Genomic DNA, 57671 nt, shown 5'->3' with positions numbered 1-57671 from the left:
CGAGTTCCAACGCAGCTTCGCCATCCCGGAGATGTGGACCGGGATCCTGGTCCTCGGCCTGCTGGGAGTGGTCCTGTCGCTGCTGTTCCGGCTGGTCGAGCAGCGCGTGCTCGGCTGGTACCACGGGCTGCGCGGGGCGCGGCGGGAGGGAGGGGGCGGACATGCTTGAGATCAGGCACCTCCGGAAGGTCTACGAGGGCACCGGACGCTCGGTCGAGGCGATCCGCGACATCGACTTCACCCTGGCGCAGGGCGAGTTGGTGTGCCTGGTCGGCCCGTCCGGCTGCGGCAAGACCACGCTGCTGAAGTGCGTCGCGGGGCTGCTGCGGCCGAGCGCGGGTTCGGTCCTGCTGGACGGCTCCCCGGTGACCGGGCCCCGGCCGGGACTCGCCATCGTCTTCCAGGAGTACGGCCGCAGCCTCTACCCCTGGCTGCGGGTCGGCGACAACGTCGAACTGCCGCTGCGTCACCGCAAGGGCCTGTCGCGGACCGAGCGCCGCACCCGGGCTGCCGAGGCGCTGGCGACGGTCGGCCTGGCCGAGGCCGGCCGCGCCTACCCGTGGGAGCTCTCCGGCGGCATGCAGCAACGGGTGGCCATCGCCAGGGCGCTGGCGTACCGGCCCGAGGTGCTGCTGATGGACGAGCCGTTCGCGGCCGTCGACGCGCAGACCCGGGCCGACCTGGAGGACCTGGTGCGCCGGCTCTGGACCGAGCGCGGGATGACCGTCCTGTTCGTCACCCACGACATCGACGAGGCGGTCTACCTGGGCGAACGCGTCCTGGTGCTGAGCCGGTCGCCGACCGTGGTGCTGGAGCAGATCGAGGTCGGCCTGCCGGTCCGGCGCGACCAGCTGACCACCCGCGCGGACCCGGAGTTCACCCGACTGCGCACCCGCGTCCTGGAACGCATCCGCGGCACCGTCCCCGACGCGGCGGCCCGGGACCAGTAGCGCCCGTGCCGGTCAGCCGTTTCCGCGGCAGAGGTCGTCGCCGAGAGCGGTGCGGGCGTAGAGCACGCTCCGGCCGTGGCGGGCCCGGTGCAGCAGCCGCGCCTGCAGCAGCACGCCGAGGTGCTGGCTCACCGCCGCCGGGGTGACGCCGAGCCGGCGGGCCAGCTCGGTGGTGGACGCGGGCTCGCCGAGCAGGACCAGCAGTCGGGCCCGGGCCCGGCCGAGCAGGCGTTCCAGTGCCGCGTCGGTGGGCGGGGGCGAGACCGTCTCCGCCATGGTGGCCCGCCCGCGGGCCGGATAGATGATCAGCGGGGCGGCACCGGGCTCGATCGCGGTGATGGCGCCCTGGGCGAAGAGGGTCGGGACGAGCACGAGACCCTTGCCGTCGACCGGCACCTCGCCGGACGGCAGGTCGGGCCAGTGGTCCCAGGCGATCGTCAGTGTGCCCTGCTGCCAGCGCAGTCGTGGGTCGATGTCGGCGAAGAGCGCGTCGGCCCCGCCCTGGGCGAGCCTGCGGGCGCGGTACACGATGTCCGCGTCGAGCACCGAGCGGGCCCGTGGCCACCAGGCGGGGGCGAGGCAGCGGTCCCAGTAGGCCTCGATCGCGTCGGCGATGCGGGCGAGCAGGCGGGCCGGGTCGTCCAGGCCCTCGCGCAGCGGCGCCGGCAGGACGCGGTCGTGCGGCAGGTAGGTGCGGCCCAGGTCGGCGCGGATCAGCTCCGGCGGGGTGGCCCGCAGGGCCGCCAGTTCGTCGGGGAAGCTGGGCGAGGGGCTGCTGGGCCTGGGGGTCAGGAAGTCGGGGATCCACCGGTTGGACGCCACCAGGGAGAGCAGCAGCCCGGTGTCGGCGGGGTCAAGGAGTTCGAAGTCGTCCCGCAGGCGCCGGAACCAGGGGATCTGCTCGGCGTAGTAGCCGGGGTGGGTCCACATGCGGATGCTCAGCACCGCCTCCTGCAGGGCGGAGCAGGCGAAGGCGGTGGAGGCGAGGTCGGCGAGGCCGAGCCGGAATCGGACCATGAAGCTGCACGCTAAATCACTTCGCTCCCATGCCGACAGGCGATGGGATGATCGCATGAGCGAGACCGCCGACCTGCTGCTGGGCTGCACGATCCTGCTGGGCGCGTCCGTGCAGCGGATGTCGGGGATCGGGTTCGCCCTGGTCGCCGCGCCGGTGCTGGTGCTGCTCCTCGGTCCGGCCCAGGGTGTGCTGCTGTCCAACTGCGCGGCGGGGGTCATCAGCGCGATCGGTCTCACCGAGGGTTGGCGGCGGGTTCGCCCGACCGCGATGCTGCCCCTGGTCGCCGCGGCCGCGTGCACCGTGCCGGTCGGCAGTTGGGTGGTCACCCGGCTGCCCGAACCGGTGCTGCTCACCGGCATGGGGGCCTTGGTCGCCGCGAGCGTGCTGCTGGTGATGGGCGGCACCCGGGTGCCCGCCCTGCGCGGCGTCCGGGGAGCCGTGGCCGCGGGCGCGGCCAGCGGCTTCATGAACTCCTCGGCCGGAGTCGGCGGCCCGGCGCTGTCCCTGTACGCGGTCAACGCGGACTGGACGGCACAGGAGTTCGTCCCGAACGCCCAGTTCTACGGGGTCGTGGTGAACGCGCTCTCGATCGCGGCCAAGGGCGTCCCGCACCTCACGCCCGTACCCTGGCTGCTGGTCGGAGCCGGGATCGCAGCGGGCTCCGTGATCGGGAAGGCCCTGGCCCAACGGGTGCCGGAGCACCGGGCCCGGCAGACGGTACTGCTGCTCTCCCTGGCCGGCGGGATCACCACCCTCGCCAAGGGGCTCTGGGGCCTCTGACTTTTGACCAGTGCTCGGCCAGCGCTCGTGCGGAGCCGTCCTAGCACTCGATGACGTTGACGGCGAGGCCGCCGCGGCTGGTCTCCTTGTACTTGACCTTCATGTCGGCGCCGGTCTCCTTCATGGTCTTGATGGCCTTGTCCAGGGAGACGTGGTGGCGGCCGTCGCCGCGCAGGGCCATCCGGGCGGCGGTGACCGCCTTGACCGAGGCCATCCCGTTGCGTTCGATGCAGGGGATCTGCACCAGTCCGCCGACCGGGTCGCAGGTGAGGCCGAGGTTGTGCTCGATGCCGATCTCGGCGGCGTTCTCGACCTGCTCGGGGGTGCCGCCCAGCACCTCGGCGAGGCCGCCCGCGGCCATCGAGCAGGCCGAGCCGACCTCTCCCTGGCAGCCGACCTCGGCGCCGGAGATGGAGGCGTTCTCCTTGAAGAGCATCCCGATGGCGCCGGCCGTCAGCATGAAGCGGACGATGCCTTCGTCGTCGGCGCCCGGGATGAAGTTCAGGTAGTAGTGCAGCACCGCCGGGATGATGCCGGCCGCGCCGTTGGTCGGGGCGGTGACCACCCGGCCGCCGGAGGCGTTCTCCTCGTTGACGGCCATCGCGTAGAGGGTGACCCACTCCATCGCGTTGGCCGGGCCGATGCCCTCGACCCGCAGCGCCCGCGCCGCCGGTGCGGCCCGGCGCCGGACCTTGAGGCCGCCGGGCAGGATGCCCTCGTGGTTCATGCCGTTGCGGACGCACTCCTGCATGACCCGCCAGATCTCCAGCAGACCCGCCCGGATCTCCGGCTCCGACCGCCAGGCCTTCTCGTTCTCCATCATCAGCGCGGAGACCGAGAGCCCGGTCTCGTTGGTCCAGCGCAGCAGGTCGGCGCCGGTGCGGAAGGGGTAGCGCAGCACGGTGTCGTCGGGCTTGACCCGGTCCGCGCCGATGGCGTCCTCGTCCACCACGAAGCCGCCGCCGACCGAGTAGTAGGTCTTCTCCAGCAGCGGAACCCCGGCCGCGTCGTAGGCGCAGAGGGTCATCCCGTTCGCGTGGTACGGCAGTGACCTGCGGCGGTGCAGCACCACCTGGGTGTCGGCGTCGAAGGCGATCTCGTGCAGGCCCAGCAGTCGCAGCCGCCGCTCCGCCTTGATCCGCTCCACGTCCAGGTCCGCCTGCAGGATGTCCACGGTGCGCGGGGAGTTCCCCTCCAGCCCCAGCAGGACCGCCTTGGGGGTGCCGTGCCCGTGCCCGGTCGCGCCGAGCGAGCCGAAGAGCTCGGCCCGCACCGAGACGGTCTGTGCCAGCACGCCCTCGGACTTCAGCCGCCGGGCGAACATCCGGGCCGCGCGCATCGGTCCGACGGTGTGCGAGCTGGAGGGCCCGATCCCGATGGAGAAGAGGTCGAAGACGCTGATGGCCACGGTGAACCTTTACAGAGAGAGAAAGTTGCAACCCCCCAGGGGCGCGGGGAACTGCGCGAGCAACCCACCACCTACGCAGTGGACCGCTTCCGACAGCAACCCGCGCCCCCGGTCCCGGACTACAGCTCCGGGTAGAGCGGGTACTTAGCCGCCAACGCAGCAACCCGCTGCGCCAGCGCTTCACGCTTCTCGTCGAAAGACGGCTTCAGCGCCTCCGCGATGACATCGGCCACCTCCGCGAAGTCCTCCGCGCCGAACCCACGGGTGGCCAGCGCCGGAGCGCCGATCCGCAGGCCCGAGGTGACCATCGGCGGACGCGGGTCGAAGGGAACCGCGTTGCGGTTGACGGTGATGCCGACCGCGTGCAGCCGGTCCTCCGCCTGCTGGCCGTCCAGCTCGGACTTCCGCAGGTCCACCAGGACCAGGTGGACGTCGGTGCCGCCGGAGAGCACCGACACGCCGGCCTCGGTGGCGTCCGGGCGGGTGAGCCGCTCGGCGAGGATCTTCGCGCCTTCGAGGGTACGCCGCTGCCGGTCCTTGAACTCGTCCGTCGCCGCGACCTTGAAGGAGACCGCCTTGGCCGCGATCACATGCTCCAGCGGACCGCCCTGCTGGCCCGGGAAGACCGCGGAGTTGATCTTCTTGGCGTACTCGGCCTTGGAGAGGATCACGCCGCCGCGCGGACCGCCGAGGGTCTTGTGGGTGGTGGTGGTGACCACGTCGGCGTAGGGGACCGGCGAGGGGTGCAGCCCCGCCGCCACCAGGCCGGCGAAGTGCGCCATGTCCACCATCAGCAGCGCGCCCACCGAGTCGGCGATCCGCCGGAACGCGGCGAAGTCCAGCTGCCGCGGGTAGGCGGACCAGCCCGCGATGATCAGCTGCGGCTGGTGCTCCTTGGCGAGTCGCTCGACCTCGTCCATGTCGACCAGGTTGGTCTCGGCGTCCACGTGGTACGCGGCCACGTTGTAGAGCTTGCCGGAGAAGTTGATCTTCATGCCGTGGGTCAGGTGCCCGCCGTGGGCCAGGTCCAGGCCCAGGATGGTGTCGCCCGGCTTGAGCAGCGCGAACATCGCCGCGGCGTTGGCCGAGGCGCCCGAGTGCGGCTGGACGTTGGCGTGCTCCGCGCCGAACAGCTCCTTGACCCGGTCGATCGCCAGCTGCTCGACCACGTCGACGTGCTCGCAGCCGCCGTAGTAGCGGCGGCCCGGGTAGCCCTCGGCGTACTTGTTGGTGAGGACCGAGCCCTGTGCCTCCAGCACCGCCACCGGGGCGAAGTTCTCGGAGGCGATCATCTCCAGGGTGGACTGCTGGCGGTGCAGCTCGGCGTCCACCGCCGCAGCGACCTCGGGGTCGAGGGAGTGCAGGGACTGGTTCAGAACCGTCATGTCTTTCGTTCCCTAAAGGACTAGGCGCCGGTGTGGGCGGAGTACTCGTCGGCGGTCAGCAGGCCCTCGGGGGTGCCGTCGAGCCGGATCTTGAACAGCCAGCCCTCGGCGAAGGGGGCGGAGTTGACCAGGGCGGGGTCGTCCACCACGGCCTGGTTGGCCTCGACCACCTCGCCGGTGGCGGGGGAGTAGAGGTCGCTGACCGACTTGGTCGACTCCAGCTCGCCGCAGGTCTCGCCGGCGGAGACGGTCTGGCCGACCTCGGGGAGCTGCACGTAGACGACGTCACCGAGCGCGTCGGCGGCGAACGCGGTGATCCCCACGGTGGCCACGCCGTCCTCGACGGCCGTCAGCCACTCGTGTTCCTTGCTGTAGGTGAGGTGCTGGGGGTTGCTCATGGCTGCGATTCTCCAGGATGAGGAAGGGGAGGGCGAAACGGGTCCGTACAGGAAGACGGCGGCGGCTATCGGGCGCGCGTGTAGAACGGCAGCTCGACGACCTCGACCGGCTCGTGCGTGCTGCGGACGTCCACGGCCACCGCGGTCCCGGGGGCGGCGTGCGCGGCGTCCACGTACGCCATCGCGATCGGCTTCCCCAGGGTGGGGGAGGGGGCGCCGGAGGTGATGCTGCCGATGACCGTGCCGTCGCCCGACACCACCGGCATCCCGGCCCGGGGCACCCGGCGGCCGGGGGAGACCAGGCCGACCCGGACCCGCGGCGGGTGCGTGGCGGCCAGCTCGGCCGCCTTCTCTAGGGCCTCGCGGCCGACGAAGGCGCCGCCGTTGGTGGTCTTGTCGAAGCGGACCACCCGGCCCAGGCCGGCGTCGAACGGGGTCAGCTCGGTGCTGAGCTCGTGCCCGTACAGCGGCATCCCGGCCTCCAGCCGCAGGGTGTCCCGGCAGGACAGCCCGCAGGGCACCAGGCCCTTGGCCGCGCCCGCCTCGGACAGTGCGTTCCACAGCGGCTCGGCGTCGCCGGGGGCCACGAACAGCTCGAAGCCGTCCTCGCCGGTGTAGCCGGTGCGGGCCAGCAGCGCCGGGCGGCCGGCCACGGTGGCGGGCAACGAGGTGTAGTACTTCAGCGCCGGCAGGTCGGCGTCGGTCAGCGGGGCCAGGATCGCGGTCGCCTCCGGGCCCTGGATCGCGATCAGCGCGTAGGCGTCGCGGTCGTCGCGCACCTCGGCGTCGAAGCCCTCGGCGCGCGCCGTCAGCTCGTCCAGCACCAGCTGGGCGTTGGAGGCGTTGGCGACGACCAGGAACTCCGTCCCGCCGGTGCGGTAGACGATCAGGTCGTCCAGGATGCCGCCGTCGGCCGCGCAGATCATGGTGTAGCGGGCCTTGTTCACGGCCAGCGCCGAGACGAAGCCGACCAGCGCGTGGTCCAGCAGTTCCCCGGCCTGCGGGCCGGTCACGGCGATCTCCCCCATGTGGGAGAGGTCGAACAGGCCGGCCCGGGTGCGGACGGCGTTGTGCTCCTCGCGCTCGCTGCCGTAGCGCAGCGGCATGTCCCAGCCGGCGAAGTCGGTCATGGTGGCGCCGAGGGCGCGGTGGACCTGGTCCAGCGCGGTGTATCGCAGGGTCATGGACACTCTCCTGATAGCTCTCAAGGACATGCTGCGGCAGGGGCTCCCCCTCTGTCGCTGCGACCTGAGAGCTTCACCGTGTCGCCCACCGAAAGGAGGAGGGGACAGCGGCTTGCACCGTTGGTGGGTCCGCCAGTGGCGGACCGCTTTCCAGATGTGCCTAGCCCGTGCGGTATGGGTGCCTGAGAGATTCCGGGGAGGGCTTGCTCCTTCGGCGCCGGCTGCGCACCCTGGGGTACGGCCTGGCTCTCCCGCGCGGGTTCGAACGGCCGGTGTGGAGTTGTTGGTCGCGCTCATCATGGCACGTCCCGGCCCGCTACTGTGTCGGCCAGACGACAGTGTGACGGAGAACGGCGGTACCCGCAGATGCACCCGGCCATCCCCCCGCAGCCGGACGGCCCGCAGCCGGGCTGGCCGGCGAACGACCTGGAGCGGGTGCTGGCCGCCGCCGTGGGCGACCCCGGCGCCACCCCGAGGGTGGTCGAGGTGTTGCGGCGCTCGGTGGTCTGGGTGCCGCTGCCGGGTGGCGGCGGCTACGACGCGGGGACCCTGGAGCTGCCGACCACCGAGCTGGCCGGGCAGCCCTTCGTCCCGGTGTTCAGCTCGGAGGAGCAGCTGCGCCGGGTCGCCGGGCCGATGTCCTTCACCGTCGCGCCGGTGCGCGAGCTGGCCCAGGGGATGCCGCTGGGCGTCGGCATCGTGGTCAATCCGGAGGGCGCGATCGGTATGCCGGTTCCGGCGGCCGGGGTCGCCGAGCTGTGCGGACGGGCGGCCGACGGCCCCTCCGGGGAGGGCTCGGCCGAGGAGCGCGGTGCGCGGGTCGGGCTGCGGGTCCCGGAGCCGTACGAGGAGCCGGTGGAGTTCCTGGCCGCCGTGGTGGACGAACTCGCCCGGGTACCGGTCGTGCTGACGGCCCGTCGGGTGCTGGCCCGGGTCGAGGCCGACCAGGAGAAGCTGTTCGTCGGGGTGGAGCTGGACCGCTGGCAGCCGGAGGACCAGGCGGCGGTGACCCAGGGTCTGGGCCTGGCCCTGGGCCGCGCCCCGCTGCCCTGGGAGCTCGGGGTGGTGCTGCTGGACCTGGCGCAGGACCCGGTCGGCGACTGGATGCTCACATCTGTCGCACCGTTCTTCGAACGGCACCCCTCGGAGCACTAGGCTGATCGTTCGGGCCGCTGACCGTTCGGGCCGGGGTGCCCGGCAGCACGGGCCGAGCAGCGCAGAACAGAGCAGCGCGGAGCATGGGAGAGGACGTCGTGGTGGAGCCAGGGGGCGGGAGCGCCGTCGAACAGGCGCTGCGGGAGGTGTCCCCGGGGCGCTACGACACCTACGAGGCGCTGCTGGGCGCGGTGGCCACGAGCCAGGTGTGGATGCTGCTGTGGCACGGCGAGCCCGGCCGGCCCGACGCCCAGTACGGCAACATGGAGGTCGGCGGATTCGGCTACGCCCCCTGCGTGACCTCGCCCGAGCAACTCGCCGCCAGCGGCTGGAGCCGCGCCTGGCAGGTCAGCGCCGGCCGGGACATCGCGGCCGCGCTCTACCGCGAGCGCTGGGGGCTGTGGCTGAACCCGCACCAGCCCGGTGGCGGGGTCGGGCTGCCCTGGGCCGACCTGCGCCGGATCGCCGGGGGCCTGGACCGGCTGCCGGCCGGACCGCTGGTGATCGACGATCCGCAGCTGGCCAATCCGCAGCTGGCGGCCGACCGGTTCTACGCCCTGCTCAACCAGGCCGCCCAGGGCACCCCGGCGGTGCGCTCGCTGCGCCGCGCCTGGGTCCGTCCGGCCTGGGGCGACCCCTATCTGGTGATCGGCCTGGACCTCTTCGACTCCGGCCCGCAGGCGGTCGAGTCGGTGCGGCTGATGATGCAGCACGCCCTGCCCGGAGCCCCGGCCGGGGTCGCGGTGTCCACGGTCGCGATGTCCGACCCGTACGACCCGGTGGCGATGTGGCTGCAGGCACGCGCGCTGCCGTTCTTCGACCGCACGGCGAGCGGCGGCGGATACGGATACCCGTACTACCAGCGGTAGGCGCGGGCAGCACAAAGGGGGCGCATCGTCTGAGGGATGCACCCCCTTTGTGCTGCGGGCCGGCGGCCGGGGTCACTCCGGAGCGACGACCTGCTTGACCTCGGGGAAGTGGCAGGCGGCCTGGTGGCCCTCGGCCGATCCGATCAGCTGCACCAGCGGCGGCTCCTGGCTGGCGCAGATGTCCTGGGCCTTCCAGCAGCGGGTGCGGAAGCGGCAGCCGGAGGGCGGGTTGATCGGGCTGGGCACGTCGCCGGTCAGCCGGATCCGCTCGCGGCGCTGCTCGCTGTCCGGGTCCGCCTCGGGGACGGCGGACAGCAGCGCGTGCGTGTACGGGTGCTGCGGACGCAGGTAGAGCGTCTCCCGGTCGGCGATCTCGACGATCTTCCCCAGGTACATCACCGCGACCCGCTCGGAGAAGTGGCGGACCACCGCGAGGTCGTGGGCGATGAACAGGAAGGAGAGGTTGAACTCCCGCTGCAGGTCCTGCAGCAGGTTCACCACCTGCGCCTGGATCGACACGTCCAGCGCGGAGACCGGCTCGTCGGCGACGATCAGCTTGGGCCGCAGGGCCAGCGCCCGGGCGATGCCGATGCGCTGCCGCTGGCCGCCGGAGAACTCGTTGGGGTACCGGTTGTAGTGCTCCGGGTTGAGGCCGACGATCTCCAGCAGCTCCTGGGCCCGCTTCTTGTGCCCCTGCGGCGGGTTGATGCCGTTGAGCTTCATCGGGGTCTCGATGATCGTTCCGACCGTGTGCCTCGGGTTCAGCGAGGAGTACGGGTCCTGGAAGATCATCTGCAGGTTCTGCCGGGCCTCACGCATGGTGGAGACCCGCTTGTGGGTGATGTCCTCGCCGTCGAAGACGATGCTGCCCGCTGTCGGCTCCAGCAGCCGGGTGACCAGGCGGCCGGTGGTCGACTTGCCGCAGCCGGACTCGCCGACCAGGCCCAGCGACTCGCCGGCCTTCACCGAGAGGTCGATGCCGTCGACCGCGCGGACCGCGCCGACCTGGCGCTGGAACACAATGCCCTGCCGGATCGGGAAGTGCATCTGCAGGCCCTCGACCCGCAGCAGCTCGTCACCGCCGCTCGTCGGCACCGCGGATCCGTCACGAGGAGCGGGTACGGTCTTGGTGGTGCTCACGCCAAACTCCTGTTCGTCCGCCGCCGTCACTTCGCGAGCCGATCGGCTGCGCTGCGGATCTCGATCTTGTTCTCAGCGGTCAGATGGCAGGCCGCGATGTGCTTGTCGGTTCCGGGAACCGGGAGGAGCTCGGGCCGCTCGGTGGAGCAGCGGTCGTCCGGCACCTGGTCCTTGAACGCGCAGCGCGGGTGGAAGGCGCAGCCGGTCGGCAGGTTGATCAGGCTGGGCGGCGATCCCTGGATCGGGTTGAGCCGCTCGGTGACGTCCCCGCCCAGATGCGGCATGGACTGCAGCAGGCCCCAGGCGTAGGGGTGTTCCGGCGTCTTCAGCACGTCGCGGACGCTGCCGTACTCGATGCGCCGGCCGCCGTACATCACCAGGATGTCGTCGGCTATCTCGGCGACCACGCCGAGGTCGTGGGTGATGATGATGACCGCGGAGCCGAACTCCTCCTGCAGGTCCCGGATCAGGTCCAGGATCTGGGCCTGGACGGTCACGTCCAGGGCGGTGGTCGGCTCGTCGGCGATCAGCAGCTCGGGGTTGCAGACCAGCGACATCGCGATCATGGCGCGCTGGCGCATACCACCGGAGAACTGGTGCGGGTAGTCCTTGACCCGGCGCTCCGGCTGGGGGATGCCGACGCGCTTGAGCATCTCCACGGCACGGTCCCTGGCCTCGGCCTTGGAGACCTTGTGGTGTACCCGGTAGGCCTCGGCGATCTGGGCGCCGATGGTGAAGAAGGGGTGCAGCGCGGACAGCGGGTCCTGGAAGATCATGGACACCTTGTTGCCGCGCAGCGACCGCATGTCCTGCTCCGACATGCTGACCAGCTCGTCGCCGTCCAGCCACACCTCGCCGGAGACCCGGGCGCGGCTGCCCTTGTGCAGGCCGAGCAGGGCGGCGGAGGTGACGGACTTTCCGGAGCCGGACTCGCCGACAATGCCGAGGGTCTGACCCTTCTGGAGCGCGAACGACACCCCGTCGACGGACTTGACGATTCCGTCGTCGGTCGGGAAGTGCACGCGCAGGTCCCGGACCTCGAGGAAGGAGGAAGGAGGTGCCACGTCCACGGACTGCGGCGAGATTTCGATGGCCACGGGGAGCTTCCTTGGGCGGGTCAGGCGAGGCGTACGCGGGGGTCGATGATGCCGTACACCATGTCGACCACCACGTTGGCGAGGACGATGAAGGTCGCGGCGAAGAGCGTGGTGCCCAGGATCACCGGCAGGTCGGAGTTGGTGACGGAGTCGACGGCGAGCTTGCCGATGCCGTTGATGCCGAACACCGACTCGGTGATGACCGCGGAACCGCCGATCAGCGAGCCGAGGTCCATGCCGAAGATGGTGACGATCGGGGTGATCGCGGCGCGCAGACCGTGCTTGATGATCACGGTCCGGGCCGGCAGCCCCTTGGCCCGCGCGGTCCGGATGTAGTCCTCACCCAGCACCTCGAGCATCGAGGAGCGGCTGAGCCGGGTGTACAGCGCGAGGAACAGGATGACCAGGGTGGCCCAGGGCAGGATCAGCCCCTGGAACCAGGCGACCGGATCCTGGGTGATCGGCGTGTAGTTGGGGGTCGGCAGGATGGAGAACTTGTCGACGAAGACGTACATCAGCAGCAGACCGACGAAGTAGATCTGCAGTGAGACGCCGACCAGTGCCGCACCGACGGCGATCTTGTCGGCGGCCCTGCCCTTGCGTACGGCCGCGAGGACGCCGAGGCCGACGCCGAGGATCAGGAAGACCACGGCCGCACCGAGGGCCAGCGAGAGGTCCACCGGGAAGTCCTGCAGCAGGGTGTCCAGCACCGGGGTGTCGGTCTGGAACGAGATGCCCAGGCAGGGGGCGTGGCAGTGGACGATCAGGCTGGCGTCGCCGTAGTCGCGGCCGACGAACAGGCCCTTGAAGAACTCCCAGTACTGGGTGGTGATGCTCTGGTCCAGACCGAGTGAGTGCTTGATCTCGAGCAGACGCGAGGGTGAGCAGGTCTTGCCGCAGGCCAGCAGAGCAGGGTTGGAAGGGAGCGCGAAGAAGATGAAGAAGGTGATCATGCTGATCACCAGCAGGATGACGGCTGCCGCGAGCAGGCGCCGAATCAGGTAACGAAGCATGCGGTGCTGGGCTCCGGCATGGACCGGGGCCGCCTCCCTTGTGCTTGGGGCCGGCGGGGAGTGCCCGGTCGGCGGCGCGGGCCGCCGACCGGGCGTTGGAACGGGGTGGGACTACTTCTTGATGTAGGCGCGCACCAGGCTGGGCTCAGCCAGAACGGTGTCCTTGATGATGCCGCCGACCTTGGAGCCCGAGAGCTCGGTGAAGTTCATGTACATCAGCGGCACGACGGCCGCCTGCGCCAGGACCGACTTGTCGATGGCGCCCCAGGCGGCGTTGCGCGCCGTCGGGTCGGTCATCGTGGTGGCGGCCTGGAGCGCCGCGTTGATCGACGGGACGTTCAGGTACGAGGCGTCCCAGTTGGACTGCGGCGAAGCGGTGATCTGCTTGCCGTTGAACAGGGTCGGCAGCACGGTCGAGGCGTTCGGCCAGTCCGCGATCCAGTCCTGCCAGGTCATGTCGTACTGGTTCTTGGTGTTCGACGTGGTGGAGAAGTAGTTCGCCGCGTCGATCGGGGTGATGTTGACGGTGATCCCGATCTTCGCCAGCGAGGCCTTCACGGCGTCGGCGAAGTGGGTCTGCGTGGTCACGCCGCCCTCGACCGCCAGGGACAGCGTCGGGGTCGGGTTGCCGGCCTCCGCCATCAGCGCCTTGGCCTTGGTGAGGTCACCGCTCGGGTCGGTGGCGTACAGGTTGAACTGGGTGTAGCCGCCCATGCCCGGGTTCAGCATGGTGGTGGCGTAGTCGCCGTAGGCCGAGCCGCCGAAGGCACCGCGGACGGTGGTCTTGTCGATGGCGTACTCGATCGCCTGGCGGACCTTGATGTTGGTGATCCGGGTGGTGTTCAGCGCCAGGTAGTTGATGCCGGGGGCGGCGATCTTGTAGTACCGGTCCTGCACCGACTTGTTGTTGGCGATGCTGGCGAGGTCGGCACCGGCGATCGGCCACTGCTGGATCGAGGTCTGCGCGCTGCCGGTGTTGGCGACCAGCTGCTGGTCGATCGCGGCCTCGTCCTGGCCGAACTTGAAGTCGATCTCGTCGACGTTCTGCTGGCGGATCACGTCCGTGGACTGGTCCCAGTACTTGTTCTTGACCAGAACAAGTTCCTTGTTCTTGGTGTAGGACTGGATCTGGTAGGGACCGTCCGACCACACGTGGGTGTCGTACGTGGAGCCGGTGTCGTGCGCCTTCGGCACGGCGGACCAGCCCGGCATCGCGGTGGTCTCGTTGAAGTCCGCGGAGGACTGCACCAGGTTGAAGACGATGGTGTGGTCGTCCGGGGTCTGGATCGAGTCCAGCGACTTGCCGGTGTACGGGCCCTTGTAGTCCGCGCCGCCCACGAGCAGGCTCTGCGCGTAGGACGGACCGCCGGATATGTCGGCCGAGAAGGCACGCTCCACGCCGTACTTGACGTCCTGCGCGGTGACCGCGGTGCCGTCCTGGTACTTGATGCCGGTACGCAGGTGGAAGGTCCAGGTCTTGGCGTCGTTGCTGGGCGTGCCGGTGTCGGTGGCGAGGTCGCCGACCAGCTTCGGGGTGCCGGAGGACTCGTCCCAACCGGTCAGCGACCGGATGATCTCCAGGTCCGTGCTGGAACCCTCGGTGGTGTAGGTCCGCTGCGGGTCGATGTGGTCGAAGTCCGCCTTGTTCAGGACAGTCAGGGTGCCGCCCTTGGTGACTCCGCCTGAGCCGGAGGAGCTGGTGCTCTTGCTGGAACCGCCACAGGCGGTAACACCGAGGACCAGGGCCGTGGCAGACGCCAGAAGGGCGACTGAGCGCGTCCTACGCATCATCAGAAATGCTCCTTGTTTAGTAGATCCGTTCCCGGCCGTGCCCCTGGGGGCGAGGCGGGCCCGAAGCATGGGTGCCGCGTCAGCTGCGGTTGGCGCGCGGGTCGAGAGCGTCCCGGACGCCGTCACCGAGCAGGTTGAGGGCGAGGACGAGAATCAGCAGCAGGATGCCGGGGATGAACAGGTAGGTCGGGTCCTGCAGGAACCACTGGGCCGAGTCGGAGAGCAGCGACCCGAGGTCCGGGGCCGGCGGAACCACACCGACGCCCAGGTAGGAGAGGGCGGCCTCGGTGCTGATGTTGGCCGGCACCGCCAGGGCGAAGGAGATCAGGATCGGCGCCCAGATGTTCGGCAGCAGCTGGCGGAAGAGGATGTGCTGCCAGCCCGCGCCCATGATCCGGGCGGCGTCGACGAACTCGCGCTCGCGCAGGGACAGGACCTGCCCGCGTACCAGTCGGGCGGTGTAGGCCCAGGCGAAGACCGAGATGTTGAGGACCAGCACCAGCAGGCGCAGGTTCTCGTTGGTGCCGCCGTGTTCGTTGGTCTGCAGCGAGTTCTGGATCACCGGGGTCAGCGCGATGATGAACAGCAGCTGCGGGAACGCCAGCATCACGTCCATGATCCGGGACAGCAGCGTGTCGATCCAGCCGCCGAAGTAACCGGCCGTCAGACCCACCACCACGCCGACGACGGTGGAGAGCACCGCCGAGAGGAAGCCGACCAGCAGCGACGTGCGCATGCCGTAGATGATCCGGGCGAACAGGTCGTAGCCGGTGCCCGGCTCGACGCCCAGCAGGTGGTTGAGGCTGATCCCGCCGAAGGACCCGATCGGGTAGTTGCCGGTGTCCGGGTTGATCGCGTTGTTGTCCGGGGTGATCGGTCCCCAGCCGCCCAGCGAGCTGAGCAGCGGCGCGCCGACGGCGACGAGGATGAAGAGCACCGATACGGTCAGCGCGACCAGGCTCACCTTGTCGCGCCTCAGGCGCATCCAGGCGGCTCGGGCCGGGGACCGCCCGGCGATGGCGGTTGCGGCGGCCATGGCACTGCCGTCGGCGGCTGCTTCCGACCGGTCCTCGACGAGAGCGGCTGCCTCGCCAGTGGCATCGGTCGGATGGGGTGGCATGGTCATGGTGCGGACATCCCCAGTTTTCGGGTCAGAGTTTTTCTCATCGCTGCGCGGTGAGGGGACTCTACGCAAGTAGTTTTTAGCTCCTCAAGGGCGGGAACCGCCCTGAGACCAGAATGAGATCATGCGAGATCCTGTCGTAATGATCGAATGTCCGAAATATCCATGAATAGCAGGCGGTTGGGGTTCTGTGACCGGCCGGTGAGCGTGGCCCTATGTCCCTTTTCTCGGCATTTAGGTAGACACCCCGTCCAGTGGTGCATTTTGCTTTTTCTTTGCCCCGCTGTCTGCCATGTGAGATGGACAGAAGTTTCGGCCGTGTGAACTGATACGCGTGGGCTGAAATGAATTGATCCATTCAAAGCGGGAGTGGCGCTCGGCGGCGCACCCGCGGCGAGCCGGTACAACTAGGGCTGTGACCTCGCAAATCTTCGCTCCGGGCGTGCAGCAGGTGCTCGACACGGTCGGAATCTTCGTCTTCGCCCTGTCCGGTGGCCTTCTGGCGGTCCGTAAGAACCTCGACATCTTCGGCATCGCGGTGCTGGCCGAGGTCACCGCGCTCGGCGGCGGGGTGTTCCGCGACCTGATCATCGGCGCGGTGCCGCCGGCCGCCTTCGAGAACAGGGGCTACTTCTTCACCCCGCTGGTGGCCTCGCTGGTGGTCTTCTTCCTGCACCCGGAGGTGCAGCGGATCAACCGCACCATCCAGGTGCTGGACGCGGCCGGCCTCGGGCTGTTCTGCGTGACCGGGACCGCCAAGGCCCATGACTTCGGCCTGGGATCGGTCGCCGACATCGCACTGGGCATGGCCACCGCGGTCGGCGGCGGCGTCGCCAGGGACCTGCTCGCCCATGAGCTGCCCTCGCTGCTGCGCTGGGACCGGGCCCTGTACGCGGTACCCGCGCTGGTCGGTTCGAGCGTCGTCGCGGTGCTGATCGCGCTGGACCGGCTGGACGGCGTCACCGGCACCCTGGCCGCGCTGACCGCCTTCGTGCTGCGGCTGCTGGCGCTGCGCTACGACTGGCGGGCGCCGAGGGCCTGGCACCGGGGGAGCGGCAGCAGCGCGGCGGACGACCCGGCCTGAGCCCGGGGCGGTCCTGCTAGCTGCGGGTGCGTCCGCCGTACTCCAGGGAGACCGCCTCGGCCGTGTCCAGCAGTTGCGGCACCAGCCGGCGCAGGGTGCCGATCGGGGCCACCACGGTCGGGGTGGATATCGAGCAGGCCGCGATCACCCGGCCGTCGATGCCGCGGATGGGCACCGCCACGCAGTTGACGGTCTCCTCGTACTCGCTGCGGTCCACCGCCCAGCCCTGGTCCCGCACCTGGGCGAGCTCCTCCAGCAGGGCCTCGGGCGTACGGATCGAGCGGACCGTGTAGGCGGGGAACTCCAGTGCCTCGGCGACCTCGCGGCGCCGGGCCTCGGGCAGGTCGGCCAGCAGCACCTTGGCCACCGCCGAGGCGGTCAGCGCGGCCCGCTTGCCGATCCGCGAGTACATCCGCACCGGGTAGCGGCTCTCCAGCTTGTCGACGTAGGTGACCTCGCCGTCCTCGTAGACGGCGAGGTGCACGGTGTGCCCGCAGCGCTCGTTGAGGGCCGCCAGGTGGGGTGCGGCGACGACCCGGACGTCGATGCTCTCCAGGGCCAGCTGGGCCAGCGAGAACAGCCGGCCGCCGAGGCGGTAGCGGTAGTCCGGCTGGCGGTGCACGAAGCCGTGCTCCTCCAGGGTGCGCAGCAGCCGCATCGCGGTGGACTTGTGCACCCCGATCCGGTTCGCCGCCTGCTCCAGCGAGGCCGGCCCCTCGGCCAGCGAGGCGAGGATCACCAGTGCCCGGTCCACCGTCTGTGTCATAAGCCCCGCCCGTATGTCCCCCGCGGCCCCGTCGTGGGCGTGTGCAGGGATCCTAGGCAGCCGTTGCACTGGGCGCAACGTGTCCGGCAGCGGCCGGGATACGGCCGCTGCCGGACGGGCGGGAGGTGAGGAAGGGGGTAGGAGGGTCAGCGCGCGGCGTAGTCGCTGACCACGGACATGGCCTTGTCGGAGAAGTCGAACATGGCCTGGTTCTCCCAGCCGTCACCGGAGCTCGCGTTGGTGGGGTCCCAACCGTTGCCGGAGACCACGGTCCAGGTCGGCTCCCAGTAGAAGGCGCCCCAGCCGAGACCGTTGGGGACCGCCTGGACCACGGACAGCACGTCCCGGAAGTTGGCCGCCTGTCCGGCCGGGGTCGCCGGGTACCCGGCGTCCAGGGTGGTGTTGGTCGCGGTCACCGAGTTGGTCTCGGAGTCGCCGTTGGCCGTGGTCCAGGGGTAGGCGGTCTCGGCCACCACGACCGGCTTGCCGAAGGTGGCGGCGAGGTCGTCCAGGGTGGTCTGCAACTGGTCCAGCGGGCCGTGCCAGTAGTCGTAGTACGAGAGCCCGATGACGTCGAACGGGACGCCGTAGTTCACCGCGTTCTGGTACCAGGCCTTGTCGGTGGCGTCGGCCGCGCCGTTGGCGATGTGCAGCATGATCTTCGCCGAGGAGTCCGCGGCCTTGACGCCGCTGATGCCGGACTTGAGCAGGGCGGCGAACTGGCTCCAGTTGGAGGTGGAGCCGTAGGTCCAGAGCATCCCGGCGTTGATCTCGTTGCCGGTCTGCACCATGTCCGGGGCGGTGCCCTGGGCCACCAGGTCGGCGGTGATCTGCTTGGAGTAGTTGTAGACCGCGGTCTCCAGCTGGGCCAGGGTGTAGCCGGCCCAGGCCGCCGGGATGGCCTGCTTGCCCGGGTCGGCCCAGGTGTCGGAGTAGTGCAGGTCCAGCAGCAGCCCCATGCCCTTGGCCTTGACCTGCTTGGCCATGGCGAGCAGTTGGGCCTCGTTGTCGAAGCCGTCGGCCGGGTTCACCCAGACCCGCAGCCGGGCGTAGTTCATCCCGGCGCTGCCCAGGATGGTGAGCGGGTCCTGCTGGGTCCCCGAGCTGTTGTAGTAGACGCCGCCGAGGTTCTCGCCGCGCTGCAGGCTGGAGACGTCACCGCCGCGGACCGCCAGCGAGGCGTAGCCGGAGGTGAAGCTGATGTCGTCGAAGTTGGCCCAGTTCCCGGCCTTGGCGTCGGAGACCAGGTTGATGGTGCACTGGTTGTTGCTGACCGTGGTGGAGACCACGATCCGGACCCAGTTGCCGTCGGCCATGGTGGGGACGTAGGTCTTCTTGTCGGTGCCGCCGCAGTTGGTCAGCCCGACGTACACCGAGTTCTGGCCGCCGCCGGAGCGCACCCAGGCGGTGAGCGTGTAGTTCCCGTTGGTCAGCCCGCTCAGGTACTGATAGGTGTTCACCGAGTAGGCGCTGGCGGAGTAGTGGGTCAGCCGGTAGCTGCCGCTGTGGCCGCCGGCCTCGGTGTACGCGGCGGCCGCGGTGCCGTTGGCCGAGTAGGTGGTCCAACCGGTGGGGGTGGCCGTGCCCTTGGCGTCGGTCTCGAAGCCGCCGTTGGTGACGGTGCTCGCCGCCCGGGCGATGGTGGCGGGGGCTCCGACCAGCAGGGTGACCGCGAGCAGGGCGGTCACCGCGAGCGCCCTGGTGAGTCGCGGGAACAGGTGTGGCATCGACATCGTCCTCTCTGACGATGGGATGGGGTGGGGGTGGCACTGGGGTGGGAACGTGCACACCGTAGTGGATGGCCTCCCGGTGCTGGCAAGGGGAAAGTTGTTTGAATCTGTTGGAAAATCGGGCACTATCTCGGACAAGTTCCCGCATCGCTTCTTGAAATGGCAGGTCTATGTGTGGTTATGGGGTGTGAACGCTCCCATGTAGAAGGGGCGGCGCTGAGGACGGCCCCCACCCTCTACACTTGGTCCCGCCATGCCCTATCTCGACCATGCCGCGACCACCCCGATGCTCCCCGAAGCGGTCAGCGCCATGACCGCACAGCTGGGCAGCACCGGCAACGCCTCCTCCCTGCACGCCGCCGGCCGCCGCGCCCGCCGCGTCGTCGAGGAGTCCCGCGAGACCCTCGCCCAGGCCCTCGGCGCCCGTCCCAGCGAGGTCGTCCTGACCGGCGGCGGCACCGAGTCCGACAACCTCGCGGTGAAGGGCCTCTACTGGGCCCGCCGCGACGCCGACCCGGCCCGGGTCCGCATCCTCTGCAGCCCGGTCGAGCACCATGCGGTGCTGGACGCGGTGGAGTGGCTGGAGCGGCACGAGGGCGCCCGGGTCGACTGGCTGCCGGTGGACCGGCTCGGCCGGGTCCACCCGGAGGCGCTGCGCGAGGCCGTCGAGCGCAACCCGGCCGATGTCGCGGTGATCACCGTGATGTGGGCCAACAACGAGGTCGGCACCATCCAGCCGATCGTCGAACTCGCCTCCATCGCGCGCGAGTTCGGCATCCCCATGCATGCCGACGCGGTGCAGGCCTTCGGCCAGGTGCCGCTGTCGTTCGCCGACTCCGGCCTGGACGCGCTCACCGTCACCGGCCACAAGATCGGCGGTCCGTACGGGGTCGGCGCCCTGCTGCTGTCCCGATCGGCCGCCCCGGTCCCGCTGCTGCACGGCGGCGGCCAGGAGCGGGACGTCCGCTCCGGCACCCTGGACGTGCCGGCAGCGGCCGGCTTCGCGGCGGCGGCGGCCATCGCCGCCGAGCGGCAGCCGCAGCACGCGGGCGAGCTGGCGCTGCTGCGCGACGAACTGGTGCTGGCCGTGCACGGGGCGGTCCCGGACGCCGTCCTCAACGGCGATCCCGGGCAGGGCGCAGGCGACGGTGCCGTCGACGTGACCGGGCGGCTCTCGGCCAGCGCGCACTTCTCCTTCCCCGGCTGCGAGGGCGACGCCCTGCTGATGCTGCTGGACGCCCGGGGCATCGAGTGCTCCACCGGATCGGCCTGCTCGGCCGGCGTCCCGCAGCCCAGCCACGTGCTGCTGGCCATGGGCGTCGAGCCGGCGCTGGCCCGCGCCTCGCTGCGGTTCTCGCTGGGCTCCACCTCGACCAGGGCCGATGTGACCGCCCTCGCCGAGGCCATCGGCCCGGTCGTGGAGCGGGCCAGGATGGCCGGGGCGGCGGCCCGGCGCTGAGCCGGTACCCGGGTCGCGACAAACCGCTGGAACCGCCACGTACCCTGGTTGCATCATGAGTGACTTCCCCGGTGCCCCAGACGGTTCCCCCTCAGCCCCCGGCAGGCTCCGCGTCCTGGCCGCGATGTCCGGCGGCGTGGACTCCGCCGTCGCTGCCGCGCGGGCGGCCGAGGCCGGGCACGAGGTGACCGGGGTGCACCTGGCGCTCTCCAGCAACCCGCAGTCCTTCCGCACCGGCGCCCGCGGCTGCTGCACCCTGGAGGACTCCCGGGACGCCCGTCGGGCCGCCGACGTGATCGGCATCCCCTTCTACGTGTGGGACCTGGCCGAGCGCTTCCGCGAGGACGTCATCGACGACTTCGTCGCCGAGTACGCCGCCGGACGCACCCCCAACCCGTGCCTGCGCTGCAACGAGAAGATCAAGTTCGCGGCGCTGCTGGACAAGGCCGTGGCCCTGGGCTTCGACGCCGTGGTCACCGGCCACTACGCGCAGATCCTCACCGGCCCGGACGGCGTCCGCGAGCTGCACCGCGCGGTCGACCCGGGCAAGGACCAGTCCTACGTCCTCGGAGTGCTCGACGCCGAGCAGCTGGCGCACGCGATGTTCCCGCTCGGGGACACCCCCAAGGAGCTGGTCCGGGCCGAGGCCGAGCGCCGCGGCCTGGCGGTGGCCAGGAAGCCGGACAGCCACGACATCTGCTTCATCGCCGACGGCGACACCCAGGGCTTCCTGGAGCAGCGGCTCGGCACCGCCCCCGGCGAGATCGTCGACGTCGACGGCACCCGCCTCGGCGAGCACAGCGGCGCCTACGGCTTCACCATCGGCCAGCGCAAGGGCCTGAAGATCGGACACCCGGCCGCCGACGGCAAGCCCCGCTACGTGCTGGACATCTCCCCGGTCGACAACCGGGTGACGGTGGGACCGGCGGAGGCCCTGGACGTGGCCGCACTCACCGGCATCAGGCCGCGCTGGTGCGGCACCACGCCGTTCGCCCCCGGCGCGTACACCGTCCAGCTGCGGGCCCACGGCGAGCCGGTGGCCGCCACCGCCGAGCTGGACCGGGACGGCTCCGAGCTCCGGGTCGCCCTGGCCGAACCGCAGCGCGGGATCGCCCCGGGCCAGGCCGTGGTGCTCTACGACGGCACCCGGGTGGTGGGGTCGGCGACCATCGCCGGCACCGAGCGGCCCGCGCTGGCGGGCTGACCTCCATCTTTCATCTCCGTACCGACCTGGGGGGATCTCCATGAACATCACCGTCTTCTGCTCCGCCTTCGCGCTGGACGAGCGCTACACCAAGCCGGTCAGGGAGTTCGCCCGGCTGCTGGGCGAGCACGGGCACACCCTGGTCTGGGGCGGTTCCAACGCCGGGCTGATGGGGGTCGTCGCCGACGAGGTGAAGGCGGCCGGCGGCCGGCTGGTCGGCGTCAACGTCGGCCTGCTGTCCCACAAGACGTACCAGGGCGCCGACGAGATGGTGATGACCGCGGACCTGGCCGAACGCAAGGCGGTGCTGCTGGCGCGGGCCGACGCGATCGTGGTCCTGGTGGGCGGGCTGGGGACGCTGGACGAGGTCACCGAGGTGGTGGAGCTCAAGAAGCACGGGCTGCACGACAAGCCGGTGGTGCTGCTGGACACCGAGGGCTTCTACGAGGGCCTGCGGATCCAGCTGGCCCGGATGGAGGCGGAGGGGTTCCTGCCGCGGCCGCTGAACGAGTTGGTCGGCTTTGCCTCCGACGGGGCGACGGCGCTGGCGCTGGCGGAGGCGTAGGTCGGGTTTTTAGCTGCGGGCCGTAGGTGGTTGGTCGCGCAGTTCCCCGCGCCCCTAGGGGGCTGCAACTGACCCACTGTGAGCAAGTTGCACTTCCTCAGGGGCGCGGGGAACTGCGCGACCAACCACCTACGGCCCGCACCTGACCATCACTGCTCGTCCTGCCCCGGATACGGCGCGTCCGGCTGGGCCCGAGGGAGGCGGGGCAGCGGGCCGGTGTCGTCCGGCCGGCGGTGGAACCGCGGGCCGGGCAGGTGGGGGTGGGCCGCCGCGGCCGGAGCCGCCTCGTCCTCCTCGACCGCCGCCGCAGCGACCGTGCGCCGCAGCAGCAGGCCCAGCCCCTCCCGGGTGGCGACCACCACCACCCGGTCGTCATCGGCGAGCGGCCGCTCCGGCGCCGGGTTCCAGCGCAGGTCCCGGCCGGCCCGCTGGAGTCCGACCACCCGCCAGCCGCCCGGCCGGAAGGCCTCGGCGACGGTCCGCCCGGACAGCGCCTCCCGCCCGCGCACCCCCACCGTGGCGACCAGCAGCATCTGCCGCTCCACCGGGATGGAGGCCAGTACCTGACGCCCCATCATGGCCGCGGCGAAGGCCGGCGCCGCCAGGTAGGAGACGCTGCGGCTGCGGGTGCGGGCCTGCGGGTAGGAGGCCCGCAGGGTGCGGTAGACGGTGCCGGCGAAGGCGTCGTCGAACAGCCGCAGCACCACCCGCAGATCGGGCTGCTGTTCGCGGGCGTACAGCACCGCCTCCAGGTTGACGCTGTCATTGCTGGTCAGCGCCATCAGGGTCTGGCTGCGGCTGACCCGGGCGTCGTGGTAGATCTCCGGCTCGGAGATGTCACCGATCACCACCGGCACCCCGAGCTTCCTGGCCCTGGCCACCCCGGAGGCCTCCGGGTTCCGCTCCACGGCCACCACCGGCACCCGCATCGCCGCCAGCCGCTCCACCACCCGGCTGCCGACCTTGCCCAGACCGATGACCACGATGTGGTCGGCCATGCTGCGCTTGGGCCGGTCCAGTCCGCTGACGTTGCGCAGCGCCCCGAGGTTCTCCAGGATCACGGCCAGCACCAGCGGCATGATCAGCATCCCGGTGAACATCGACAGCAGTTGCAGCACCTTCCGGATCACCGACTCGTTGTCGGCCGGGTTGCCGGCGGCGGCGACGTCCATCAGCACGTCGTAGAGCGAGAGCCCGATCGACCGCGGCGTGGTCAGCCAGGTTACCACGGTCAGCACCGCCACGAAGGCGCCCAGCCCCAGCGCGGCCCGGCGCAGCCGCCGCGAGATCAGCGCCCCCAGCGGGAAGCGCGGCAGACCGCCCCGCCCCGGTTCGTCGGGCGGGTTGGGGTCGTGCCGCAGCCGGACGACGGCGCGGACGGTGCCCGGGGTGGCCGCCGCGGTCTGTTCCGGGGAGGGCAGCAGGATGTGCAGCGGGGAGTCGCCGGAGCCGACCCCGTCGTCGGTGCGCGGGGCGAGCAGCGCGAGCGGGACGGTGGTGCCGTCGGCCTCCTCGTCCAGGGCCTGCTCGACCACGGAGAAGGTGCCGCCGTTGATCGGGATGACCTGGTTGCGGTCGGTGACGGCGGCGGAGACCAGGGCCGGCGTGGCCGTCTCCGAGGCGGACAGCACCGCGGTGGAGCCGCCGGAGTGCTCGGCGGCCCGGTCCAGCAGGTGCTCCAGCCGCTGGCCGAGCGGATTGCTGAAGATCCGGATCACCAGCCGCAGCCGCGGGTTGAGGCCGCGGGCCAGCAGCGCCGCCTCGGTGACGGCCGGATCGTCCTCCATGGTCAGGGCCAGGGCGGTGGCCTCGGTGATCCCGGCGGCGCGCAGCGTGGTCTCGTCCGGACCGCGCCCGCTGATCACGGTGACCGTGCCGTCCTCGGTGGCCAGCGCGGCCAGCTGGGGTCCGTGCCCGACGTCCAGGCCGGGGATGATCAGGGTGACCCGCTCGCGGTAGAGGTGGATCAGGTCCAGCGCCAGACGGTGCGTCAGCGCGTCGCCGCCGCAGACGATCATGTGCCCGGGGGTGGATCCGGCCGTTGTTGTCGTCTCGTCACTCACGTACCGCCACGCCCCCCTGTCGATCCTCTGCACACACATAGTGACGGATCGCCGGTGCCGCCGGGCGTGATACCAATGAACACATGGCTATCCATTTGATCACCGGCGCCGGTTCCGGCATCGGCGCCGCCGTCGCCGAACGGCTGGCGGAGCGCGGCGACGAGCTGTGGCTGCTGGCCCGCGACGCCAACCGCGCGGCGGTGCTGCGGAAGCAGTTCCCCGGCAGCCGCACCCTGATCGGTGACCTCGCCACCCCGGACCGGCTGTCCTGGGCGCTGGGCCAGCAGGAGCAGCCGGTACGGCTGGACTCGCTGCTGCACATCGCCGGCGTGGTCGACCTCGGCACCATCGGTGACCTGGGCACCAAGGTCTGGAACCGGACCCTGGCCGTCAACCTGGTCGCTCCGGCGGAGCTGACCCGGCTGTTCCTGCCGACCCTGCGGGTCTCGCGGGGGCACGTGGTCTTCGTCAACTCCGGGGCGGGGCTCCGGGCCAGTGCCGAGTGGGGGGTGTACGCCGCCTCCAAGTTCGGGCTCAGGGCGGTCGCCGACTCGCTGCGCGCCGAGGAGCACGGCAACGGCGTCCGGGTCACCACCGTCTACCCGGGCCGCACCGCCACGCCGATGCAGGAACGGGTCCACGCCCAGGAGGGCAAGCCGTACGACGCCGACTCCTGGATCGCCCCGGAGTCGGTCGCGACCGCCGTCCTCACCGCCGTCGACCTGCCGCGGGACGCGGAGATCAGCGATCTGACGGTACGTCCGGGGCGGTAGCGGGCGGCGGCAGGGGCGTTGTTCACATCCGCGCCGAGCGCACCGACGTCCGGTGCAGCTTCCATCCGGCCAGCGCGCCGAAGCCGAGCGCGAACGCCAGCAGGACCGCGCAGCACTGCGCCGTCCTGGCGCCCTCGCCGGACAGCGCGGCGCGCAGGGCCGCCGAGGCCCAGTAGCCGGGGGAGGCCGGGGCCACGGCGCGGACCCAGTGCGGGAGCGCGGCCAGCGGGACCAGTGCGCCGCCGAGACTGCTGAGCAGCATGCCGCCGATGTCGTACGCGGCGGAGAGCCCGCCGTAGCTGCGGGCGGCCACGCCCAGCGCTGACCCCAGGCCGAGCAGGGTGGTGGTCCAGCACAGCAGCGCGGCGGCGAGCAGCGCGGGGTGGTCGATCCGCAGGCCCAGGAAGGCGGCGCCGAAGCCCAGCACCAGGGCCTGCTGGGCGAGCAGTGCGGCCAGGATCGGCAGGGCCTTGCCGCCGAGGATCTCCAGCGGGTGGGCGGTGGTGCTGCGCAGCCGCTCCCAGGTGTGCTGGAGCCGTTCGCTGAGGATGGAGCCGCCGACGATGCTGAGGGCCAGCAGCGAGAAGGTGACCAGGGTTCCGGTCACCGCCTGGACGGTGCCGTCCCCGGTGCCCTGGGCGGCGGTGTAGAGCGGGCGCAGCAGGGTCACGAAGACCAGCGGCAGGATCATCCGGCTGGCCAGCGGACCGGCGTCGCGCAGCAGCAGGGTGGTGTTGTGCCGGGTCAGCGCGAGGGTGCGGCGCACCGCCGCCGGCAGCGGGAGGCCGGACCCGGCCGGGATGCGCAGGGCGGTGTCAGGCAGCACGGTCGGCCTCCGCGGCGGGGGTCTCGGCGAGGGAGCGGTACAGGTCGTCCAGATCGGGACGGCGGATGTCGACGGAGGTCGGCACGCAGCCCGCGGCGAGCAGTGCGGCCAGGTCGGCCGGTCCGCCGGTGGTGCTGATCCGAGTCTCGCCGTCGACGGTGCTGCTGCGCCGTCGGAACGGCTCGGGCAGTGCCGCGCCGCTGTCGGCGAGGCGCAGCCGCAGCTCGCCCGGCAGGTCCCGGGTGAGCTCCTGCTGGGTGCCCCTGGCGATGATGCGGCCCGCCCTGGCGACGGCCAGGGTGGCGCCCAGATCGGTGAGTTCGGGCAGGTAGTGGGTGGTGTAGACGACGGCGCAGCCGTTCGCCGCGCGGGCCCGTACCGCGTCCAGCAGGGCGGCCCGGGTCTCCGGGTCGGCGCCGGCCGTGGGCTCGTCCAGGAGCAGCAGCGGCGGGTCGCCGATCAGCGCGGTGGCGGCCTGCACCCGGCGGCGCTGCCCGCCGGAGAGCAGCCCGACGGAGCGGTCCAGGACGTCCTCCAGCAGGAGTTCGGCGGCCACCTTGGCGGTGCCGGCCCGGACGGCGCGGCCGCCCATCCCGGCCAGCGCCCCGAACAGCCGCAGGTTGTCGCGGACGGTCGCCGACGGGTACAGCGCGACCTCCTGCGGGGCGACGCCGAGCAGGGCCCTGGCCCGGCGCGACGAGTGCCGCAGGTCCCGCCCGCCGATGGTGATCCGTCCCGAGTCCACCCGGGTCAGACCGGTGACGGCCTCGACGAAGGTGGACTTGCCGGCGCCGTTGTGGCCGATCAGCCCGGCGATCTCGCCGGGCGCGACCTCCAGGCTGAAGCCGTCCAGCGCGGTGGTGCCGCCGTAGCGCTTGACCAGCGCGTGGGCCGAGAGCATGGGACCTCCCCGTAAACGATCTACACCGTATAGATCTACAGTGTAGAGCCATGAGCGGACGACGGGAAGAGATCCTGGACGCGGCGCTGGACCTGGCCGACGAGCGCGGGCTGGCGGCGGTGTCGATGCGGGCGGTCGCGGACCGGGTCGGGGTCACCCCGATGGCGCTGTACCCGCACGTCGGCAGCAAGGCCGCGCTGCTGGACGGGATGGTGGGGCGGCTGCTCGGCGGGATGGCCGCCGAACTGGCCGGCACCGAGGGGGACTGGACCGTGCGGCTGTCCGCCTACGGGCGGCAGGCGCGCGAGCTGGCGAAGCGTCACCCCTGGAGCGTCAATCTGCTGCTGACCCGGCCCGCGGTCACCCCCGACGCGGTCCGCTTCGTCGACGCCATCTACACCGCGCTGCTGGAGGCCGGCGTCCCGGCCCGGCTGGTGCCCCGGCTGGAGCGGCTGGTCAGCACCTTCGTGCTGGGCTTCCTGGCCTCCGAGGCCAACGGCCGCTTCGCCCCGGGGACGCTGGACCCGCGCGGACGGCGCGGACAACTGCCCGAGGGGGCGCTGCCCGGGCACGCCGCGGTCGCGCGCTGGCTGGACCTGCCCAGTGACCTCGACGCCGAGTTCGAGGCCGACCAGGCCGATCTGCGGCAGCTGGTCGAGCGCATCGCCGCCGACGCGGGGGCCTCGGCCGGCCCGGACTCCCGTACGCTGCCCGAGTGAGCGCTGAGAGTACGTTTCCGCAGTTGACCGGTCCTGGCGCGACGGGTGTCGGCTCGATGCCGGGGACGGACGCGCGGGAGGCCGCGAAGACCGTCACCGGATCGCTGGAAGCCCTGCCGCACCTCCCCGAGCTGCCGGCCCGCGACCCCGGCGCCGACATGCTCGGCCGCAGCCTGGGGCTGCTGGTCGAGCTGTTCGCCCGGGTCGAACCCAGCGGCTGGCGCTTCGGCGACCGTCCGGGACGGGACAGCCGCCGGGCCCGCTCCTGGCTGGGCGAGGACCTGGACGCCCTGGAGGAGTACACCCAGGGCTGGACCGGACCGCTCAAGCTCCAGGCCGTCGGCCCCTGGACGCTGGCCGCCGGCGTCGAACTGCACCGCGGCGAGAAGGCGCTGGCCGATCCGGGCGCGGTGCGGGACATCGCGGGCTCGCTGGCGGAGGGGCTGCGGCTGCACCTGGAGGAGGTCCGCAGGCGCGTCCCCGGCGCGCAGCTGGTACTGCAGCTGGACGAGCCCTCGCTGCCGGCGGTGCTGGCCGGGCAGGTGCCGACCGCCAGCGGCTGGCAGCGGCTGCGCGCGGTGGACCGGCAGATCGCCGAGGAGACGCTGCGCACGCTGGTCCGCGCGGTGGACCTGCCGGTGGTGGTGCACTGCTGCGCCCCCGGCGTACCGCTGGCCCTGCTGCGCCGGGCGGGCGCCGCGGCGGTCTCCCTGGACATGGCGCTGCTGACGGAGCGTGACGACGACGGGATCGGTGAGGCGGTGGAGGGCGGCACCCTGCTCTTCGCCGGTGTCGTGCCCAGCGTAGAGCCGGGATTGTCAGACCCTGCCGATAGTGTGAGCGGTGTCAGGACGTTGTGGCGACGCCTGGGTCTCGACCCGGCGCTGCTGGCCCAACGCGTCGTGGTGACCCCCAGCTGCGGCCTGGCGGGGGCCTCCCCGGCCTATGCACGACGCGCGCTGTCACACAGCGTGATCGCCGCGCAGAGTCTGGCCGACAATCCGGAGTAGGTGCTTGAAGGGGGACGTCGATGGAGGAGCAGACGGTGCCGGCAGAAGAGGCTTCGGCCGAGGAGCGGTCGCGGCACGCGGAGCTCTCGCAGGAGATCGAGGAGCACCGCTTCCGCTACTACCTGCAGGACGCCCCCACCGTCAGCGACGCCGAGTTCGACGTGCTGATGCGGGAGTTGGAGGCGCTGGAGGAGCGCCACCCGGAGCTGCGCACCCCGGACTCGCCGACCCAGAAGGTCGGCGGCGCCTACTCCAACGACTTCGCCTCGGTGGAGCACCTGGAACGCCTGCTCAGCCTGGACAACGCCTTCACCGAGGAGGAGCTGGACTCCTGGGGCGACCGGGTCGAGAAGGAGCTGGCCGGGCAGAGCTACCACTTCCTCTGCGAGCTGAAGATCGACGGCCTGGCCGTCAACCTCACCTACGAGAACGGCCGGCTGGTCCGGGCCGCGACCCGGGGCGACGGCCGCACCGGCGAGGACATCACCGCCAACGTCCGCACCATCGCCGAGATCCCGCACCAGCTGCGGGACGACGGCGGGCACCAGGTGCCCGAACTGGTGGAGATCCGCGGTGAGATCTACTTCCCGATCGAGGCGTTCGCCGAGCTCAACGCCGCCCGGGTGGCGGCCGGCGAGGCCCCGTACGCCAACCCCCGCAACTCCGCCTCCGGTTCGCTGCGCCAGAAGGACCCCAGGATCACCGCCTCCCGGCCGCTGCACATGATCGTGCACGGCATCGGGGCGCGCCGCGGCTTCGACATCGACTGCCAGTCGCACGCCTACGACCTGCTGCGGGCCTGGGGGCTGCCGACCGCCAAACACAACGCGGTGGTCGGTTCGCTCGCCGAGGTGAAGGAGTTCATCGCCCGCTACGGCGACCAGCGGCACTCGGTCGAGCACGAGATCGACGGCGTCGTGGTCAAGGTGGACGAGATCCCGCTGCAGGGCCGCCTCGGCGCGACCTCGCGTGCGCCCCGCTGGGCCATCGCCTGGAAGTACCCGCCGGAGGAGGTCAACACCAAGCTCCTGGACATCCGGGTGAACGTCGGCCGCACCGGTCGCTGCACCCCGTACGCGGTGATGGAGCCGGTGCAGGTCGCCGGCTCGGTGGTCGAGTACGCCACCCTGCACAACCAGGACGTGGTCAAGGCCAAGGGCGTGCTCATCGGCGACACCGTGGTGCTGCGCAAGGCCGGCGAGATCATCCCCGAGGTGCTGGGCCCGGTGGTGGAGCTGAGGGACGGCAGCGAGCGCGAGTTCGTCATGCCGACCAACTGCCCGGACTGCGGCACCGAACTGCGGCCGATGGCCGAGGGCGACATCGACCTGCGCTGCCCCAACGCCCGCACCTGCCCGGCCCAACTGCGCGAGCGCCTCTTCTACCTGGCCGGGCGCAAGTGCCTGGACGTCGAGGCGCTGGGCTACGTCGCCGCCACCGCGCTCACCCAGCCGCTGGAGCCGTCCGAGCCGCCGCTGCTCAACGAGGGCGACCTCTTCGACCTGACGATCGAACAGTTGCTGCCCATCAAGGTCGTCGTCCGCGACCAGGACACCGGACTGCCCAAACGGGACGCCAAGACCGGCGAGGAGAAGGTCGTCACCTTTTTCGCCAATCTGAAGGGCGAGCCCAAGAAGACCGCGACCGCGCTGCTGGAGAACCTGGAAGCGGCCAAGCAGCAGCCGCTGGCCAGGATCCTGGCGGGCCTGTCGATCCGTCATGTCGGCCCGGTCGCCGCCCAGGCGCTGGCCCGGGAGTTCCGCGACCTGGACCGGATCGCCGCCGCGAGCGAGGAGGAGCTGGCGGCCACCGAGGGCGTCGGTCCGACCATCGCCGCCGCGATCACCCAGTGGTTCGCCGAGGACTGGCACCGCGAGATCATCGAGAAGTGGCGCACCGCCGGTGTCCGGTTCGTGGAGGAGGGCGGCGGGGAGGACGAGGGGCCGCGTCCGCTGGAGGGGCTGACCGTGGTGGTCACCGGAACGCTCGCCTCACACACCCGGGACGGCGCCAAGGACGCGCTGCAACGGCTCGGGGCGAAGGTCACCGGATCGGTCTCCAAGAAGACCGACTTCGTGGTGGTCGGCGACAACCCCGGCTCCAAGTTCGACAAGGCGATGCAGCTGAAGCTGGCCGTCCTGGACGACGACGGCTTCGCGGTGCTGCTCACCGAGGGGCCGGACGCGGCGCGCGAGCGTGCACTCCCCGTAGCGGTTGACGCACCCTCGGATGCGGACTAATGCCTCGTCAAGTAACTTAACGCAAAGGCATTTCGGTCAGGCAGCGCATATCGTAGAGCCGACCGGCTGGTAACGACACCAGTCGGTCACGGCCTGTCCAATTCCCTGCCCCTCCATGAGTCCCGGCTTTACCCTTGAACACAACCCGCTCCCTCAGCGGGCGAACGGGGAATCCAGAGGAACATCTATGGAGCGCACGTCGAGGCTCGGCCGCGCCGGGCTTCCGGTCAGACTTGCGGTTTTTGTCGGAACGCTGGCGGTGGGTGCGGCACCGCTGCTGCCTTTGGCGCTGATCACCTCCCACCACGCACCGCAACTGCTCCCGCTGTTCGCGGTCCCGCTGGCCGTGCTCTACGTGGCCTGGCGGATCGCCGGCGAGCGGCTGCACGACCAGGCCACCGACCCGCTCACCGGCCTGGCCAACCGCGACGCCCTGCTGCGCGCCGCCCGCGAGGCCATCGCCCGCGCCGACGGGGACCGGAAGCTCGCGCTGGTGCTGCTCGACCTGGACCGGTTCCGGTCCCTCAACGACACCCTGGGCCACTCCGCCGGCGACCGGCTGCTGGCCCAGGTCGGCCACCGGCTGCGACGCTCCGTCCCCGACGCCGGCCTGGTCGCCAGGCTCAGCGGGGACGAGTTCGCGGTGCTGCTGCCGGACGTCGGCGACGACCCGCTCCGCTCAGCCCGCGAACTGGTGGCGGCCCTCGCGGTGCCGGTGCACCTGGACGGGCTGCAGCTGGTGCTGGAGTCCAGCGCCGGTGTGGCCGTCACGCCCGACGACGCCACCGACGCCGAATCCCTGCTCCGGCGGGCCGATGTGGCGATGGCCCACGCCCAGCGCAGCCGCAGCGGCGTCGAGCGCTACCACCCGGAGCAGGACGCCGACACGCCCCAGCGGCTCGGCCTGCTCGGCGACCTGCGCCGGGCGCTGGACACCAGGGACGTGCAGATCCACTACCAGCCCAAGGTCGCCTTCGACGGCCATGTGGTCGGCCTGGAGGCGCTGGTCCGCTGGGACCGGGCCGGGCACGGGCCGGTCAGCCCGGACGAGTTCGTCGGCCTCGCCGAGTCCAGCGGGCTGATGCCCAAGCTCACCGACTACGTGCTGGAGGCGGCGGTCACCCAGCTGGCCGCCTGGCGCGCCGAGGGGATGACCGTCCAGGTCGCGGTCAACGTCTCGCCCCGCGACGTGCTGCGGCCCGGGTTCGCTCAGTCCATCGCGGACCGGCTGGCCCGGCACGGGGTGCCGGCCGGGGCGCTGCAGCTGGAGATCACCGAACGGCTGCTGCTGGAGGACGGGCAGCTGGCCGCCGACACCCTGGAGGAGCTGCGCGGCCACGGGGTCGGCATGTCCCTCGACGACTTCGGCACCGGGTACTCCTCGCTGGTGCGGCTGCGGAAGCTGCCGGTGGGTGAGCTGAAGATCGACCGCTCCTTCGTCAGCAGGATGGTGGCGGACCACCACGACGCGGCCGTGGTCCGCTGCTCGGTGCAGCTCGCCCACTCGCTGGGGCTGACCGTGGTCGCCGAGGGCGTCGAGGACGACGAGACCTGGGAGCGGCTGCACGCCATGGGCTGCGACGCGGTCCAGGGCTGGCTGGTCTCCGCAGCGCTCCCCGCCGACCAGGCGACGGCGTGGCTGCGGATCCGCAACGCGGCTTCGCCGCAACCCGTCGAACCGACGTCTTGAGGGGCGCGGGGAACTGCGCTGCCAGCCATGCACCTCCGTAGATGGTTGGCAGCGCAGTTCCCCGCGCCCCTAGAGACAAAAACGTCAGCGCATGGATGCCCCGGGCGTCCGTAGGATGGGGTCCTCCCCGGTGTCAATAGACTGGGGCCCGGAAAACCTGATCCCACCCCGAAGGGGACTGCTGCATGCCTGGCATTACGCGCGAGGAGGTCGCCCACCTCGCCCGGCTGTCGCGGCTGGAGCTCAAGGCCGAAGAGCTGGACCACTTCGCCGAGCAGCTCAACGACATCGTCGACGCGGTCGCCCGCGTCAGCGAGATCGCCGCCGAAGACGTACCGCCGACCTCGCACCCGCTGCCGCTGACCAATGTCATGCGCCCGGATGTGGTCCGCCCGTCCCTCACGCCCGCCGAGGCCCTCGCCGGTGCGCCCGCCGCGGAGGAGCAGCGCTTCCGCGTGCCGCAGATCCTCGGGGAGGACTGACCAACCCATGACCGACCTGATCCGCAACACCGCAGCCGAGACCGCCGCGGCCATCGCCGCAGGCGAGGTCTCCGCCGTCGAGGTGGCCCAGGCGCACCTGGACCGCATCGGCGCCGTCGACGAGAAGGTGCACGCCTTCCTGCACGTCGACACCGAGGGCGCGCTCAGCGCCGCCCGCGCCGTGGACGCCAAGCGCGCCGCAGGCGAGGAGCTGGGCCCGCTGGCCGGCGTCCCGCTCGCGCTCAAGGATGTGTTCACCACCAAGGGCGTCCCCACCACCGCCGGGTCGAAGATCCTCGAAGGCTGGGTGCCGCCGTACGACGCGACGCTGACCCGCCGGCTCAAGGACGCCGGCGTGGTGATCCTCGGCAAGACCAACATGGACGAGTTCGCCATGGGGTCCTCCACCGAGAACAGCGCCTACGGCCCCACCGGCAACCCCTGGGACCTCTCCCGGATCCCCGGCGGCTCCGGCGGCGGTTCCGCCGCCGCGCTGGCCGCCTACGAGGCCCCGCTGGCCATCGGCACCGACACCGGCGGCTCGATCCGCCAGCCCGGCGCGGTCACCGGCACCGTCGGCGTCAAGCCGACCTACGGCACGGTCTCCCGCTACGGCCTGATCGCCTTCTCCTCCTCGCTGGACCAGGGCGGCCCCTGCGCCCGCACCGTGCTGGACGCGGCCCTGCTGCACGAGGCCATCGCCGGGCACGACCCGCTGGACTCCACCTCGATCGACGCCCCGGTGCTGCCGCTGGTGGCGGCCGCGCGCCAGGGCGCCGGCGGCGACCTCACCGGCGTCCGGGTCGGCGTGGTCAAGGAGTTCGCCGGCGAGGGCTACCAGGCCGGCGTGATGCAGCGCTTCAACGAGTCGGTGGAGATCCTGCGCGGTCTCGGCGCCACCGTGGTCGAGCTGTCCTGCCCGTCCTTCAGCTACGCGCTGCCCGCCTACTACCTGATCGCGCCGTCCGAGGCCAGCTCCAACCTGGCCCGCTTCGACGCCATGCGCTACGGCCTGCGGGTCGGCGACGACGGCACCCGTTCGGCCGAGGACGTCACCGCGCTGACCCGCGAGGCCGGCTTCGGCCCCGAGGTCAAGCGCCGGATCATCCTGGGCACCTACGCCCTCTCCTCCGGCTACTACGACGCCTACTACGGCTCGGCGCAGAAGGTGCGGACCCTGATCACCCAGGACTTCGCCCGCTCCTTCGCCGACGTGGACGTGCTGGTCTCGCCGACCACGCCGACCACCGCCTTCCCGATCGGCGAGCGCGCCGACGACCCGATGGCGATGTACCTGGCGGACCTGTGCACCATTCCGTCGAACCTGGCCGGCAACTCGGCCATGTCGGTGCCCTGCGGGCTCGCCCCGGAGGACAATCTCCCGGTCGGCCTGCAGATCATCGCCCCCGCCATGGCCGACGACCGGCTGTACCGGGTTGGTGCGGCGGTCGAGGCGGCACTCAACAACCAGTGGGGACACCCCCTGCTCGAGGAGGCACCGGCGCTGTGAGCAACAAGACCGTCGCGAAGATCGACACCGCCACCACCATCGGCACCGGCAGCAAGGCCAAGCAGCTGAAGGGCTTCAAGCACTCCAAGCCCGGCATCCTGTTCGGCATCGGCGGCAGCGCCTTCGGCGCCTTCGGCATCGTCAAGGACGTCCGCAAGGCCCGCGAGGAGGGCGACACCCTCAAGCTGGTCAACGCCGCCGTCGCCGCCCTGGCCCTGGTCACCAGCACCGCGCTGCTGGTCCGCGAGCTGCGCAGGCTCGGCGACGACGACATCCTGCTCGGCTGAGCATCCATGAACACATGTGACGAAGAGGGGACGCATCAGTGAGCGTCATCGACCTGGTGCCCTACGACGAGGCGCTGGCGGCGTACGACCCGGTGATGGGCCTTGAGGTCCACGTCGAGCTGGGCACCGCCACCAAGATGTTCTGCGGCTGCTCCACCGAGCTGGGCGCCGAGCCCAACTCGCAGACCTGCCCCACCTGCCTGGGCCTGCCCGGCGCGCTGCCGGTGGTGAACGAGATCGGCGTGGAGTCGGCCGTCAAGATCGGCCTCGCGCTGAACTGCGAGATCGCCGAGTGGTGCCGTTTCGCCCGGAAGAACTACTTCTACCCGGACATGCCGAAGAACTTCCAGACCTCGCAGTACGACGAGCCGATCGCCTTCAACGGCTACCTGGACGTCACGCTGGAGGACGGCGAGGTCTTCCGGGTGCAGATCGAGCGCGCCCACATGGAGGAGGACACCGGCAAGTCCTCCCACATCGGCGGTGCCACCGGCCGCATCCACGGCGCCTCGCACTCGCTGCTGGACTACAACCGGGCCGGCATCCCGCTGATCGAGATCGTCACCAAGCCGATCGAGGGCGCCGGCAGCCGCGCACCCGAGGTCGCCAAGGCGTACGTGGCCGAGCTGCGCGAGGTCATCAAGGCGCTGGGCGTGTCCGAGGCCCGGATGGACAAGGGCCAGATGCGCTGCGACGTCAACCTGTCGCTGCGGCCGCACGGGCGCGAGGAGTTCGGCACCCGCTCGGAGACCAAGAACGTCAACTCGCTGCGCAGCGTGGAGCGGGCCGCCCGGTTCGAGATCCAGCGGCACGCCGCCGTGCTCAACGAGGGCGGCAGCATCGTCCAGGAGACCCGCCACTTCCACGAGGAGGACGGCAGCACCACCGCCGGGCGGATCAAGGACAACGCCGAGGACTACCGCTACTTCCCCGAGCCCGACCTGGTGCCGGTCGCCCCGCCCCGCGAGTGGGTCGAGGAGCTGCGTGCCGCGCTGCCCGAGATGCCCCGGGTGCGTCGGGAGCGGCTGCAGGGCGAGTGGGGCATCTCCGACCTGGAGATGCAGTCGGTGCTCAACGCCGGTGCGATCGAGCCGATCCTGGAGACCATCGCCGCGGGCGCGCCCGCGGACCAGGCCCGCAAGTGGTGGATGGGCGAGCTGGCCCGGCACGCCAACGAGTCGGGCGCCGAGCTCGGCGCGCTGCCGATCACCCCGGCGCAGGTCGCCCGGGTGTCCGAGCTGGTGGCGGCCGGTTCGCTGAACGACAAGCTGGCCCGCCAGGTGATCGAGGCGGTGCTGGCCGGCGAGGGCGGCCCGGACGAGGTCGTCGCCGGGCGCGGCCTGGCCGTGGTCTCCGACGACTCGGCGCTGGGCGCGGCCGTGGACGAGGCCATCGCGGCCAACCCCGATGTCGCCGCCAAGATCCGCGACGGCAAGGTCGCCGCGGCCGGGGCACTGGTCGGCGCGGTCATGAAGGCCACCCGCGGCCAGGCCGACGCGGCCAGGGTCAAGGAGCTCATCCTGGAGCGGCTCGCCTGAGGTTCTAAGGTCCTAAGGCGCCTAAGGCCGCAGGACACTCCACTGAGGCCGTCCCACCCCTCCGGGTAGGACGGCCTCAGTGCTGTCTAAGGCCCCTCTGAGCTGGAAGATCGGGCAGGCTCCCGATGCCCGGCACCCCCCTGGGAGAGGAATCTTGAGGTCAGCAGGGAAGAGCGAAAGACCTTCACAGGGGAGCAGCAGATGTCCAGCAGCGAGTTCTACTTCCAGTCCTTCAAGATCCGCGAGTCCGAGCTGCGTCGCGCGGCCGAGCAGCACCGCATGGTAGTCGAGGCCGAGCAGCACGCCCGGGCGGCGGCGGAGAGTGACGGGGCCCAGGACCGGAAGGGAGGGGGATCGCAGTTCCACTTCCGGGGCGCCCGCCGCTCGCGGCGGGCCTCCGCGCCCAGTGCCTGCTGACCGACGCCCCCGGACTGTCGGAGGCGTGTGCGATGCTCAGTGATGTGGAGCGCATATCGGTGAGTCCCGTGTTCGTCGGCCGCTCCGCCGAAATGGCGGAGCTCTCGACGGCGCTGCAGCGGGCGGGGGAGGGGCAGCCACAGGCGCTGCTCATCGCGGGGGACGCCGGGGTCGGCAAGACCCGGCTGCTGGAGGAGTTCGTCTGTGCGGCTACGGCGCGGGGGGCCGTAGCCGCCGTCGGCGGTTGCGTGGAGATCGGTGCGGACGGCCTGCCGTACGCGCCGATCGCCGCCGCCCTGCGCGCGCTCCACCACGAGCTGGGCGTCGAGATGGAGCAGGCGGCGGCGGGCAGCGAGGGCCGGCTGGCGCAACTGCTGCCGGAGCTGGGCCACGCGGTGCCGGAGGCCCACGACGAGTTCGGCCGGGCCCGGCTGTTCGAGCACACCGCCCAGCTCTTCGAACGGCTCACCGCGGACCGCACCGTGGTGCTGGCCCTGGAGGACCTGCACTGGTCCGACCGGTCCACCCGGGAACTGCTGGTCTACCTGCTGCGCTCGCTGCGCGGCTCGCGGCTGGTCATCGTCGCCACCTACCGCAGCGACGACCTGCACCGCCGTCACCCGCTACGGCCCTTCCTGGCCGAGCTGGAGCGGCTGCGCACGGTGCAGCGGCTGGACCTGCCGCGGCTGGGCCGCGCCGAGGTCGCCGACCAGCTGCTGGGCATCCTGGCGGACACCCCCGACCCGGCGCTGGTGTCCAGGATCTTCCTCCGCTCCGAGGGCATCCCCTTCTTCGTGGAGGAGCTGGCGGCCAGCTACCAGGGCGGCTGCTCCACCGGGCTCACCGAGTCGCTGCGCGATCTGCTGCTGGTCCGGGTCGAAGCGCTGCCCGAGGCGGTGCAGTCCGTGCTGCGGGCCCTCGCGCTCGGCGGCTCGGCGGTGGAGTACGGGCTGCTCCGGGCGGTGCTGCCGCTGCCGGAGGACGAGCTGATCGGCGCCCTGCGCGCGGCGGTGGACGCCAACATCCTGCGCCCCACCCCGGACGGTGACGGCTACCGCTTCCGGCACGCCCTGGTCCGCGAGGCCGTCGCCGACGACCTGCTGCCCGGCGAGGGCGGCCGGATCACCCGGCGCTACGCGACGGTCCTCAGTGAGCAGCCGCAGCTGGTGCCCGCCGTGGAGCGGACCACCCGGCTGGCCAACTACTGGTACAGCGCCGGTGATCCGGCCCGCGCCCTGCCGGCCGCCCTGGACGCGAGCCGCGAGGCCCGGCGGCGCAACGCCTTCGCCGAGCAGCTGCAGATGCTGGAGCGCGCGCTGGAGCTGTGGGACCGGGTCCCGGAGGAGGTGCTGGCCGATCTGCGCCCCGCCGACTACGCCGAGTCCTATCCGGCCTGCAGCTGCGACGAGGACCCGAACGGGGAGTGCTGCGAGCGGCTGCGCTACGTCGACGTCATCGCCGAGGCCGCCGTCGCCGCCCGGCTCTGCGGGGAGCGCGAACGCTGCCTCAACCTCTGCAAGCTGGCGCTGCGTCATATCGACGAGACCACCGACCCGTCCCGGGCCGCCTGGTTCTGGGGCCAGCGCTCCCGCGTCCAGTTCCTCTTCGACGCCGGCGACAACGGCCGCGCCGATCTGGCCAAGGCCCGCGCGCTGGTCGAGAACGGTCCGCCGAACGCGGTGCAGGCGGAGGTCTTCGCCCGGTACGCCGCCTGCGACATGGTCGACTGGCCCGAACCGGAGGACATCGCCCTGGCCGAGCGGGCCATCGGGATCGCCCGCCAGATCAGCGACGAGCCGGTGGAACTGCACGCCCGGGTCACCCTGGGCACGCTCCAGGTCATCCTGGGACGCGAGGCCGAGGGCCTGGCCGAGCTGCAGCACGTGCTGAGCCGCGCGGTCGAGCTGCACGAACCGGACCTGATGTCCCGCGCCTACGTCAACCTCTCGGACGTCTACGAGGGCCTCGGCCGCTCGGAGCAGGCCGAGGCGACGGCCCGCGAGGGCTGCGAGATGGCCAGGGCCAACGGCCTGCTGGGGGCCTCGGGTTCGATCCTGCAGGGCAACTGGGTCGAGCCGCTGATCTCCCTCGGGCGGCTGGACGAGGCCCAGCGGCTGCTCGACGCCGTCTCGCACGAACTGGGCACCCCGACCGAGAGCGGCTTCCTGAACCGGCTCCGCGGTCTGATCGCGCTGCTGCGCGACGACCTCCCGGCCGCGACCGCGCAGCTGCTGAACGCCAGGGCCGAGCTGGTCGGCGGCCGTGCGCAGAGCTGGCTGCCGGTGTCCGAGCTGGCGATCCGGCTGGCCGCCGCCGAGGGCCGTTTCGACGGGGTCAGGTCCGAGCTGCTGGCCGCCGTCGGCGAGGGCTTCCCCTCCGGGAAGTCCCGCTACGTCTGGCCGCTGCTGCTGCACGCCACGGCCGCCGAAGCCGACTCGCGCGGGCTCCCGGCCCTGGACGCCGACCGGCCCGCGGTGCTGGAGCAGGTGCGCGCGGCCGCCTCGCAGCTGCTCCGCGGCTGGCCGCTGGCGGACGGGTTCGCCCTGCTGCTGGACGCCGAACTCGCCCGCGCCGAGGGCGATTTCCAGGCCGAGCCGTATCTCCGCGCGGCGGCCGTGCTGGAGCCGCTCGGACTCCCGTACCCGCTGGACCTGGCGCTGCTGCGGGCCGCCGAGGCCGAGGCGCTGCAGGGGCGGCGGTCCGAGGCGGCGGCGCTGCTGCGGCGGGCCGAGGAGCAGGCGGCCCGGCACGGCGACGTACGGATGCAGGCGTCGGCGCGGCAGCTCGCCGACCGTGCCGGACTGCGGGCGGCGGAGTCCGCGGAGCCGGAGCCGTCGGTGGAGCCCGCCGCCTTCCATCTGACGCCGCGTGAGCTGGCGGTGCTGCGGCTGGTTGCGCTGGGGCGGAGCAACCGTCAGATCGCCGAGGAGCTGTACATCTCGCCGAAGACGGCGAGCGTCCATGTGTCCAACATCCTGGCCAAGCTGGAGGTGACCGGGCGCGGCGAGGCCGCCGCCCTGGCGCACCGGCTGCGCCTGGTGCCGGTCGGCGCCTGATCGGCCCATCGGTACCAGGTGCACGGGGAAAATCAGGCGGCGCTGTCGGAGGCATGTGCGATGCTCGGGGCCGTGGAGCGGATATCGGTAAGCCCCCGGTTCGTCGGCCGCAGTTCCGAGCTCGCGGCGCTGGACGACACGCTGCGCCGGGCCGGGGCGGGGCTGCCGCAGGCCGTGCTGATCGGCGGCGAGGCCGGGGTCGGCAAGACCCGGCTGCTGGAGGAGTTCCAGCGGGCGGCGCTGTCCGGCGGCGCCCTGGTCTCGGTCGGCGGCTGCCTGGAGGTCGGCGCCGAGGGGCTGCCCTACGCGCCGTTCGCCAGCATCCTGCGCCGCCTGCACCGGGAGCTCGGCGTCGAGCTGGACCGGGCCGCCGAGGGCTACGAGAGCAGCCTGGCCCGGCTGCTGCCGGACTTCGGCGAGGCCCCGCCCGAGGCGCACGACGCCTTCGCCCGGGCCCGGCTGTTCGAGCACACCGCGCGGCTCTTCGAACGGCTGACGGTGGACCGCACCCTGGTGCTGGCCGTCGAGGACCTGCACTGGTCCGACCGCTCCACCCGGGAACTGCTCGCCTACCTGGTCCGCACCCTGCAGGGGGCCAGGGTGGTGCTCCTGGCCACCTACCGCAGCGACGACCTGCACCGGCGCCACCCGGTCCGGCCCTACCTCGCCGAGCTGGAGCGGCTCCGCACCGTCCAGCGGTTCGAACTGCCCAGGCTGGGCCGGGCCGAGGTGGCCCGCCAGCTGGCCGGCATCCTGCACCCCCGGGTGCCCGGCGAGGACCTGGTCCAGTGGGTCTACGACCGCTCCGAGGGCAACCCCTTCTTCGTCGAGGAGCTCGCCGCCTCCGAGCAGCAGGGCGCCGGCCGCTGCCTCACCGACTCGCTGCGCGACCTGCTGCTGGTACGGGTCGAGGCGATGCCGGAGGAGACCCAGGGCATCCTGCGGATCCTGGCCGAGGGTGGCTCGGCGGTCGAGCACCGGCTGCTGGCCGCGGTCGCCGGACATCCCGAGGACGAACTCACCGAGATCCTGCGCACCGCCGTGGGCGCCAACATCATCCAGCCCAGCGCCGACCTGGACGGCTACTGCTACCGCCACGCCCTGGTGCGCGAGGCGGTCTCGGACGACCTGATGCCGGGGGAGCGCAGCCGGATCAACCGCCGCTACGCCGGCGTGCTGGCCGAGCGCCCGGAGCTGGTCGCCGCCGACCAGCGGGCCGCCCGTCTCGCCGACTACTGGTACCACGCCCGCGACGCGGCGCTGGCGCTGCCGGCCGCCCTGGAGGCGGGTCTGCACGCGCGCCGCCGCAACGCCTTCGCCGAGCAGCTGCGCATGCTGGTGCGGGCCCTGGACCTGTGGGACGACGTGCCGGAGCAGGTCCTCGCGGGTCTGACCGGTGTCGAGTCGACCGACTCGACCTACCCCCGCTGCACCTGCCCGCCCGGCGGCGGGCACTCATGCGGCCGGCTGCGGACGACCGACCTGCTGGCCCAGGCCGCCGTCGCGGCCATGTACAGCGGCGAGCACGACCGGGGCCTGCGCTTCATCAAGAAGGCGCTGCGGATCGTGGACGAGACCGAGGACCCGCAGCGGGCCGCCTGGTTCCTGATGCAGCGCGGCCGTGCCGTCCGCTACCGCTCCGGCGGGACCGCCCGGGAGGACATCGACCGCGCCCTGGCACTGGTCGGCGAAGGACCGCCCACCGCCGTCCTCGCCGACCTGCTCAACCGGCTGGCCGTCGAAGGCACCCTGGACGACGCCCGCAGGGAGGACCTGGAGACGGCCCGACGGGCCGTCGAGGTGGCCCGCGCGGTCGGCGCCCGCACCACCGAACTGCACGCCCGGCTCACCCTGGGCAGCCTGCACCGGATCTTCGACGACCACGAGCAGGCCGACGCCGCCTTCGCCGACCTGATCGAGGACGCCGCCGCCACCGGTGACATGGAGCTCCAGTCCCGGGTGTACATCAACCTCTCGCACCACTACGAGGCCGAGGGCCGGTCCGCCCGTGCGGCCGAGGCCGCCCGGGCCGGTCTGGAACTGATCAGGCTGAACGGGATGGCGGCCTACAGCGGCACCATCATGCTGGGCAACCTGGCCGAGGCACTGCTGTCGCTGGGGCGGCTGGACGAGGCCGGGAGGCTGCTCGCCGAGGAGCCGTTCGGCTCCGGACGGGAGGCGCACCGCGACTTCCTGGAGCGGCTGCGCGGCGATCTGGCGCTGATGCGCGGGGACACCGCGCACGCCGCCGAGCAGTTGGAGGCAGCCCGCGCCCTGGAGGCCGACTGGCAGCCGCAGAAGTACCTGCCGACGGCGCTGCTGGCGGTGCGGATCGCCTGCCGGCAGGGCCGTTTCGGCGATGCCAGGTCCGAGCTGTCCGCCGTACTGGACAAGGGCCTGGACCGGGGCTACGAGCGGCACGCCTATCCGCTGCTGTTCCACGCCGCGGCGGCCGAGGCCGACGGCTACGAACTGCCGGGGTCGGCCCAGGGCCGGCCCGAGACGCTGCAGCGGATCCGGGCCGCGGCGGCCGGGTTGAGCAGGCAGCATCCGCTCGCGGCCCCCTGGGGATCGATGCTGGCGGCCGAACTGGCCCGCGCCGAACGGAGCGACACCGCGACGATGTGGCTGGCCGCGGCGGAAGCGGTGGCCGGGCTGGAATCCCGGGGAGCGCGCGCCATGGCGCTGTACCGGGCGGCGGAACGGCTGGCCGTCGAGGGGCAGCGCGGCCCGGCGGCCGCGGCCGCCGACGAGGCGCTGGAGCTGGCCGAGCGCCAGGGGGAGCACGGGCTGCAGCAGTCCGTGCGGCTGCTGCTGGAACGGGCCGGGCTGCGCACCGAGCGGGCCGCGGCGGAGCCGGAGCAACTCGAGCCGGGTCCCGCCGCTTTCCATCTGACGCCGCGTGAGCTGGGCGTGCTGCGGCTGGTGGCGCTGGGGCGGAGCAACCGTCAGATCGCCGAGGAGCTGTACATCTCGCCGAAGACGGCGAGCGTTCACGTCTCCAACATCCTGGCCAAGCTGGAGGTGACCGGGCGCGGCGAGGCCGCCGCGCTGGCCCACCGGCTCCGACTGGTCGGCCCGCGATAGCCTCGCGGTCATGGCCCGCTACCTCCTGCCCTATCCGCCCGAGCAGCTCGGCACGCTGCCCGCCGGGGTCCGCGCCGACGAGATCGCCGTCTGGGACGGAGGGGGACCGCCACCGGAGCAGCGGGTGCTCGACGGCGTCGAGTTCTACTGCCTCCCCTACATGCACCATGCGGCCGCCACCGCCCTGTTCCCGCGGCTGCCCGCACTGTGCACCGTGCAGACGCTCACCGCCGGCGTCGACGACGTGCTGCCGCGGCTGCCGGCCGGGGTGACCCTGCAGAACGCCCGCGGCCTGCACGACGCCAGCACCGCCGAACTCGCGGTCACGCTGATCCTGGCCTCGCTGCGCGGCATCCCGCAGTTCGTCAGGGACCAGGCCGACGGGGTCTGGAACCAGCACTTCCGCCCCGCGCTGGCCGACCGCACGGTCCTGATCGTCGGCTACGGCTCCATCGGCGCGGCCCTGGAGGCACGGCTGCTGCCGTTTGAGTGCGACATCGTCCGGGTGGCGCGCAGTGCGCGTTCCGAGCCGCTCGGCCCGGTGCACGCCCTGGACGGGCTTCCGGCGCTGCTGCCGGCGGCGGACGTGGTGGTGCTGCTGGTGCCGCTGACCGAGCAGACCCGGCACCTCGCCGACGCCGCGTTCCTGGCCCGGATGAAGGACGGCGCGCTGCTGGTCAACGTCGCGCGCGGCGCTGTCGTCGACACCAAGGCCCTGCTCGCCGAGCTGGACACCGGCCGGATCGGCGCGGCCCTGGACGTCACCGACCCGGAGCCGCTGCCCGCCGACCACCCGCTCCGGCACGCCCCCAACACCCTGATCACCCCTCACGTCGGCGGCCCCAGCACCGCCTTCCTCCCCCGCGCCCTCCGCCTCCTGACCACCCAACTCGCCGCCTTCGGCCGTTAGGCCTCTGGGGGCGCGAGGCTCTGCTTGACGAAAGGCGCGCGCGAGAACCAGCTACGGTGGCAGGCGTCGCGGCACATGCCTCGCTCCGCGCCCCCCTTGCGCCCCCAACACCCCCACGCGCCTGGCCATTCGGCTGGTTCCGGGCCGTCCCCACCGATCCCGCAGAGCCTTCCCAGCGCGTTCAGTTACTCTGAGTTGAGTATGGATGTCGTAGAGTGACGAGAGTGGTGTAAGGTCCCGACCGGGAGAGCCGGTACGGAGCGATCCGCATCGCTGCTCCGCCCGCGACCGGGGCCGGAGGGGGAGTTACCGGTATGAGTACCAAGACCGTGCTGCCCGGCCCACCCTGGGCCGAGGAGCATTCCGTGCCGAGATTCAGCGTGCAGGACCCCGTCGCGTCCGTCTCCGACCTCGACCCGCCGGGGCTGCTGTCGGGCAGCCTCTCCGCGTACGAGGCGGAGGAGCCGCGCGAGGAGGCGCCGCAGCCGGGTCCGGCCTCCCGGCTGCCCAGGCTGCTCATCCTGCTGCTGTGCCTCGGCTATCTGATCGGTTCGGCCTCCGGCTGGGGCTCCCCGGGCCTGGCCGACTTCATGGGGGACTTCGGCCTCTCCGGTGCCGCGCTCACCGCGTCCCTGTCCTGTCTGGGCTACAGCTGCACCGCCGCCGGCCGGCACCGTCCGGCCTGGCTCTGCTTCGGCCTGTCCTCACTGATGGTCGCCGTCGGCAACGGCGTCTGGGGCTGGTACGAGGTGGTGCTCCGGGTGCCGATCCCGACCCCCTCCATCGCCGACTACGCCTTCCTGATGTTCGCCCCGCCGGCCATCCTCGGCCTGCTGCTGCTGGCCAAACGCCCGCGCAACGCGGCCGGTTGGCTCTGTCTCGCCCTGGACGGCTGGCTGATCGCCGGCTCGCTGCTCACGCTGAGCTGGAGCCTCGCGCTGGCGCGCACCGCCCACGGCGACTCCGGCAGCCCGCTGCGGCTGTCGATGGCGCTGGCCTACCCGGTGCTGGACATCCTGCTGGTCAGCATGGTGCTGGGGCTGCGCTTCCGGAGCCGCGACAGCAACCGGGCGGCCGTGCACACGGCGATGGTGGCGCTGGCGCTGACCGTGCTCTGCGACGCCCTGTTCACCAGCCAGGCGCTCCGGGACGCCTACCACTCCGGCCAGTTGCTGGACGCCGGCTGGTTCACCGGCAGCATGCTGCTCGCCTGGGCCCCCTGGGCCAGGCCCAGCGGCAACGGCGGGGCCGCCGCCCCCGGCGGCGGGCGGACCAGGGTCGCCTCCACCTTCAGCGCGCTGACCCCCTACGCCGCCGCCGCGGTCTGCACCGCCGGCCTGATCTACAACGCCTTCGCACAGCGCCAGTTGGACCGCTTCGTACTGATCGTCGCCTGCACCGTGGTGTTCGCGCTGATCCTGCGCCAGGGCATCATGCTGCTGGACAACCTGTCGCTGGCGCAGAAGCTGTCGCACCAGGAGAACCACTTCCGCTCGCTGGTCCAGGGCTCCAGCGACGTCATCATGATCGCCGACCCGGACGGCGTGCTGCGCTACGTCAGCCCCGCCGCCACCGGCGTCTACGGCCGCCCGGCCGAGGAACTGGTGGGCACCCGGCTGCCGGAGATGGTCCACCCGGACGACCTCGGGCACGTCCTCTGGGAGGTGCAGCGCTACCTGGCGCAGAGCCCCGCCCAGGAGCCGACCGCCAGGATCGAGTGCCGGGTGCGCTCCGGCGCGGGGGAGTGGCTGGACGTCGAGTCCACGGTGAACCGCTACCGCGACGGCCTGATCTTCAACTGCCGGGACGTCTCCGAACGGGTGCGCCTGCAGGCGCAGTTGGAGCACAACGCGTTCCACGACGCGCTCACCGACCTGCCCAACCGGGCGCTGTTCCTGAACCGCGGCAGGACGGCGCTGAACCGGATGCCCGCCGCCGAGGGCGTCGCGGTGCTCTTCCTCGACCTGGACGGCTTCAAGGCCGTCAACGACACGGCGGGGCACCAGGTCGGCGACGAACTGCTGGTCCAGGCGGCCCGGAGGCTGCAGGACACCGTCCGTTCCGGGGACACCGTCGCCCGGCTGGGCGGCGACGAGTTCGCCGTACTGCTGGTGGGGCTCGACCAGGAGCAGGCTGCGGAGGTCGCCGAGCGGCTGCGCGCGGCCCTGTCCGCGCCGTACTGGATCGGCAGCGAGGAGCTCGGCGTGGCCGCGAGCATCGGCATCGCCTTCGCCGAGCCCGGCATCACCCCGGCCCGGCTGCTGCGCAACGCCGACCTGGCGATGTACCGGGCCAAGAAGAACGGCAAGGGCCGGGTCGCCGTCTACGACCCGCAGTTGCGCACCGAGCTGCACCGCCGCACCGAGCTGGAGCAGCGGCTCAGGCTCGCCGTGCGCGAGGGCCAGTTCGCCCTGCTGCACCAGCCCGTGGTCGACCTGGGCTCCGGTGAGGTGGTCGCGCTGTCCGCGCAGGCCCGCTGGCGCTCGGCGCAGGGGCTGCTGCTCACCCCGGCCGAGTTCCAGCGGGCCTCGGAGGGCGGCGACCGGGCGGCGCGGTTCACCCGCTGGATGGTCGAGCAGGCGCTGCAGCTCTCCAGGGAGCGCCGGGAGCGGCTGGGCGCCACGGTGTCCCAGCTGCCGGTGGCGGTCCGGCTCTCGGCCCGCAGACTGGCCGTTCCGGGGTTGTGCGAGACCATCGAGGCCATGCTGCTGCGCAGCGGCCTGCCCGCGGAGTCCTTACTCCTGGAGATCACCGAGGGTGAGGCCGCGGACGGCCGGCCGCACCACTCCGACGAGCTGGTCCGTCGGCTCACCGCGCTGCGCAAACTCGGCATCGGGCTCGCCCTGGACGGGTTCGGCGGTCCGGGCGCCCCGCTCAGCGGGCTCCGGCTGCTGCCGGTCGACATGATCAAGGTGGAGCGCGGTCTGGTCGAGGGGCTGGTCGAGTCGGCGTTCCTGCAGACCCTGACCACCTCGGTGCTCCGGCTGGGACAGGAGCTGGGCCTCACCACGGCGGCCGAGGGCGTCGACCAGGCGGCCCAGGCGGCGCTGCTGCGCCGGCTCGGCTGCCAACGCGGCCAGGGCCGGTACTTCTCCGGCCCGCTCCCCGAGGAGGAGTTGGACGCGGTACTCTGCGGCCCCGGATTCGACGTTCCCGATGCCCCGGCGGAGGGGTCGCAGCGGCTCGTCCACCCTTCGGGTGAGTCCCGCAGTGACCTGCGGCTTCATCGCCCCGGCCACCCCCGCACCAACTCTGACCAGCAAGGACGCTCCCGTGGCAGTCATCTCGGCCTCGGTCCGCATGATGAGACATCGATCCCACCGGCTTGACACCCCGGTCACCGCCGGAGGAAGGTCGAGCCATGAGCACCCGAATTCTCGTACTTGGCGGGCGCGTCGGCTGATCCGCAGGACTCCGGTCTCACCCGGTCCACGGAATCACTCAGGTCGACGCGCCACCCCTCGCATGCCCACGGGCACGAGGGGTTTTTTGTTGCCCACGCCCCGAAGTCCGCAACCCCGCCACGTACCCCTCCGAGAAGGAATCAGCAGATGACTGAGCAGGCAGCCGCCGCCCCGCAGCGAGGCGAGACGTCCCCCGTCGCCGAGCCCATGACCGGGGCCCAGTCGCTCATCCGCTCGCTCGAAGCCGTCGGTGTCGAGACCATGTTCGGCCTCCCCGGCGGTGCCATCCTCCCCGCCTACGACCCGCTGATGGACTCCGTCAAGGTCCGTCACATCCTGGTCCGCCACGAGCAGGGCGCGGGCCACGCGGCCACCGGTTACGCGCAGGCCACCGGCAAGGTGGGGGTCTGCATGGCCACCTCGGGCCCGGGCGCCACCAACCTGGTCACCCCGATCGCCGACGCCTACATGGACTCGGTGCCGATCGTCGCCATCACCGGGCAGGTCGCCAGCGCCGCGATCGGCACTGACGCCTTCCAGGAGGCGGACATCTGCGGCATCACCATGCCGATCACCAAGCACAACTTCCTGGTCACCGACCCGGCCGAGATCCCGCGGGTGATCTCCGAGGCGTTCCACATCGCCGCCACCGGCCGCCCGGGACCGGTGCTGGTCGACATCGCCAAGGACGCGCTGCAGGCCCGGACCGTGTTCCGCTGGCCGCCGGAGCACCAGCTGCCCGGCTACCGCCCGGTGACCAAGCCGCACGCCAAGCAGATCCGCGAGGCCGCCCGGCTGCTGACCACCTCCAAGCGCCCGGTCCTCTACATCGGCGGCGGCGTCATCAAGTCCGGTGCGACCGCGGAACTGCGGATCCTGGCCGAGCTGACCGGTGCCCCGGTGGTCACCACGCTGATGGCGCTGGGCGCCTTCCCCGACACCCACGACCAGCACCTGGGCATGCCCGGCATGCACGGCAGCGTCGCCGCCGTCACCGCGCTGCAGAAGGCCGACCTGCTGTTCGCGGTCGGCACCCGCTTCGACGACCGGGTCACCGGCCGGCTAGACACCTTCGCCCCGCACGCCAAGATCGTCCACGCCGACATCGACCCGGCCGAGATCGGCAAGAACCGCACCGCCGACGTCCCGATCGTCGGTGACGCCCGGGAGATCCTGGCCGACCTGATCCAGGCCGTCCAGGCCGAGTTCGCCGGCGGCACCACGGCGGACTACACCGAGTGGTGGCAGCAGCTCAACGGCTGGCGCAAGACCTACCCGGTCGGCTACGACGCCGCCCCCGACAACATGCTGAGCCCGCAGCAGGTGATCGAGCGGATCGGCCAGTTGGTCGGCCCGGACGCGATCTACGCGGCGGGCGTGGGCCAGCACCAGATGTGGGCCTCCCAGTTCCTGACCTTCGAGAGGCCGGCGACCTGGCTGAACTCCGGCGGGGCGGGAACCATGGGTTACGCGGTTCCGGCGGCGATGGGGGCCAAGGCCGGGATGCCGGACACCCCGGTCTGGGCGATCGACGGCGACGGCTGCTTCCAGATGACCAACCAGGAGCTGGTCACCTGCGCCCTGAACAACATCCCGATCAAGGTCGCGGTCATCAACAACGGCTCGCTGGGGATGGTCCGCCAGTGGCAGACCCTCTTCTACGACCAGCGCTACTCCAACACCGTGCTGCACAGCGGTCCCGAGCACGACGGCGTCGCCCAGCCCGCCCAGGGCACCCGGATCCCGGACTTCGTCAAGCTGTCCGAGGCGATGGGCTGCGTCGGGCTGCGCTGCGAGCGCCCCGAGGACCTGGACGCGGTGATCCAGCAGGCGATGGCGATCAACGACGCCCCGGTCGTCATCGACTTCATCGTCCACCAGGACGCCATGGTCTGGCCCATGGTCGCCGCCGGAACCAGCAACGACGAGATCCTGGCGGCGCGCGACGTCCGCCCGGACTTCGGCGACCAGCTCGACTAGACCAGCGACCAAGGGAATAGGAACCATGTCCAAGCACACCCTCTCCGTCCTGGTCGAGAACAAGCCAGGCGTGCTCGCCCGCATCGCCGCGCTGTTCTCCCGCCGCGGGTTCAACATCGACTCGCTCGCGGTCGGACCGACCGAGCACCCCGACATCTCCCGGATGACCATCGTCGTCAACGTGGAGGACCTGCCGCTGGAGCAGGTCACCAAGCAGCTCAACAAGCTGGTCAACGTCATAAAGATCGTCGAGCTGGACCCGGACGCGGCGGTCCGCCGCGAGCTGGTCCTGGTCAAGGTGCGCGCGGACAGCGAGACCCGCTCCCAGATCACCGAGATCGTCACGCTCTTCCGCGCCAAGACCGTGGACGTCTCCCCGGACGCGGTGACGGTCGAGGCCACCGGCAGCAGCGACAAGCTGGAGGCGATGCTCAAGATGCTGGAACCGTACGGCATCAAGGAACTCGTCCAGTCCGGGATGGTCGCCGTGGGCCGCGGCGCACGGTCGATCACCGACCGTTCCCTCCGCGCGCTGGACCGCAGCGCCTGACTGATCCTCCGTAGCTGGTTCTCGCGCAGTTCCCCGCGCCCCTGGCTGATTGCAACTGAGCCAGTTGCAGACCCATAGGGGCGCGGGGAACTGCGCGAGAACCCCGCGCCCACGTGCACCGTCCCTGAGACGCTAATCTCAGCATCCGAGAAGCAAACCCGCGCGCCGCCGACCGGCGTACGGTGTCCCTAACCGAAGCAACCCCCCGCAAGGAGAAGCCAGCGATGGCCGAGCTGTTCTACGACGACGACGCCGATCTGTCCATCATCCAGGGCCGCAAGGTCGCGATCCTCGGCTACGGCAGCCAGGGCCACGCCCACGCCCTCTCCCTGCGCGACTCCGGCGTCGACGTCCGCGTCGGCCTGCTGCCGGAGTCCAAGTCCCGCGCCAAGGCCGAGGAGCAGGGCCTGCGCGTGGTCACGCCGGCCGAGGCGGCCGCCGAGGCCGACGTCATCATGATCCTGGTCCCGGACCCCATCCAGGGCGACGTGTACAAGGAGGTCGTCGAGCCCAACCTCAAGGCCGGCGACGCCCTGTTCTTCGGCCACGGCCTGAACATCCGCTACGGCTTCATCAAGCCCCCGGCCGACGTCGACGTCTGCATGGTCGCCCCCAAGGGCCCGGGCCACCTGGTCCGCCGTCAGTACGAGGAGGGCCGCGGCGTCCCGTGCATCGTGGCCGTGGAGCAGGACGCCACCGGCAAGGGCCTGGAGCTGGCGCTCTCCTACGCCAAGGGCATCGGCGGCACCCGCGCCGGCGTCATCAAGACCACCTTCACCGAGGAGACCGAGACCGACCTGTTCGGTGAGCAGGCCGTCCTCTGCGGTGGCACCTCCGCGCTGGTCAAGGCGGGCTTCGAGACCCTGGTCGAGGCCGGCTACCAGCCGGAGATCGCCTACTTCGAGTGCCTGCACGAGCTGAAGCTCATCGTCGACCTGATGTACGAGGGCGGCCTGGAGAAGATGCGCTGGTCGGTCTCGGAGACCGCCGAGTGGGGCGACTACATCACCGGCCCGCGCATCATCACCGCCGACACCAAGGCCGCGATGAAGCAGGTCCTGGCCGAGATCCAGGACGGCACCTTCGCCAACGCCTGGATCGCCGAGTACAAGAACGGCCTGCCGAAGTACAACGAGTACAAGAAGGCCGACAGCGAGCACCTGCTGGAGACCACCGGCAAGAAGCTCCGCAAGCTGATGAGCTGGGTGGACGAGGAAGCGTAAGCTTCCCCCCACCTCTGCTGCGGGGGTGTCCCGGAACGGGCACCCCCGCATCTTTGTACGGTTCGTAAGGTCCCGTGCGGGTGATTCCTCCGCAGGGGCGCGTGGTACAGGCCCAACCCTCGCTAGACTCCCGATTGCGCGTCAGGCCCACAGCGTCGTGCGTCTCCAACGCGGCATGCCACCGTTCCCACCATGCCGCCCCTACACGGGTGCCACCCACACCCATGCGGCAGGGGAGATCCGGACAGTAAGGACAACTGTCGTGAGCGCTGCACCCACCCACAAGCCTGTCGTTCTCATCGCGGAAGAGCTCTCCCCCGCGACCGTGGACGCGTTGGGCCCCGACTTCGAGATCCGCCACTGCGACGGTGCCGACCGGGCCCAGCTGCTGCCCGCCATCGCCGACGTCGACGCGATCCTGATCCGCTCCGCCACCAAGGTCGACGCCGAGGCCATCGCCGCCGCCGGGAAGCTCAAGGTCGTCGCCCGCGCCGGCGTCGGCCTGGACAACGTGGACGTACCCGCCGCGACCAAGGCGGGTGTGATGGTCGTGAACGCCCCGACCTCCAACATCGTCACCGCCGCCGAGCTGGCCTGCGGTCTGCTGATCTCCACCGCCCGGCACATCCCGGCCGCCAACACCGCGCTCAAGGCCGGCAAGTGGGCCCGCAGCAAGTACACCGGCGTCGAGCTGGCCGAGAAGACCCTCGGAGTGGTCGGCCTCGGCCGCATCGGCGTGCTGGTCGCGCAGCGGATGTCCGGCTTCGGCATGAAGATCGTCGCCTACGACCCCTACATCCAGGCCGCCCGGGCCGCGCAGATGGGCGTCAAGCTCATGTCGCTGGACGAGCTGCTGGAGGTCTCCGACTTCATCACCGTGCACCTCCCGAAGACCCCCGAGACCATCGGCCTGATCGGCGACGAGGCGCTGCACAAGGTCAAGCCGACCGTCCGCATCGTCAACGCCGCCCGCGGCGGCATCGTGGACGAGGAGGCCCTCGCGGCCGCCCTCAAGGAGGGCCGGGTGGCCGGCGCCGGCCTCGACGTCTACTCCAAGGAGCCGTGCACCGACTCCCCGCTGTTCTCCTTCGACAACGTGGTCTGCACCCCGCACCTGGGCGCCTCCACCGACGAGGCGCAGGAGAAGGCCGGCATCTCGGTCGCCAAGTCGGTCCGCCTCGCGCTGGCCGGCGAGCTGGTGCCGGACGCGGTCAACGTCCAGGGCGGCGTCATCGCCGAGGACGTGCGCCCCGGTCTGCCGCTGGCTGAGAAGCTCGGCCGGATCTTCACCGCCCTGGCCGGCGAGGTCGCGGTCCGCCTCGACGTCGAGGTGCGCGGCGAGATCACCCAGCACGACGTCAAGGTGCTGGAGCTGTCGGCCCTCAAGGGCGTCTTCGAGGACGTCGTCGCCGAGACGGTCTCCTACGTCAACGCCCCGCTGTTCGCCCAGGAGCGCGGCCTCGAGGTCCGGCTGACCACCACCAGCGAGAGCCCCGAGTACCGCAACGTCATCACCGTGAAGGGCACCCTGACCGACGGCCGCGAGGTCGCCGTCTCCGGGACGCTCACCGGCCCCAAGCGGGTCCAGAAGATCGTCGGCGTGGACACCTTCGACGTGGACGTGGTGCTCACCGACCACATGGCCTTCTTCCGCTACGACGACCGCCCCGGCGTGGTCGGCTCGCTCGGCCGGATCCTCGGCGAGGCCGGTATCAACATCGCGGGCATGCAGGTCTCCCGTGACGACGAGGCCGGCGACGCCCTGGTGTCGCTCACCGTCGACAGTGAGATCCCGCAGCCGCTGCTGACCGAGATCGCCGCTGAGATCGGCGCCAAGTTCGCCCGTTCGGTGAACCTCAGCGCCTCCTGAGCCCTGAGCTGCGCAAAGCCCCGTCCGTCGCGGTCCGCGACGGACGGGGCTTTGGTATGTCCGGGTGAGCTCCGTCTCAGATAGTAGGAAATCCAAGTAGTTCTGCAGACAGTCGCGGCCCACTGTCGTACCGTGAGGATGTCGGACGATCCGCCGTATCCTCGGCCAGTTCCGACCGGCCCCTGTCGCGGGTGATCCCCGCGCGGCCCTCCATCGCCTTTCTCCGCGCATGAAACCTCCGCGCACGAAACGGAGTCCCCCATGGACCAGCCGCGCCCCCAGCAGAACCGCCCCTCTCCGACCAGTGACCGGGCCAAGGCCATGGCCGCCCTCCAGCGGGCCCTGGACCGCCGCGACAACGGCGGCGTCACCGGCCACCAGTAGCGAAGTCCACATTCCGGACGGCAACTGCCCACCTGTTGGGCTCCGGAGTAGGGTCGCAGGCATGTCTCGCACACTCCGCCTCGCAGTGATCCCCGGTGACGGCATCGGCCAGGAAGTCGTCGCCGAAGGGCTCAAGGTCCTGACCGCCGTCCTTCCCGCCGACACCAAGGTGGAGAGCACCGAGTACGACCTCGGCGCACGCCGCTACCACGCCACCGGCGAGACCCTGCCGGACAGCGTGCTGGAGGAGCTGAAGAACAACGACGCCATCCTCCTCGGCGCCATCGGCGACCCGTCCGTGCCCTCCGGGGTGCTGGAGCGCGGGCTGCTGCTGAAGCTGCGCTTCGCCTTCGACCACCACGTCAACCTGCGCCCCGGCAAGCTCTTCCCGGGCGTCGCCTCCCCGCTCGCCGGCGACCCTGTCATCGACTTCGTGGTGGTCCGCGAGGGCACCGAGGGCCCCTACGTCGGCAACGGCGGCACCCTGCGCACCGGTACGCCGCAGGAGATCGCCACCGAGGTCAGCCTGAACACGGCGTTCGGCATCGAGCGCGTCGTCCGCGACGCCTTCGCCCGCGCGCAGGCCCGTCCGCGCAAGAAGCTCACCCTGGTCCACAAGAACAACGTGCTGGTCCACGCCGGCCACCTGTGGACCCGGATCTTCAACCAGGTCGCGACCGAGTTCCCCGAGGTCAGCACCGACTACCTGCACGTCGACGCGGCCACGATCTTCTTCGTGACCCAGCCCGAGCGCTTCGACGTGATCGTCACCGACAACCTCTTCGGCGACATCATCACCGACCTGGCCGCGGCCGTCACCGGCGGCATCGGCCTCGCCGCCAGCGGGAACATCAACCCCAGCGGCGCATTCCCGTCGATGTTCGAGCCGGTCCACGGCTCGGCCCCGGACATCGCCGGACAGGGCAAGGCCGACCCGACCGCCACCGTGCTGTCCGTCGCCATGCTGCTGCAGCACCTCGGCCTGACCGACGAGGCAGCGAGGATCGAGACCGCGGTCGCCGCGGACCTCGCCGAGCGCGTCGGCAAGCCGGCCCGATCCACCAGCGAGGTCGGCGACGCCCTCGCGGCGCGAGTAGCCGGCTGACCCGCCGGCACAGCGCAGGACCTCCACGAGCGGTCCGGAAGCAGCACTGCCGGTCAACACCGGCACGAGCCTTCCGGGCCGCTTCGGCGTATCCGGACCGCCGGACCGGCTCGGCTGCGAGATACAAGGACATGCGACTATCAACCTTGGACGCCCTCATCGGACAATGGGGGATGTCCGCCATGACGACACGGTGAAGGACGTAACGGCCATGACCTCCCCCAACGAGCACATCGAGATCGAGCTGAAGCCCTCGGCCCACCCGCTCTCCGACGCCGAGCGCCAGGCCCGCCTGGCCAACCCGGGCTTCGGGCGCTACTTCACCGACAACATGGTGACCATCCGCTGGACCGAGGGCCGTGGCTGGCACGACGCCCAGCTCGTCCCGTACGGACCGATCGAGCTGGACCCGGCCACGGCGATCCTGCACTACGGCCAGTCGATCTTCGAGGGCCTCAAGGCGTACCGCACCGCGGACGGGGGCATCCAGACCTTCCGCCCCTACGCCAACGCCGCCCGCTTCCAGGCCTCCGCCCGCCGCCTGGCCATGGCCGAGCTGCCGCAGGAGACCTTCGTGGCCGCCGTCGAGGCCCTGGTCCAGCAGGACCAGGCCTGGGTCCCGACCGGGGGAGAGGCCAGCCTCTACCTGCGCCCCTTCATGATCGCGACCGAGGTGGGGCTGGGCGTCCGCCCGGCCAGCGAGTACCTGTTCATGCTGATCGCCTCCCCGGCCGGGGCCTACTTCCCCGGCGGCGTCGAGCCGGTCTCGGTCTGGCTCTCCGAGGAGTACGTCCGCGCGGCGCCCGGCGGCACCGGCGCGGCGAAGTGCGGCGGCAACTACGCGGCGTCGCTGGTGGCCCAGGCCCAGGCCGCGCAGCAGGGGTGCGACCAGGTGGTCTGGCTGGACGCGATCGAGCGCCGCTGGATCGAGGAGATGGGCGGGATGAACCTCTACTTCGTCTTCGGCGAGGGTGAGGACGCCCGCATCGTCACCCCCGAGCTGTCCGGCTCGCTGCTGCCGGGCATCACCCGGGACTCGCTGCTCAGCATCGCGGCCGACCTCGGCTACGCGACCGAGGAGCGGAAGATCTCCACCGACGAGTGGCGCGACGGGAACGCCGACGGCACCCTCACCGAGGTCTTCGCCTGCGGCACGGCCGCGGTGATCACCCCGGTCGGCTCGGTCAAGTCCGCCCGCGGCGACTGGACCGTCGGCGACGGCACCCCGGGCCCGGTCACCATGCGACTCCGCGAGTCCCTGCTGGCGCTCCAGACCGGCCACCGCGAGGACACCCACAACTGGATGCACCGAATCGCCTAGGGATCCATGGGGGCGCGGGGAACTGCGCTGCCAACCATGCACCTCCGTAGAGGGCTGGTCGCGCAGTTCCCCGCGCCCCTTGGTAGTGAGGGGGGTCCCGAATGCTGAGACCTGTACCCCGGAGGGCCCCGTGCTGTGCCAGACTGCACAGGTGTCCTCGCTCGCGCTCATTATTGGCAGCAGGCGCGCCGGTCCGCAGTGACCGCTCCACCACGTAAGACCCGTGGCAGGAACGGACACCGTGTCACATGACCCGCGCGCAGACCTCTCGCACCCGCGAGGGGTCTTTTTGTTTGCCGACGCGCTCCCCACCGGGAGCACACCGACAAGCGAGCAGCTCGCGGCGATGGTGGACAGTGGAGTCGGATCCCCCAGCAGGCAGACCCTGCTGGGGGCCAACCAGCCCCCGGACAGGAGACCCCAGGCAATGACCCTCAGCGACGACTTCCACGTCTTCGACACCACCCTGCGCGACGGCGCGCAGCGCGAGGGCATCAACCTCACCGTCGCCGACAAGCTGACCATCGCCCGGCATCTGGACGACTTCGGCGTCGGCTTCATCGAGGGCGGCTGGCCCGGCGCCAACCCCCGTGACACCGAGTTCTTCGCCCGCGCCGCCGACGAGCTGCAGCTGCAGCACGCCCAGTTGGTGGCGTTCGGCGCCACCCGCAGGGCCGGCGGCGAGGCCGCCACTGACGCCCAGCTCGCCGCCCTGGTCGCCTCCGGCGCACCCGTGGTGACCCTGGTCGCCAAGTCGCACGACCGCCATGTCGAGCTGGCCCTGCGCACCACCCTGGACGAGAACCTGGAGATGGTCCGCGACAGCGTCGAGTACCTGCGCGCCCAGGGCCGTCGGGTGTTCATCGACTGCGAGCACTTCTTCGACGGCTACAAGGCCAACCGCGAGTACGCCCTCGCCGTGGTCCGCACCGCGCACCAGGCCGGGGCCGACGTGGTGGTGCTCTGCGACACCAACGGCGGGATGCTCCCGACCGGGGTGCGTGACATCGTCGCGGACGTCCTCCTTGAGACCGGCGCCCGCCTGGGCATGCACGCCCAGGACGACACCGGCTGCGCGGTGGCCAACACCCTGGCCGCGGTCGACGCCGGGGCCACCCATGTGCAGTGCACCGCCAACGGCTACGGCGAGCGGGTCGGCAACGCCAACCTCTTCCCGGTGGCCGCCGCGCTGGAGCTGAAGCTGGACCGGCGGGTGCTGCCCGCCGGCAGGCTCGCCGAGATGACCCGGATCTCGCACGCCATCGCCGAGGTGGTCAACCTCACGCCCTCCACCCACCAGCCCTATGTCGGGGTCTCCGCCTTCGCGCACAAGGCCGGGCTGCACGCCTCCGCCATCAAGGTCGACCCCGACCTCTACCAGCACACCGACCCGGCCCTGGTCGGCAACTCCATGCGGATGCTGGTCTCCGACATGGCCGGCCGCGCCTCGGTCGAGCTCAAGGCCAAGGAGCTCGGCTACGACGTCTCCGCCGACCGGGAGACGGTCGGCCGGGTGGTCGACACGGTGAAGGCCCGCGAGCTCCAGGGCTACACCTACGAGGCCGCCGACGCCTCCTTCGAGCTGCTGCTGCGGGACGAGATCAACGACAACCGGGAGCGCTTCTTCGCCCTGGAGTCCTGGCGCGCCATCGTCGAGCAGGCCGCGGACGGCAGCCAGGCCAACGAGGCCACGGTGAAGCTGCACGCCAAGGGCGAGCGGATCATCGCCACCGGCGAGGGCAACGGCCCGGTGCACGCCCTGGACATGGCGCTGCGCGCGGCGCTGGAGCGGTTCTACCCGCAGCTGGCCGCGCTGGAGCTGGTGGACTACAAGGTCCGCATCCTGGAGGGCGAGCACGGTACCCGCTCGCAGACCCGGGTCCTGGTGACCACCAGCAACGGCCAGGACGAGTGGTCCACGGTCGGGGTGGCCGAGAACGTGATCGGCGCCTCCTGGCAGGCGCTGGAAGACGCGTACACCTTCGGCCTGCTCCGCGCCGGCCTGGAGCCGTGACCGCGAAGGACCAAGCGGCGGAGAACAACTGAGGGGCCGTCACGCACCGCGTGACGGCCCCTCAGTTCGTCCGGCTCCGGATGATCGGCGGGATCAGCGGAGTCGGGCGAGTAGGGCGTGTTCGACGAGGGTGATGAGGGCGGATTTGGCGCTGTCGCGTCGGCGGGCGTCGGTGGTGATGACGGGGGTGTC

General features: G+C 71.6%; 45 protein-coding genes, 2 pseudogenes and 1 riboswitch (1 of these 48 running past the window's edge). Of the genes and pseudogenes, 31 read left to right on the top strand and 16 right to left on the bottom strand.

All coding sequences use genetic code 11. The annotated features are described in order from the left end of the window. Window positions 1-169 carry the 3' end of an ABC transporter permease gene (locus IF29_RS0132275; protein ID WP_030262419.1) on the top strand. Its footprint begins 614 nt before the window's first position, so 169 of the gene's 783 nt are visible here — the last part of the coding sequence; the start codon falls outside the window, past its left edge; its stop codon occupies window positions 167-169. Further along, window positions 162-950 carry an ABC transporter ATP-binding protein gene (locus IF29_RS0132270; protein WP_030262416.1) on the top strand — a complete coding sequence of 263 codons (789 nt, stop codon included), beginning with the start codon at window positions 162-164 and terminating at the stop codon, window positions 948-950. Before IF29_RS0132275 ends, IF29_RS0132270 begins: the two co-directional genes overlap by 8 nt. A gap of 12 nt (window positions 951-962) precedes the next feature. Here IF29_RS0132270 and IF29_RS0132265 read toward each other — a convergent pair whose 3' ends face one another. Then, on the bottom strand, window positions 963-1967 hold the full coding sequence (locus IF29_RS0132265; protein ID WP_030262412.1) for a helix-turn-helix domain-containing protein: 1005 nt from the start codon (window positions 1965-1967) through the stop codon (window positions 963-965). 55 nt (window positions 1968-2022) lie between these two features. Between IF29_RS0132265 and IF29_RS0132260 the strand changes: the two genes are divergently transcribed. After that, the gene (locus IF29_RS0132260) at window positions 2023-2748 is read left to right on the top strand and encodes a sulfite exporter TauE/SafE family protein (RefSeq protein ID WP_030262409.1); all 726 of its coding nucleotides are present in this window, start codon (window positions 2023-2025) and stop codon (window positions 2746-2748) included. 40 nt (window positions 2749-2788) lie between these two features. Here the strand turns inward: IF29_RS0132260 and IF29_RS0132255 are convergent, their stop codons facing one another. From IF29_RS0132255 to gcvT, 4 genes are all read right to left on the bottom strand, one after another. Continuing rightward, complete coding sequence (locus IF29_RS0132255) at window positions 2789-4156, bottom strand: L-serine ammonia-lyase (protein WP_030262407.1); 1368 nt, start codon at window positions 4154-4156, stop codon at window positions 2789-2791. A gap of 119 nt (window positions 4157-4275) precedes the next feature. Next, complete coding sequence (gene glyA, locus IF29_RS0132250) at window positions 4276-5541, bottom strand: serine hydroxymethyltransferase (RefSeq protein ID WP_030262404.1); 1266 nt, start codon at window positions 5539-5541, stop codon at window positions 4276-4278. A 20-nt stretch (window positions 5542-5561) separates the two neighbouring features. Beyond that, window positions 5562-5939 carry a glycine cleavage system protein GcvH gene (gene gcvH, locus IF29_RS0132245; protein WP_030262401.1) on the bottom strand — a complete coding sequence of 126 codons (378 nt, stop codon included), beginning with the start codon at window positions 5937-5939 and terminating at the stop codon, window positions 5562-5564. A gap of 65 nt (window positions 5940-6004) precedes the next feature. Beyond that, entirely contained in the window at window positions 6005-7123 is a 1119-nt protein-coding gene (gcvT, locus tag IF29_RS0132240; protein ID WP_084715321.1) for a glycine cleavage system aminomethyltransferase GcvT, read from the bottom strand. 160 nt (window positions 7124-7283) lie between these two features. Then, window positions 7284-7387: riboswitch (glycine riboswitch) on the bottom strand. 102 nt (window positions 7388-7489) lie between these two features. On the opposite strand from gcvT, the gene IF29_RS0132235 reads away from it, so the two are divergent. Continuing rightward, window positions 7490-8278: an enhanced serine sensitivity protein SseB gene (locus IF29_RS0132235; RefSeq protein WP_030262396.1), complete on the top strand. Its 789-nt coding sequence runs from the start codon at window positions 7490-7492 to the stop codon at window positions 8276-8278. Between the two features lie 83 nt (window positions 8279-8361). Beyond that, window positions 8362-9147, top strand: a complete 786-nt coding sequence (locus IF29_RS0132230) for an enhanced serine sensitivity protein SseB C-terminal domain-containing protein (protein ID WP_030262393.1) — start codon at window positions 8362-8364, stop codon at window positions 9145-9147. Window positions 9148-9219: 72 nt separating this feature from the next. On the opposite strand, the gene IF29_RS0132225 is transcribed toward IF29_RS0132230, so the two are convergent. From IF29_RS0132225 to IF29_RS0132205, 5 genes are all read right to left on the bottom strand, one after another. Beyond that, window positions 9220-10287: an ABC transporter ATP-binding protein gene (locus tag IF29_RS0132225; protein WP_051726303.1), complete on the bottom strand. Its 1068-nt coding sequence runs from the start codon at window positions 10285-10287 to the stop codon at window positions 9220-9222. A gap of 26 nt (window positions 10288-10313) precedes the next feature. Further along, window positions 10314-11384: an ABC transporter ATP-binding protein gene (locus IF29_RS0132220; protein ID WP_030262388.1), complete on the bottom strand. Its 1071-nt coding sequence runs from the start codon at window positions 11382-11384 to the stop codon at window positions 10314-10316. Window positions 11385-11404: 20 nt separating this feature from the next. Continuing rightward, window positions 11405-12397 carry an ABC transporter permease gene (locus IF29_RS0132215; RefSeq protein ID WP_030262384.1) on the bottom strand — a complete coding sequence of 331 codons (993 nt, stop codon included), beginning with the start codon at window positions 12395-12397 and terminating at the stop codon, window positions 11405-11407. Between the two features lie 111 nt (window positions 12398-12508). Then, window positions 12509-14188, bottom strand: coding sequence for an ABC transporter substrate-binding protein (locus IF29_RS0132210; protein ID WP_030262381.1), 1680 nt, complete (start codon window positions 14186-14188; stop codon window positions 12509-12511). Between the two features lie 79 nt (window positions 14189-14267). Beyond that, a complete protein-coding gene (locus tag IF29_RS0132205) occupies window positions 14268-15314 on the bottom strand; it encodes an ABC transporter permease (RefSeq protein WP_030262378.1) in 1047 nt (348 codons plus the stop codon). 412 nt (window positions 15315-15726) lie between these two features. On the opposite strand from IF29_RS0132205, the gene IF29_RS0132200 reads away from it, so the two are divergent. Further along, entirely contained in the window at window positions 15727-16395 is a 669-nt protein-coding gene (locus IF29_RS0132200) for a trimeric intracellular cation channel family protein (RefSeq protein ID WP_030262375.1), read from the top strand. Window positions 16396-16411: 16 nt separating this feature from the next. Here IF29_RS0132200 and IF29_RS0132195 read toward each other — a convergent pair whose 3' ends face one another. Further along, window positions 16412-17161, bottom strand: a complete 750-nt coding sequence (locus IF29_RS0132195; RefSeq protein WP_030262371.1) for an IclR family transcriptional regulator — start codon at window positions 17159-17161, stop codon at window positions 16412-16414. Between the two features lie 146 nt (window positions 17162-17307). Continuing rightward, window positions 17308-18888, bottom strand: a complete 1581-nt coding sequence (locus tag IF29_RS0132190; RefSeq protein ID WP_030262369.1) for a glycosyl hydrolase 53 family protein — start codon at window positions 18886-18888, stop codon at window positions 17308-17310. 256 nt (window positions 18889-19144) lie between these two features. Between IF29_RS0132190 and IF29_RS0132185 the strand changes: the two genes are divergently transcribed. From IF29_RS0132185 to IF29_RS0132175, 3 genes are read left to right on the top strand one after another with little or no spacing between them, the layout of a single operon-like run. Beyond that, window positions 19145-20350 carry a cysteine desulfurase family protein gene (locus tag IF29_RS0132185; RefSeq protein WP_030262366.1) on the top strand — a complete coding sequence of 402 codons (1206 nt, stop codon included), beginning with the start codon at window positions 19145-19147 and terminating at the stop codon, window positions 20348-20350. A 55-nt stretch (window positions 20351-20405) separates the two neighbouring features. Next, window positions 20406-21554 (top strand): tRNA 2-thiouridine(34) synthase MnmA, encoded by a 1149-nt coding sequence (gene mnmA / locus IF29_RS0132180; RefSeq protein WP_030262363.1) that lies wholly within the window; start codon window positions 20406-20408, stop codon window positions 21552-21554. Between the two features lie 40 nt (window positions 21555-21594). Beyond that, a complete protein-coding gene (locus IF29_RS0132175; protein WP_030262360.1) occupies window positions 21595-22119 on the top strand; it encodes an LOG family protein in 525 nt (174 codons plus the stop codon). Window positions 22120-22268: 149 nt separating this feature from the next. Here IF29_RS0132175 and IF29_RS0132170 read toward each other — a convergent pair whose 3' ends face one another. After that, window positions 22269-24182, bottom strand: coding sequence for an NAD-binding protein (locus IF29_RS0132170; RefSeq protein WP_232242690.1), 1914 nt, complete (start codon window positions 24180-24182; stop codon window positions 22269-22271). An 83-nt stretch (window positions 24183-24265) separates the two neighbouring features. Between IF29_RS0132170 and IF29_RS0132165 the strand changes: the two genes are divergently transcribed. Further along, on the top strand, window positions 24266-24955 hold the full coding sequence (locus IF29_RS0132165) for an SDR family oxidoreductase (RefSeq protein WP_030262354.1): 690 nt from the start codon (window positions 24266-24268) through the stop codon (window positions 24953-24955). Between the two features lie 22 nt (window positions 24956-24977). On the opposite strand, the gene IF29_RS0132160 is transcribed toward IF29_RS0132165, so the two are convergent. Together IF29_RS0132160 and IF29_RS0132155 are read right to left on the bottom strand one after the other, a co-directional pair. Then, on the bottom strand, window positions 24978-25781 hold the full coding sequence (locus IF29_RS0132160) for an ABC transporter permease (protein ID WP_232242689.1): 804 nt from the start codon (window positions 25779-25781) through the stop codon (window positions 24978-24980). Further along, on the bottom strand, window positions 25771-26682 hold the full coding sequence (locus IF29_RS0132155) for an ABC transporter ATP-binding protein (RefSeq protein WP_030262347.1): 912 nt from the start codon (window positions 26680-26682) through the stop codon (window positions 25771-25773). The genes IF29_RS0132160 and IF29_RS0132155 overlap by 11 nt, the downstream gene beginning before the upstream one ends. A 50-nt stretch (window positions 26683-26732) precedes the next feature. Between IF29_RS0132155 and IF29_RS0132150 the strand changes: the two genes are divergently transcribed. The 21 genes and pseudogenes from IF29_RS0132150 to cimA all read left to right on the top strand — a co-directional run bounded on the left by IF29_RS0132150 (window position 26733) and on the right by cimA (window position 57479). Next, window positions 26733-27401 carry a TetR/AcrR family transcriptional regulator gene (locus IF29_RS0132150; protein WP_051726301.1) on the top strand — a complete coding sequence of 223 codons (669 nt, stop codon included), beginning with the start codon at window positions 26733-26735 and terminating at the stop codon, window positions 27399-27401. Further along, complete coding sequence (locus IF29_RS0132145; protein ID WP_269665058.1) at window positions 27398-28411, top strand: methionine synthase; 1014 nt, start codon at window positions 27398-27400, stop codon at window positions 28409-28411. Before IF29_RS0132150 ends, IF29_RS0132145 begins: the two co-directional genes overlap by 4 nt. A 20-nt stretch (window positions 28412-28431) precedes the next feature. Beyond that, entirely contained in the window at window positions 28432-30651 is a 2220-nt protein-coding gene (gene ligA / locus IF29_RS0132140) for an NAD-dependent DNA ligase LigA (RefSeq protein WP_030262338.1), read from the top strand. A gap of 214 nt (window positions 30652-30865) precedes the next feature. Next, a pseudogene (locus IF29_RS0132135) lies at window positions 30866-32341 on the top strand (putative bifunctional diguanylate cyclase/phosphodiesterase); the annotation flags it as partial. A gap of 185 nt (window positions 32342-32526) precedes the next feature. Further along, window positions 32527-32823 carry an Asp-tRNA(Asn)/Glu-tRNA(Gln) amidotransferase subunit GatC gene (gene gatC / locus IF29_RS0132130; protein WP_030262330.1) on the top strand — a complete coding sequence of 99 codons (297 nt, stop codon included), beginning with the start codon at window positions 32527-32529 and terminating at the stop codon, window positions 32821-32823. 7 nt (window positions 32824-32830) lie between these two features. Next, on the top strand, window positions 32831-34333 hold the full coding sequence (gene gatA, locus IF29_RS0132125; protein ID WP_030262328.1) for an Asp-tRNA(Asn)/Glu-tRNA(Gln) amidotransferase subunit GatA: 1503 nt from the start codon (window positions 32831-32833) through the stop codon (window positions 34331-34333). 38 nt (window positions 34334-34371) lie between these two features. Beyond that, window positions 34372-34620 carry a hypothetical protein gene (locus IF29_RS0132120; protein WP_030262325.1) on the top strand — a complete coding sequence of 83 codons (249 nt, stop codon included), beginning with the start codon at window positions 34372-34374 and terminating at the stop codon, window positions 34618-34620. Window positions 34621-34658: 38 nt separating this feature from the next. Next, window positions 34659-36158 (top strand): Asp-tRNA(Asn)/Glu-tRNA(Gln) amidotransferase subunit GatB, encoded by a 1500-nt coding sequence (gene gatB, locus IF29_RS0132115; protein ID WP_030262322.1) that lies wholly within the window; start codon window positions 34659-34661, stop codon window positions 36156-36158. 201 nt (window positions 36159-36359) lie between these two features. Beyond that, window positions 36360-36575 (top strand): hypothetical protein, encoded by a 216-nt coding sequence (locus tag IF29_RS0132110; RefSeq protein ID WP_030262319.1) that lies wholly within the window; start codon window positions 36360-36362, stop codon window positions 36573-36575. 32 nt (window positions 36576-36607) lie between these two features. Then, the gene (locus IF29_RS0132105) at window positions 36608-39631 is read left to right on the top strand and encodes a helix-turn-helix transcriptional regulator (RefSeq protein WP_030262315.1); all 3024 of its coding nucleotides are present in this window, start codon (window positions 36608-36610) and stop codon (window positions 39629-39631) included. A gap of 72 nt (window positions 39632-39703) precedes the next feature. Beyond that, entirely contained in the window at window positions 39704-42718 is a 3015-nt protein-coding gene (locus IF29_RS0132100; RefSeq protein ID WP_332262567.1) for a helix-turn-helix transcriptional regulator, read from the top strand. A gap of 10 nt (window positions 42719-42728) precedes the next feature. After that, entirely contained in the window at window positions 42729-43628 is a 900-nt protein-coding gene (locus IF29_RS0132095) for a 2-hydroxyacid dehydrogenase (protein WP_037597405.1), read from the top strand. 314 nt (window positions 43629-43942) lie between these two features. Continuing rightward, window positions 43943-46957 carry a putative bifunctional diguanylate cyclase/phosphodiesterase gene (locus IF29_RS0132090; RefSeq protein ID WP_051726298.1) on the top strand — a complete coding sequence of 1005 codons (3015 nt, stop codon included), beginning with the start codon at window positions 43943-43945 and terminating at the stop codon, window positions 46955-46957. A 222-nt stretch (window positions 46958-47179) separates the two neighbouring features. Continuing rightward, a complete protein-coding gene (locus IF29_RS0132085; RefSeq protein WP_030262306.1) occupies window positions 47180-49012 on the top strand; it encodes an acetolactate synthase large subunit in 1833 nt (610 codons plus the stop codon). Window positions 49013-49037: 25 nt separating this feature from the next. Continuing rightward, entirely contained in the window at window positions 49038-49562 is a 525-nt protein-coding gene (ilvN, locus tag IF29_RS0132080) for an acetolactate synthase small subunit (protein WP_030262304.1), read from the top strand. A gap of 224 nt (window positions 49563-49786) precedes the next feature. After that, entirely contained in the window at window positions 49787-50785 is a 999-nt protein-coding gene (gene ilvC / locus IF29_RS0132075) for a ketol-acid reductoisomerase (protein WP_030262294.1), read from the top strand. 262 nt (window positions 50786-51047) lie between these two features. Then, window positions 51048-52655, top strand: coding sequence for a phosphoglycerate dehydrogenase (gene serA, locus IF29_RS0132070; RefSeq protein ID WP_030262291.1), 1608 nt, complete (start codon window positions 51048-51050; stop codon window positions 52653-52655). A gap of 261 nt (window positions 52656-52916) precedes the next feature. Next, on the top strand, window positions 52917-53039 hold the full coding sequence (locus IF29_RS48640) for a hypothetical protein (protein ID WP_269665057.1): 123 nt from the start codon (window positions 52917-52919) through the stop codon (window positions 53037-53039). A gap of 61 nt (window positions 53040-53100) precedes the next feature. Continuing rightward, the gene (locus IF29_RS0132060) at window positions 53101-54144 is read left to right on the top strand and encodes a 3-isopropylmalate dehydrogenase (RefSeq protein ID WP_030262288.1); all 1044 of its coding nucleotides are present in this window, start codon (window positions 53101-53103) and stop codon (window positions 54142-54144) included. Between the two features lie 211 nt (window positions 54145-54355). Beyond that, window positions 54356-55465: a branched-chain amino acid aminotransferase gene (locus tag IF29_RS0132055; RefSeq protein WP_030262285.1), complete on the top strand. Its 1110-nt coding sequence runs from the start codon at window positions 54356-54358 to the stop codon at window positions 55463-55465. Window positions 55466-55892: 427 nt separating this feature from the next. Continuing rightward, on the top strand, window positions 55893-57479 hold the full coding sequence (gene cimA / locus IF29_RS0132050) for a citramalate synthase (protein WP_030262282.1): 1587 nt from the start codon (window positions 55893-55895) through the stop codon (window positions 57477-57479). A 93-nt stretch (window positions 57480-57572) separates the two neighbouring features. On the opposite strand, the pseudogene IF29_RS0132045 reads toward cimA, so the two are convergent. Beyond that, window positions 57573-57671: pseudogene (locus tag IF29_RS0132045) on the bottom strand (ATP-binding protein); the annotation flags it as partial.

Origin of the sequence: Streptacidiphilus jeojiense, from assembly GCF_000719095.1 — a bacterium.
Taxonomy (GTDB): Bacteria; Actinomycetota; Actinomycetes; order Streptomycetales; family Streptomycetaceae; genus Streptacidiphilus; species Streptacidiphilus jeojiensis.
Note: the sequence above shows the minus strand (reverse complement) of the source record. Positions and strands in the feature narration are given on the sequence as shown.

Coding starts and splice junctions, on each gene's coding strand:
- IF29_RS0132270 (WP_030262416.1), top strand. CDS start 162: ATGCTTGAGATCAGGCACCTCCGGAAGGTCTACGAGGGCACCGGACGC.
- IF29_RS0132265 (WP_030262412.1), bottom strand. CDS start 1,967: ATGGTCCGATTCCGGCTCGGCCTCGCCGACCTCGCCTCCACCGCCTTC.
- IF29_RS0132260 (WP_030262409.1), top strand. CDS start 2,023: ATGAGCGAGACCGCCGACCTGCTGCTGGGCTGCACGATCCTGCTGGGC.
- glyA (WP_030262404.1), bottom strand. CDS start 5,541: ATGACGGTTCTGAACCAGTCCCTGCACTCCCTCGACCCCGAGGTCGCT.
- gcvH (WP_030262401.1), bottom strand. CDS start 5,939: ATGAGCAACCCCCAGCACCTCACCTACAGCAAGGAACACGAGTGGCTG.
- gcvT (WP_084715321.1), bottom strand. CDS start 7,123: ATGACCCTGCGATACACCGCGCTGGACCAGGTCCACCGCGCCCTCGGC.
- IF29_RS0132235 (WP_030262396.1), top strand. CDS start 7,490: ATGCACCCGGCCATCCCCCCGCAGCCGGACGGCCCGCAGCCGGGCTGG.
- IF29_RS0132230 (WP_030262393.1), top strand. CDS start 8,362: ATGGGAGAGGACGTCGTGGTGGAGCCAGGGGGCGGGAGCGCCGTCGAA.
- IF29_RS0132215 (WP_030262384.1), bottom strand. CDS start 12,397: ATGCTTCGTTACCTGATTCGGCGCCTGCTCGCGGCAGCCGTCATCCTG.
- IF29_RS0132210 (WP_030262381.1), bottom strand. CDS start 14,188: ATGATGCGTAGGACGCGCTCAGTCGCCCTTCTGGCGTCTGCCACGGCC.
- IF29_RS0132205 (WP_030262378.1), bottom strand. CDS start 15,314: ATGACCATGCCACCCCATCCGACCGATGCCACTGGCGAGGCAGCCGCT.
- IF29_RS0132195 (WP_030262371.1), bottom strand. CDS start 17,161: ATGACACAGACGGTGGACCGGGCACTGGTGATCCTCGCCTCGCTGGCC.
- IF29_RS0132190 (WP_030262369.1), bottom strand. CDS start 18,888: ATGCCACACCTGTTCCCGCGACTCACCAGGGCGCTCGCGGTGACCGCC.
- IF29_RS0132185 (WP_030262366.1), top strand. CDS start 19,145: ATGCCCTATCTCGACCATGCCGCGACCACCCCGATGCTCCCCGAAGCG.
- mnmA (WP_030262363.1), top strand. CDS start 20,406: ATGAGTGACTTCCCCGGTGCCCCAGACGGTTCCCCCTCAGCCCCCGGC.
- IF29_RS0132175 (WP_030262360.1), top strand. CDS start 21,595: ATGAACATCACCGTCTTCTGCTCCGCCTTCGCGCTGGACGAGCGCTAC.
- IF29_RS0132165 (WP_030262354.1), top strand. CDS start 24,266: ATGGCTATCCATTTGATCACCGGCGCCGGTTCCGGCATCGGCGCCGCC.
- IF29_RS0132155 (WP_030262347.1), bottom strand. CDS start 26,682: ATGCTCTCGGCCCACGCGCTGGTCAAGCGCTACGGCGGCACCACCGCG.
- IF29_RS0132150 (WP_051726301.1), top strand. CDS start 26,733: ATGAGCGGACGACGGGAAGAGATCCTGGACGCGGCGCTGGACCTGGCC.
- ligA (WP_030262338.1), top strand. CDS start 28,432: ATGGAGGAGCAGACGGTGCCGGCAGAAGAGGCTTCGGCCGAGGAGCGG.
- gatC (WP_030262330.1), top strand. CDS start 32,527: ATGCCTGGCATTACGCGCGAGGAGGTCGCCCACCTCGCCCGGCTGTCG.
- gatA (WP_030262328.1), top strand. CDS start 32,831: ATGACCGACCTGATCCGCAACACCGCAGCCGAGACCGCCGCGGCCATC.
- IF29_RS0132110 (WP_030262319.1), top strand. CDS start 36,360: ATGTCCAGCAGCGAGTTCTACTTCCAGTCCTTCAAGATCCGCGAGTCC.
- IF29_RS0132105 (WP_030262315.1), top strand. CDS start 36,608: ATGCTCAGTGATGTGGAGCGCATATCGGTGAGTCCCGTGTTCGTCGGC.
- IF29_RS0132095 (WP_037597405.1), top strand. CDS start 42,729: ATGGCCCGCTACCTCCTGCCCTATCCGCCCGAGCAGCTCGGCACGCTG.
- IF29_RS0132090 (WP_051726298.1), top strand. CDS start 43,943: ATGAGTACCAAGACCGTGCTGCCCGGCCCACCCTGGGCCGAGGAGCAT.
- IF29_RS0132085 (WP_030262306.1), top strand. CDS start 47,180: ATGACTGAGCAGGCAGCCGCCGCCCCGCAGCGAGGCGAGACGTCCCCC.
- ilvN (WP_030262304.1), top strand. CDS start 49,038: ATGTCCAAGCACACCCTCTCCGTCCTGGTCGAGAACAAGCCAGGCGTG.
- ilvC (WP_030262294.1), top strand. CDS start 49,787: ATGGCCGAGCTGTTCTACGACGACGACGCCGATCTGTCCATCATCCAG.
- IF29_RS48640 (WP_269665057.1), top strand. CDS start 52,917: ATGGACCAGCCGCGCCCCCAGCAGAACCGCCCCTCTCCGACCAGTGAC.
- IF29_RS0132060 (WP_030262288.1), top strand. CDS start 53,101: ATGTCTCGCACACTCCGCCTCGCAGTGATCCCCGGTGACGGCATCGGC.
- IF29_RS0132055 (WP_030262285.1), top strand. CDS start 54,356: ATGACCTCCCCCAACGAGCACATCGAGATCGAGCTGAAGCCCTCGGCC.
- cimA (WP_030262282.1), top strand. CDS start 55,893: ATGACCCTCAGCGACGACTTCCACGTCTTCGACACCACCCTGCGCGAC.